We start from the raw sequence: 54621 nt of genomic DNA on the forward strand, positions 1-54621 counted from the left end.
TACACGCTGGTCCGGTCCGACGTGGTCAACCCCAACGGCATCACGTGCATCGGCGACCGCCTGTTCGTGAACGAGATGAAGCCCGACGGCCGGCTGCTGGAACTCTTCCCGGACGGCCGCGACCCGGTGGTGCTCACCCGGGGCCTGGCGCTCGGCAACGCGATGCAGCTCGGTCCCGACGGCTACCTCTACTACCCGCACATGATGAGCGGCGCCGACCCTGTGAACACCGGACAGGTCTGGCGGATCCCGCCGGACGGCGGCAGTCCCGAACTGGTCGCGGACGACGTGCTCCAGCCGGTCGCGGTCCGCTTCGACCGCGGCGGGGTGCTGCACGTCCTCTCCCGCGGTCCGGAGGGCATCGTCACCCGGATCGACCTCCACGGGAGCGGCGCCCGCACGCTGGTCACCAGCGGGCTGACCGGCCTGGACAACGCCGCGTTCGACGCGGAGAACCGGATGTTCGTCTCCAGCTACGCCAGCGGCGGCGTCACGGAACTGCACCCCGACGGCCGGACCCGTCAGGTCGTGCCCACCGGACTCGACGGCCCTTACGGCGTCACGATCGACCTCGGCGGCACGGTGTACGCGGCCGATCACTACCGGATTGCGAGTCCGGCACCCGACGACGGAGGTGATCCGGGCGGGCCGTCGGCCGGTGCCGGGACCGCCGGGCCTGCACCGGCCCTGACCGGGTCCGGGCCGACCGGGGTGACCACCCGGATCCTCCTGCCGTTCGCCCACGGCATCGCCGCCGACGGCAGGCTGCTGCACTCCACCTCGCAGTACGGCGAGGTTCGCACGCAGGACACCGGGACGGGCGCCACCCGGGTGCGGGCCACGGGCCTGCGGCGGCCCCTCGGCATCACCGTGGGACCGGACGGCGCGCTCGTCGTGGCCGAGGCGGACGCCGGCCGCATCGTGTCGATCGACGGCCGCGACACGCTCACCGTGCGGGCCGAGGGGCTCGCCGGTCCGGTGGACGTCGCCTTCGACGGGCAGGGGCACTGCTACGTGAGCGACGACCGGCTGGGCGCGGTGCTCCGCATCGACGACGACGGGTCGGCGGCCGTCGTAGCGGACGGCCTCGGGACCCCCGAGGGGCTGGCCGTGCTGGGCGGCGAACTGTTCACGGTGGAGCGCACGCACCGCAGGCTGCTGGCGATCTCCCCCGTCACCGGCGAGTGGCGGGTGGACGCCGAGAACCTGCCGGTGGGCCCGCCGCCCGGAGTGGTGCCCCGCGCCGAGCCCGCACTGTTCGCCGGCGGCATGCCGGGCTTACCCCGCAGCTTCGCGGGTCTCGCCGTCACCCCCGACGGCTGTCTGCTGCTCGCGGCCGACGGCGAGGGCACGGTCCTGCGGCTGGCGGCGGCCCGTCCCGCCGTCTGACGGCCCGGCCGGTCCCCTCCCCCCCTCGGGGCCGGCCGGACCAGGTCAGGCGCAGTACCGCAGGTCTGCCCAGACCACCGTGCCCTGGGTCCGGGTGGACCGGTCGGCTCCCCAGTCCGCGGAGAGCTGGTGCACCAGCAGCAGCCCCCGTCCGCCCTCGTCACGGGGGCCGGGGTGGCGTCCGGTCGGACGGCTCGTGGTGTGGTCGTCGTCGTGCACCTCGATGTGCAGGCTCTCGTTGCCGGCCAGGGAAAGACCGCACAGGAAGCGCCTGCTGCCCGTGTGTATGACGGCGTTGGTGGCCAGTTCGGAGACGAGCAGCACGGCGTCGCAGCACAGGTCGCCGGGCACCCGCCACGAGCACAGCCGCTCGCGCACGGTGTCACGCGCAGCTTTCACGCTGGTGCGCAGCGCAGGCAGGCCGAACCAGTGTTCCTGGTACGGGGGAGCGGCAACCGGGCGGTGGATGGTGGGGGTCGTGTGGGGGGTCACGGAGTTCGCCTTCCAAGGGGAACGGGCGCGGGGCGGAGCCGACAGCAACGGGAAAGCCCGTGGGGGAGGGGCGCGTTCAGGGGATGACCCGTAGTCCTAGCGCCGGGTGGCGGCGCTAACTCCCGTTCGAATGACGGCAGATGGCGGCGCACCACGGCTGCGGCGAGTTTGCTCACACGGTCAACTATGCTCGGCACTCACTTCATACTGCAACCGTCTCTCTGATAATTTCAGCAAGTAGGTATCGGTCTGGCTTTCTCCACAAGTGACTGTCAGACTCACATGGGTGACAGTCCATCAGGAGGTAGTGGCGTGAGCGAAGGCAGATCCGGCTCCGGCGCCAGCGCACCCACGGTCCTGCGTATGATCCTCGGCCGCAGGCTCCAGGACATGCGGCAAGCCGCCGGAGCCTCGTTGGAGGACGCGGCCAAGGCGCTGCGCGTCACGTCACTGACGATCCGGCGGCTGGAGAAGGCCGAAGTCGCCCTGAAACCGCTCTACGTAGAGAAGCTGCTGGAGACCTACGGGGCGGGCACCCAGGAGATCGACGAGTTCGTCGCCCTGGCCGAGCGGGCCAACGAGCCCGGCTGGTGGAGCGCCTACCGTGACGTGCTGCCCAACTGGTTCACGGCGTACGTGAGTCTGGAGACCGGTGCCAAGACCCTGCGCACCTACGAACCCCATTACGTCACCGGCCTGCTCCAGACGCACGTCTACGCGCGTGAAGTGCTGCGCGGAGGTTTCCCCAACGGCAGCGAGGAGGAGCTGGAGCGCCGCGTGGACCTGCGGTTGCGTCGGCAGAGCCTGCTGGCGACGCCGGACGCTCCCACCCTCTGGGTGGTCATGGAGGAAGCCGTACTGCACCGGGCGGTGGGCGGTCCACAGGTGATGCGCGAGCAGATCGACCGGCTCCTGGAAGTCTCGGAACTCGGGCATGTCAGCATCGACATCGTGCCCTTCTCCGCCGGTGCACACGTCGGTGCGTGCGCCCCCTTCACCTACTTCCGGTTCGAGGAACCGGAACTGCCGGACATCGTCTACACCGAGATCCTTTCCGGCTCGATGTATCTGGACCAGCGCGAAGACGTGGTCTCCCACCTGGAGGCGCACACCCGCATGTCGCTGCTGACCTCGTCCGAGGACAGCAAGGTGCTCTTGAACCGCATGCGCAAGGAGTACTCATGACCACCCCCACAACCACCCCCACCACCCACGTCAACAGAATTGTCTACAACGGGATGCCGGCCTCGGAGCTGGGCGAGCAGGGTTGGGAGCGCCCGTGGAGCGGGCCCAACGGCGGTCAATGCGTGGAGACGAAGCAACTGGCGGACGGCCGGGTTGCCGTCCGCCAGTCGACCGACCCGGCCGGACCGGCGCTGATCTATACGCCTGAGGAGATCAGCGCCTTCGTCCGCGGGGTCAAACAAGGCATGGCCGATCACCTCACGGTCGGCTGAACCGGCCTGCCGGTACACCGACGCACACTCCGAAAGGGACAGCATGACCAACACCCACGCGGGCCGGGACCTCGACACCAGCAGGCCGCACTCGGCCCGCATGTACGACTACTACCTCGGCGGCAAGGACCATTTCTCGGTCGACAAGAAGGCCGCCGCAACCGTCGCGGAACTCTTCCCCGGAGTCTTCGCGTGCGCCGGGGAGAACCGGAAGTTCATGCACCGGGCCACCCGGATCCTCGCCAAGGAGCACGGCATCCGGCAGTGGCTCGACATCGGCACGGGCATCCCCACGGAGCCCAACCTGCACCAGGTCGCCCAGTCCGTGGCTCCCGATGCCAGGGTGGTCTATGCCGACAACGACCCGCTCGTCCTCAAGTACGCCGAGCGTCTGATGCGCAGCACCCCGCAGGGCCGCACCGCGTACGTCGAGGCGGACGCCACTGACCCGAAGTCCCTGCTCGCAGCCGTGGAAGCGGCCGAGGTGCTGGACTTCGACAAGCCGATCGCCCTGTCGCTGAACGCGCTGATGCACTTCGTCATCGACGAGATGGACCCGTACGGCATAGTGGCCCGCTACCTCGACGCCGTCCCCTCCGGGAGCGTGCTGGCCCTGAGCCAGGTCACGTCCGATTACGCCCCCGACGCCTGGGCGAAGGTCGTCGACCTGTACGTCAAGTCGGGGACCCCGGCGCAGACGCGCTCCAAGGAGGAAGTCGTTCGCTTCTTCGACGGTCTCGACCTGATGGAGCCGGGCATCGTGCTCGCCCACCGCTGGCGGCGGTCCGCCGACGAGGCCGCGACCGCCGCCGAGGAGCCCACGGACGCCGAGGTCAGCATGTTGGTGGGCGTGGGCATCAAGCCGTAGCCGGGCACTGCGGAAGTGCCAGGGCGTCGTCGCCGGATCCGGGGCCGGGTGGCTCGGCGGGCCGTTGTCGATGGACCGCGTTACTGTGCGGCCAAGCGACCACCGACCCGTGTGCAGGAGGTTCTCATGGCCTCGCGCCTCAACCCATACCTCAGTTTCAGCGGCGACGCCCGGCAGGCGATGGAGTTCTACCGGGACGTCTTCGGCGGCACCCTGACCGTCAGCACGTACGGCGAATCCGGGGAGCCGGACGCCCCGGGCGCCGACCGGATCATGCATGCCCTGCTGGAGACCCCGAGCGGTTTCACCCTGATGGGAGCCGACGCGCCGGCCGGGCTCGAACACACTCAGGGCAACAATTTCTCGGTGAGTCTGAGCGGCGACGACGACACCGAGTTGCGCGGCTACTGGGAGAAGCTGTCCGCAGACGGCATCGTGTCCCTGCCGCTGGAAACGCAGGCGTGGGGCGACGAGTTCGGCATGTGCACGGACCGCTTCGGCGTCCCTTGGATGATCGACATCGCGCCGCGGAGGGGCTGACCCGCCCGTGGCGCGGCCGTAGTGCGGGCCCGTACGGCGGGTCCGTTCGGCGCGCGCGAGCGGACCAGAGCTGCTGTACTGCTCGGGGGTGCACTCGTTCGCGGAGAGACACATGAGTAGCTACAAAGTCGCGCAGGTGCCCACCAGAGGCGGACCGTTCGAGACCACCGAGCGGGAGACACCACAGCCGGGCCCCGGACACGTCCGGATCGCTGTGGAAGCCTGCGGAGTCTGCCGCAGCGACGCGAGCTTTGTGAACGCCGATGTGCCCGGTGTCCGGTTCCCGGTGGTTCCCGGACACGAGATCGCCGGGCGCATCGAGGCCCTGGGCGAGGGCGCGGCGGACATGGGCTGGCAGCTGGGCGATCGCGTCGCGGTGGGCTGGTTCGGCGGCAGCTGCGGTCACTGCACGCCCTGCCGGCAGGGCGACTTCATCGTGTGCGAGAACCTGAAGGTCCCCGGGTGGGCCTACGACGGAGGCTTCGCCGAGCAGGTGATCGCTCCGGTCGACGCCCTGGCCAGGATTCCCGCCGGGCTCGCCGCGAGCGACGCCGGGCCGATGGCCTGCGCCGGCGTGACCACGTTCAACGGGCTGCGGCGCAGCTCCGCCCGGTCCGGTGACACGGTCGCCGTGCTCGGCCTCGGCGGCCTCGGCCACCTGGCGGTGAAGTACGCCGTCGCCATGGGCTTCGAGACCGTGGCCATCGCCCGCGGTCCCGAGAAGGCCGACCTGGCCAAGCAACTCGGCGCCCACCACTACGTCGACAGCACGTCCAGCACGCCCGTCGCCGACGCACTCCGCTCGCTCGGCGGGGCCAAGGCCGTGCTCGCCACCGCCGCGAATTCCGCCGCCATCACCGAGACCGTGAACGGGCTCACGCCCCGTGGCGAGCTGGTGGTCATCGGAGTGGCGGACGAACCGATCGGGATCGCCCCGGCCGAGCTGCTGATGCCCGGCCGGGTGGTCCGCGGCCATCCCTCGGGCACCGCGCAGGACGTGATGGACACCATGGCCTTCAGCATGCTGCACGGCATCCGTCCGATGACCGAGATCGTGCCGCTGGACCAGGCCGGCGAGGCGTACCAGAAGATGCTCTCCGGCGGAGCGCGCTTCCGGATGGTGCTCACCACGTCCTGACACCCCACCGCCCACCGGAGCACGGCCCCGACCTCCCCCGCCCCGGGATCGCCCCGGGAGGGTCCGGGGCCGTCGCCCGTCGCCCGTCGCCCGTCGTCCGTCGGCTGCCGGGTCCTGCGGCGGGCCGGGCCGGATCCGGCGGGGTGTCCGCGGTCGGCGATGCGGTGTTCCCGCCCGGTGGCCTTCCGCCCGGTGGCCTTCCGGCGGCGGGCACCCGGGGGTGGCCGTGGGCGGCCGGGCGGCGTCAGCCCGTGAGGTCCGACCCGGCGGTGGACCGTGCGTCGTTCCCGGGGCTCCGCTGTGTGGCATCGCGTTCGCCCGCACCGCGCATCTCACGCCACTCCGGCCGCAGCGCGGTCAGATTCGTGGTGAGGAAGTAGGCGGCCCCGCCCACGAGCAGCACCGGCACCAGCCCGGCGGAGGTCACCGCCGCCCCGGCGATCAGCCCGCCGAGCGGAATGCCCGCCCAGGCCAGTGCGTCGCCGAGCGCGTTCACCCGGCCCAGCAGACGACGCGGCACCCGTTCGAGGAGGACGGCCCCCAGCACCGGGTTGATGAAGCCCGAGCCGAACCCACTGACGGCGAACACGGCCAGCACCGCACCCAGGGGCGCACCCGAGGCGAGGACCAGGAACCTCGGTGCCCCGGCCAGCAGGAATCCGATGAAGAACACCGCGCGGCGCGGCAGCCGGGGCGCGGCCAGCGCGGCGATCAGGCTCCCCGCGACCGCCGCCACCCCCGAGACACTGCCCAGCAGGCCGATCGCGCCGGCCCCGCCACCGGACTCCTTGGCCCAGACCGGCAGCAGCACCGAGCTGAACCCGGCGTCCAGCAGATTGGTGATGCCGACCATGACCACGACGGTGAGCATCAGCGGCTCGCCGCGCAGGAAGGCCAGGCCCTCGCCGAACCGTCGCCAGTAGCCCGTTTCCGCCGCCCCGGCCCGCGACGGGACCTCCTCGGCCGTCCGGCCCAGGCCACGGGGTAACAACAGCCGCACGATCAGCGAACCCAGCGCGAAGGAGCCCGCGTTGACCATGAGCCCCGGCAACGGGCCGACCAGGGCCACCAGGGCGCCACCGGCGGCCGGGCCGGCGGTGGCCGCCAGTCGTTCCGTCACGCCCGTCAGACCCGTGGCCCGCTCCAGCGGGATCCCGCCGCGCTCGGCCGCCTCCGGCACCATGACCTCCTTGGCCAGGTCACCGGGCCCGCGGGCCGCGCCGATCACCGCTACCAGGGCCAGCAGCAGCGGATAGGACAGCAGGTCGGCGGCGTACAGGAGGGGGACCGCGGCGGCGGCGCAGGCGCTGACCAGATCGGTGGTCCAGGAGACGGCCCGCGGGCCCGCCCGGTCGACCAGCGGCCCGGTGAACGCCTTGACCAGCACGTACGGGGTCATCTCGAAGAAGGCGACCAGCCCGGTCCGGGTGGCGCTGCCGGTCGTGACGAGCACGAACCAGGGCAGGGCCACGGCGGACACCCGGGTTCCGGTCAGGGATACGGCCATCGCCGCCAGCACCCCGCCGAACGGTCGTAACGAGCGCTGTGCCGACGTTCTGCCGCCCCCCGACCCGCCGCCCGTCACGGTGCCAGGTCCTCGGCGAAGGCGGGGGTGTCCAGCTCGGGCAGGATCTGGACGATGACACCGACCCGCGCCGCGCCCTCGGCGGCTCGCGCGTCGGACTCCGGTGCGTCGCCGGCGTAGCGGGCGATCACCGCCCACAACTCCTCCCGCAGCGCGACGGCTTCGTCGGGCGTCAGCCGCAGCGCCCGGTCGCTCAGGTCGAAGGCGCTCCGCCACGGACGGGGCATCGTCTCCAGCTCGTTGAATGTCTGCTGGGTGCGCAGGGTGTACGCCGCGGCGACGGACTGCAGATAGGACAGCGCGGCCTCCGGTTCCCGTTCCACCAGGTCCAGGACGCTCATCTCGGTCATCTGGTGCACCGAACGCCACCAGCGGTCACGGGCGTTGCCGCGTTCCGTGTCCTCCTCGACGAATCCGGCCGCGCCGAGCTGGCGCAGGTGATAGCTGGCCGTCCCGGAGTTCACGCCCAGCCGTTCGGCGAGGCGGGTGGCCGTCGAAGGGCCGTACCTCCGCAGCAGCCCGATCAACCGCAGTCGCACCGGGTGGGCCAGAGCGCGCAGGCCCCTGGCGTCCAGAACGACCGAATCCGCCGTGGCGGGCGAGTCGTCCGGTCCTTTCTCCGTGTCCGTCATACCGGCACTCTAGACCGCAAAGAGTTCTTCGCAAAGAGTTCTTCGCGAAGAACTCTTTGTAAAGAGCTGTCAGGGAACGGTAGTTCGCAACGATCGGTTCGTCCCAGGGGCGTTCCCGGGGCCGCTCGGTCACCAGCCGGTCAGCAGCAGGTGGTTGACGAGGAGCGCAAGCAACGCCTGGGTGGTGAGCCGGACTCGCGGGCGGTCCAGGGACGCGCAGCATGCGAGCAGCCACATCGCGAAGGGCAGCCAGATGCGTTCCGTCTCGGCCTTGCTCATCCCGGACAGGTCGGCGGCCAGCAGCGGGAGCAGGGCGGCGGCCAGGAGCAGCGCGAGGCGGGCGGCGGCCGGGCCACCGGTACGGTCCGGCCCGGATGAGCCGTCCGGGCCGCCGGTGCCGTCCGGCCGGGACAGGGCCGCGCCGCGCTGCCGGGCGAGCGCCGATCCGGCCCGTGCGAGACCCGCCGCGGTGGCCAGGCCCGTGATGATCACCGTGCCGGCGAGATCGGCCCACACCCAGTAGCCGTACGGGCGGATGCCGCCCACGCCCTGGTAGTAGCGGGTGACCAGCAGGTGGTACGCCTCCCAACAGCCGAAGCCGGCGAGCGTGAACGCCAGCGGTGTCACGGCCAGCCCGGCGGCCAGCGGGGCGAGCAGAACGGACCGCTCGCGTATCCGGCGCCGGCTCAGCATCAGCACCGCCGCCCCGATCACCGCGAACAGCGTGAGTCCGTACGAGAGATAGCAGGTCAGGCCGAACAGCAGCCCGGAGCCCGCCGCCTCCGGCGAACCGCGCGTGACGGCCAGGGCGAGGAGCGCCACGGCCCGGGCGGCGACGGCCGCGAAGTACGCTTCGGCGGGCCGGCCGGCCCCGCGCGGCGAGCGCCGCCACCAGCCGTCCCGGCCCGCACCCCACGTCGAGCACCGCGCCCTCGCAGCGCTCCAGCACCGCGAGGTCGACCGCGTCGGCCGCGGCGCACCAGCGCTCCACCTCCAGCGGGAGCAGCCAGCCGTCGCCGCGCCGCAGGAACAGCGGGCCGCGGCCGGTGCGCAGCGCGTCCGCGTAGGGATCGCCCGCGTCCCACGGCGCCGCGGCGACCGAGGCGGCGGCGCCGGGTACGGCGGTCATCGGCCGACGCCCGTGCCGAGCCGGGCGAGCCGCGCGGCGAACCGGCCGCGCGGGGCCGCCGCGGCGACCGCGCGGGCGTCGGCCGCGGTGTCCACGTCGCGCAGCCGGGGCAGATCGCGCACCCGCAGGCCGGCGGCGACCAGCCGGGCCCGCTGGACCGCACCCGTCTCGGCCGTCGACATGGGGACGCCCCGCAGCAACTCGGGGACCGGGACCGCCAGTCCCAGTGCCCAGAAGCCGCCGTCCTCGGCCGGCCCGAAGTAGGCGTCGCAGTCGGCGAAGTCCACCGTGAGCAGCGCCGGTGTCACCTGCGGGGTGTCCATGCCGATGAGCAGGGCGGGTCCGCCGCAGCCGGCGAAGGCGTCCGCCAGCCGCTCGTCCAGGCCGCCTCCGCCCTGCGGTACGACGTCGAAGCCGGGTGGCAGCCAGGGGCCGGGTGAGCCCTCCAGGACGAGGACCCGGCGGGCGGCCGGCGCGTCCGCCACGGCCGCCAGCGTGTCGGCGAGCGCGGCCTCGGCGAGCTCGGCCGCCTGCCGGGGCGTGAACGGCGGGGTGAGGCGGGTCTTCACCCGGCCTGGACGGGGTTCCTTGGCGATGACGAGCAGGGTGGGCGCCGAGGCGGTCATCGGGGCCTGCCACCTCCCGCCGCGGGCACCGCAGGCGCGGCCAGCACCTGGCGCATGTCGCGGACTGTGTGCCAGGTGCCGCGCCAGGTGCCGGTGACCTTCGAGGCGCCGGTGCGCGGCAGATAGGGGACGTCGTACTCGGTGACGTGCCAGCCCGCGTCGGCCGCCCGCACCACCATCTCCAGCGGGTAGCCGCTGCGCCGGTCGGTGAGGCCGAGGGCGAGCAGCGGCTCGCGGCGGGCGGCCCGCAGCGGGCCGAGGTCGTGCAGGCGCAGCCCGGTGCGGCGGCGCAGCAGCCGGGCGAGCGCGAGATTGCCCGCGCGGGCATGGGCCGGCCAGGCGCCCCGGCCGCGCGGCCGGCGCCGGCCGAGCACCAGGTCGGCCCGGCCCGCGCGGACCTCGTGCACGAACGGCACCAGCAGCGCGGGGTCGAGGGAGCCGTCGCAGTCGCAGAAGCACACGACGTCGGCGGTGGCGGACAGCAGCCCGGCGTGGCAGGCCGAGCCGAAGCCGCGGCGCCGCTCGTGCACGACGGTCGCACCGAGGCCGCGGGCGACGTCCGCCGAGCCGTCGGTGGAGCCGTTGTCGACGACGAGTGCGCGCCAGCCGGCCGGGATCCGGCCGATCACCCAGGGCAGGGCCGCGGCCTCGTCCAGGCAGGGGAGGACCACATCGACCGCCGGGGTCGTGGGAGAGATCGTCACGGCACTCACCCTACGAGTACGAAAAGGGCATATCGGGCTTGTGTTCCTTGCGAAACACGGACGTCGTACCCGCCGCCGGGCCGGGAGGCGACGTGTGCACAGGCCCGGTGCGAGGCTGGACGCCGGCAGCAGCCGCACGAGCCCGAGGCCACCCGGGCACCCGGGCAGCCGCGCCCCGGCAGCGCCCGGGTTCTGGTCGTCGAGGACGACGCCACCGTCGCCGAGGTCGTCACCGGATACCTGGACCGCGCCGGGCACGCCGTGGACCGGGCCGAGGACGGACCGTCGGTGCCGGCCCGGGCGGCAGCGTACTGACCGGACCTGGTCGTCCTGGACCTGATGCTGCCCGGCAGGGACGGCCTGGAGGTGCGCCGCCGGCTGCGCGGCCGGGCGCCCGTGCCGGTCATCATGCTCACCGCGCGCGGCGACGAGGACGATCGGATTCTGGGCCTGGAGGTCGGCGCCGACGACTACGTCACCAGACCCTTCAGTCCCCGCGAACCCGTGCTGCGCGTGGAGTCGGTGCTCCGCCGTACCCGGCCCCGCGCCGGCCTGTGCCCGCTCGCCCCGGCGGGCCTCGCCCTCGCCCCGGCGGCCCGGCCGTTGCGCCGGCGCCGCGCCGCCGGGCCACGGGCCGCCCGGGCGAGGGTGCACAACGGCACCGGTTGAAGCCCGCACTCCGGCCGTCGCCGGGCCGCACGAGCAGCCGTGACTCCTTTCCTGGTTCAGGTCTGTCGGCGGGGTGTTCGTGGCGGCGTACGCCACCGCCGCGCCGGTCCGCCGTGACCGCCGGCGGGCCCCCGATCGTGGGTGACCGGCGTCGCCGGGTTATGCTGCTGCTCCGCTGAGCCCCTCGTGGGCCCAGCACGGCGGTGGGGCTCGCCGTACCCGAACCGCGGCATCGGTGCCGCCAACAGTCCCTGCTTGCAACGGTGTGCGCCCGCGTGCGCGGGCCCCGGCGAGTAGGGAGACACGGCACATGACGGCTGAGGAAGCCAAGGCGGCGGAGCGGTTCCCGCGGTTCTGCGCCGGACCGCGCACCCCCGTCCCACGACGGAGCGGACCGCGGCAGGCACCCGTCGTGGCGCTGGTGGCGTTCGGCGGCGGGATCGGCGCGGCGGCACGGTACGGCGCCACCTTGCTGTGGCCGGCCACGCCGGACGTCTTTCCGTGGACGGTCCTGTGGATCAACACGGCGGGCTGCGCGGTGATCGGCGCGTTCATGGTGGTGATCAGCGAGGTGTGGACGGCCCATCGGCTGGTGCGGCCGTTCTTCGGTACGGGGGTGCTCGGCGGCTTCACGACCTTCTCGACGTACGCCGTGGACGTCCAGCGGCTGATCGCCGACGGCCGCGCGTCGACCGCGCTGGCTTATCTGGCGGCCACCCCGGTCGCGGCGCTCACGGCGGTCTGGCTCGCATCGACGGCGACCCGTCGTGTCCTCGGTCCGGGACGGGGGCGGCGATGACGGGCGAAACCATGAACTGGCTGCTGGTCGTGGCCGGCGGAATGGCCGGCGCCCCCTTGCGCTTTCTCGGCGACCGGGCCGTGCAGCGGCGGCATGGCACCGCCTTCCCCTGGGGCACGTTCGCCGTGAACGTCGTCGGCTGTCTGGTCCTGGGCGTGCTGACCGGCGCGGTCATGGCCGGAGCCGCCTCGGACCAGGTGCAACTGGCGCTCGGTACCGGCCTGTGCGGGGCGCTGACGACGTACTCGACCTTCTCGTACGAGACACTGCGTCTGGCCCACGACGGGGCGCGGTTTTTCGCCGCGGCCAATGTGGTCGCGAGCGTGCTGGCGGGCCTGGGGGCGGCGTCCGCCGGGGTCGCCTGTGCCGGGGCGCTGTGGGGGTGAGGTCCGAGGCGGGCCGTCACGGGTGGCGGTCCCGCTCGGGAGGGAGCGCGGTGCGCGGGGCCTCGCCGGGCCAGACCAGCAGGAGGGGGCACGGGGCGTGGTCGACGACGAACCGGGTGGCCGGCCCCAGGCTCCGCGGGCCGATGCGCGCCGGGTCGCCGTCCCGGGCGCAGACCAGCAGGTCGGCGTCCCTGGCCACGGCGACGACCTCCCGCTCGACCCGCCCGCCGCGCTCCACGAACGTGCAGGGACGCGCCAGCCGTTCGGCGGCGGCCCGCAGCAGATCCCCGGCGGAGGCCGCCGCCAGCCGCTCCAGACTGGTGCCCGGGTCGCGCCCGGGGTGCCCGCGGCCGAGCAGCCCGGCGAACGCGCCGTGCGCGGTCTCGGCGAGCGCGTCGTCACGGACGTACAGCAGCGCGATCTCCTCGCCGGGGGCGGTCCGGGCGCGTGCCGCGTCGACGCAGGCGGGCCACGTGCCCTCGACGATCCAGACGATGACACTCATCGGCGGCTCCGGCGGCGGTCCGTGGCGGTATGCGGTCAGGTTCCCACGATGTGCAGCATCCCCCACAGGGCCAGGGTGGAGGCAAGCAGCGTGGCCGGGACCGTCACCAGGCCGAGCCGGGTGAAGGAACCCAGTTCGGCCCTGGTGTCGTGGGCATGCAGGATGCGCCGCCACAGCAGGGTGGCGAGCGAGCCCACATACGTGAGGTTCGGGCCGAGGTTGACGCCGAGCAGCACCGCGAGGACCGGCCCGGGACCGCCCGACTGCACGAGCGGCAGCAGCGCCAGCACCGCGGGCAGGTTGTTGATCACGTTGGCGAGCAGCGCCGCCACGCACGCCACCGCGAGGAGCGCGGGCAGCGAGTTCCCAGCGGGCAGCAGCCGGCCGAGCCCGGCGTCCAGGCCGTGGTCGACGACGGCCTTCACCACGATGCCCAGGGCGAGCACGAACAGGCAGAACAGCGGGGCCGCCGCGGTGGCCAGCTCGCGCGGCCCGGTCCGGCGCTGCCACAGCGCCCGCCCGCCGAGCACCAGCACCCCGGCGAGCGCCGCCCACGCGGGTGCGAGGCCCGCGAACGACGTGACCACGAAGCCGCCCAGCGTCAGGGCCACCACGACCAGCGTGAAGACCGGCACACCCGGGCCCTTCTCCGGCGTCGCGCCCGGCGCCGGGGCCACGGCCAGGTCGGCGCGGAAGAAGCCGCGGAAGACGGCGTACTCGACCGCCACCGCGGCCAGCCAGGGCAGCGCCATCAGTGCCGCGAACCGGGTGAAGGACAGCCCGCTGGCCGCGAACGCCAGCAGGTTCGTCAGGTTCGACACCGGCAGCAACAGGGAGGCGGAGTTGGCCAGATGCGCGGTGGCGTACACATGCGGACGGGCCCGTGCGCCGACCCGGGCGGCGGTGGCGAACACCACGGGCGTGAGCAGGACGACGGTCGCGTCCAGGCTGAGTACGGCCGTGATCGAGGCGGCCACCACGAACACCCCGGCCAGCATCCGCCGCGGGCTGCCGCGGCACCAGCGGGCGACGGTGGCGCCGGCCGCCTCGAACAGGCCCTCGTCCGCGCAGAGTTGGGCGAGCACGAGGATCAGCGCCAGAAAGACGACCACGGGCAGCAGCGCACGGGTCTGCTCCCAGGCGTCCTCGGCGGACACGGCGCCCACCGCCACCGCGACGGCCGCCGCGGGGACGGCGGCGGTCGCCTCCGGCAGTCCCCGGGGCCGTACGACGGCGAAGGCCAGCACGCCCAGCAGCAGGACCACCGAGACGGTCTCGGTGACGACGGTGGTGGTACTCAGTTGTGTTTCCTCCCGCGGCAGGGCGCCGGCCGGCACGCCCATGAGCTGTACCGCTCAAGGGTCGCACCCCGGAGCGGCGCCGTCCGCCGGGCCCCCGCCCGGGTCCGCGGCCCGGCGGGGCCCCGCCGCGCTACGGACGCGGCCAGGGCCGGCCCGCGATGCGTTCGATGCCCGAGTTGAAGCGTTTGAGATAGGCGGCGAAGGCGGCGATGTCCTCCGTCGGCCAGTCCGACATGACCTCGTCCAGACCGCGCACCATGCCCTCGCGCTCCTCGTCCAGCAGTCGCGCCCCCTTCTCGCTGATGCGGAACTTGCGTGCCATGCCCCCGGCCGGATCGGGGATGCGGTCCACGAGGCCGGCGCGCATGGCCGCGGCGGTCTGCCGGTTGAGCGTGGAGGCGTCGAGCCCGAAGGCGTCGCTCAACTCCCCGATCGACATCGGTCCCTGGACCCGGATACGGCTGAGCAGGATATAGGCGCTGCGCTCCATGACGCTGTCCTTGCGCCGGCCGCCCATCTGGTTCATGAACGTGTAGCGGCTGAGCAGCATCTGCTCGTACTCGACCTCGTACGTCGGCCTGACCATGTGACTTGAGCCTCCTGTTGCGTGGGGCCGTTGCGCTGTATGTCCCCACGTACGGCCGCTCCATCCTGGCACAACTGCGTGTATGGGCCACAGCACATGCTCGATACATATGGCATGTACGATGCACATCCTTCACCCGGAACTCGCCGACGCCGCGCGAGTCGATCCGTGAGAGAAAGTCGAGGAGCCCCCGGAAATGGACGCCCCCCAGCCGACGACCCGCTCAGGCGGTGTGGTCGCGACCCTGGCGCTGGCCGGCATCACGGCAGCGATCATGCAGACCCTGGTCACCCCGCTCATCGCGGAACTGCCGCAAATCCTGCACACGACGTCCTCGAACGCGGCCTGGGTGATCACCGTCACCCTGCTGGTGGCCGCCGTCTGCGTGCCCGTCGTCGGACGGCTCGGAGACCTCGTGGGCAAGCGGCGCATGCTGCTCGTGTGCGCCGCGCCGCTGATCGCGGGCTCGGTCGTGAGCGCCCTGTCGTCCTCCGTCGTGACGATGATCATCGGCCGCGGCCTCCAGGGCATGGGCATGGGCATGGTGCCGCTGGGCATCGCCCTGCTGCGCGACGTGGTGCCCACGGAGCGGCTCAGCTCCTCCATCGCACTGGTCAGCGCGTCGATGGGGATCGGCGGCGGCCTCGGCCTGCCCATCGCCGCCGCCGTCGCCCAGTACGCCGACTGGCGGGTGCTGTTCTGGGGGGCCGCGGGACTCGCCGCTGCCGTCGCGGTGCTGATCTTCTTCCTGGTCCCGGACGTCCCGGCCGCGGCCAAAGGCCAGCGCTTCGACCTGCCGGGCGCGCTCGGACTCGGTGTCGCCCTGGTCTGCCTGCTGCTCGCGGTCTCCAAGGGCGCCGACTGGGGCTGGGGTTCGGCGACCACGCTCGGCCTGTTCGCCGTCACCGTCGTGGTGCTGGCCGGCTGGGGCCGGTGGGAGCTGCGGACCGGTGACCCGCTGATCGACCTGCGCACCACGGCCCGCCCCCGGGTGCTGCTCACCAACGTCGCCTCGGTCTTCGTCGGATTCGGCATGTACGCGAGCATGCTGGTGCTGCCGCAGTTGCTGCAGTTCCCGAAGGCCACCGGTTACGGCCTGGGCCAGTCGATGCTGGCGGCCGGTCTGTGGATGGCCCCCGGCGGCCTCATGATGATGATCGTCTCCCCGTTCGGCGGCAAGCTGACCAACGCCCGCGGCCCCAAGTTCACCCTGGTCAGCGGGGCGTTGGTGATCGCGGCCGGGTACGGCCTGTCCATGGCGCTGCTGGGCTCCGCCTGGGGCCTGATGATCGTCTCCATCGTCACCAGCGGGGGCGTCGGCCTCGCCTACGGCTCGATGCCCGCGCTGATCATGAGTTCCGTGCCGATCGCCGAGACGGCGGCGGCCAACGGCTTCAACACGCTCATGCGCTCGCTCGGCACCTCGATCGGCGCCGCCGTCATCGGCGTGATCCTCGCCCAGCTGACCACCACCCTGGGCGGCCACACCTTCGCCTCCGAGGCGGGCTTCCGCACCGCCCTGCTGATCGGCGGCGGCCTCGCGCTGGTGTCCGCGGCCGTCGCCGCGGTCATCCCCGCCGCCCGCACCACGCCGGCCGCCGGGAGCGCGGCGGACCCGGCCGCGGCGAAGGAAGGCGCCTCGGTCTGACCCGGCCTGCCCGCCGCTCGCCGCCCGCCGCGGGCGGCGAGCGGCGGGCCGGACACAGCCGCGGGGGCCGCAACCCGGGTGGGTTCCGGCCCCGTGAGGTGCGGTGGGTCAGGCGGCCGTGCCCACGTTGCCGTGCAGGCGGGCGACCACATCGGTCAGCTGGGCGGCGACCTCGGCGTCGTCGTAGGGGTGGGTCTCGGCGAAGCGGGTCACCGAGCCGGGGATGGACAGCTTGATGTCCTCGATGACCTTGCCGCCGGCGATGCCCACGGACTTGCGGGCCTCGTCCTGGGCCCACACGCCGCCGTACTGGCCGAGGGAAGTACCGATCACGGCGACCGGCTTGCCGCCGAAGGCATTGGCACCGTACGGGCGGGACAGCCAGTCGATGGCGTTCTTCAGCACAGCGGGGATGGTGCCGTTGTACTCGGGGGAGAACAGCAGGAACGCGTCGCAGGCCTGTGCCGCCGCGCGCAGCCGGACGGCGGCGGCCGGGATGCTGCCCTCGACGTCGATGTCCTCGTTGTAGAAGGGGATGTCGGCCAGCCCCTCGAACAGCGCGACCTCGGCGCCCTCGGGGGCGACCTTCACGGCGGCCTCGGCGAGCCGGCGGTTGGTCGAACCGGTGCGGACGCTGCCGATGAGGCCGAGGATACGTACAGGCATGACAACTCCAGTGGGGGCAGGCGGAAACATTGCTGGCACAACCGGACCGAGGTCCGTTTAATTTTGTATCAGGATAACCGGACCGCGGTCCAGTTCGTTCCCGATGCTTTACGCTGTCTTCATGTCGAGCCCCCTGCCGCCCCTGCCAACTCCCGTGGAGCCGGTGGAGATACCGCTGCTCGAAGTCGGTACTGCAAGCGAGGAGCCCGCCCTGCGCGCCGACGCGGCCCGCAACCGGGCCCGGCTGCTGGAGGCCGCGGCCCACCTGGTGCGGGAGCGCGGCGCCGCGAACCTCACGATGGAGGAGGTCGCCGCCGCGGCCGCCGTCGGAAAGGGCACCGTCTTCCGCCGCTTCGGTGATCGCACGGGCCTGCTGACGGCCCTGCTGGACCACTCGGAGAAGAAGTTCCAGGCGGCGTTCATGAGCGGTCCGCCGCCGCTCGGTCCCGGCGCCGGACCGGTGCAGCGGCTGGAAGCGTTCGGTGTCACGCTGCTGCGCCGCATGAGGGACGAACTCGACCTGCTCCTGGCGGCGGAACCCGACCCGGAGCGCCGCTTCTCGGTGGCGCCGCGCCGTGTCCAGCAGAGCCATCTGATGCTGCTGCTGCGGCAGGCGGTGCCCGAGGCGGACTGCGAGCTGCTGGCCCAGACCCTGATGGGCTATCTGAGCCCCGTCCTGCTTCACCATTTCATTCGTCAGCGCGATATGCCGCTGGATCGGGTCGAGGCCGGCTGGCTGGACCTGGTCGCCCGTGTGACCTGCGCGGATCACTCCGCGGGGGTCGGTCAGCCGCGGTCGGTGAAGGCTTCCACCAGCCCCTGCGGTGCGTCGCCGCGGAAGATCAGCGCGGTGTTGCGCGCCGACTCGTCCGCGGACCGTTCGCTGCGCGGGAACAGCCGCTCCTCGTAGGCGGACAGGGCGGCCTCGGTGTCGCCCGGGTGCGCGGTGAGCGCGAGGCCCAGCTCGGCGCCGTCGAGCAGCGCCAGGTTGGCGCCCTCGCCCGCGAACGGCGACATCAGATGGGCGGCGTCACCGAGCAGTGTGACACCCGGGACGCGCGCCCAGCGGTGTCCGACCGGAAGTGCGTGGATCCGCCGCGGCACGAGCGCGCCGTCCGCGTCGGCGACCAGCGACAGCAGGCTCTTGTCCCAGTCCGCGAAGTGCTCCAGAACGGCGGCCCGGGCGGCGTCGGTGTCGGCGAAGTCGATGCCGTCCAGCCACTCCTCGGCGGTCTCCAGGGCGGCGTACACGTGCAGACTGCCGTCGGTCTCGCGGTGCCCGAGCAGCCCCCGGCCCGGGGCGAGCGCGAACAGCATGCCGCCGCCGACCACCTCCGCGGCCACCGGGTGACGCGTGTCGGCCTCCCGCAGATCCGCCTCGACGAACGACACCCCGGTGTACGCGGGCCGGGCCGGCGAGAGAAGCGGGCGGATCCGGGACCAGGCGCCGTCGGCGCCGACGAGCAGGTCCGTCGTGACGGTCCGGCCGTCCGCGAGGGTCACCTCGTGCCGGCCCTCGCCGAGCGGGCGCGCGCCCGTGACCTTCGTGCCCCAGCGGACCGTTCCCGTCGGCAGCGAGCCGAACAGCAGGTCGCGCAGGTCCCCGCGGTCGATCTCGGGACGGCCGCCCGCGCCGTCGTCGTGCTGCTGCAGGCGGACCGCTGCGGTCTTGTCCAGGATCCGCATCTCCTGGCCGCCGGGGTGGACGTGCGCGAGGAACTCGTCGTGCAGCCCGGCGGCGCGCAACGCCACCTGGCCGGAGTCGTCGTGGATGTCGAGCATGCCGCCCTGGGCGCGGGCGGCGGGGGAGTCGTCGAGGTCGAACACGGCCGCCTCGACGCCGTGCAGATGCAGGACGCGGGCGAGGGTGAGCCCGCCGAGTCCGGCGCCGACGACGGCGACCGGGTGGTGGACGGTGGTCATGGTGGTCTCCTGAGGGCCGGTCAGTCGGGTACGGCGGTCTGTGCGATGCCGTTGACGAGGGCGTCGAACGCCCACGCCAGCCGGGCCCGGGGCGTACCCGAGAGCAGCAGGCCGGCGGTGGCGGCGACGTGCGGATGGGTGTGCTCGGACGCGTGGTGCACGGCACTGTCCAACGCGTCCCGGTCCGTACGGGCACTGGCGGAGTCGTCCTGCCCCGCGTGCTCGGCCGCGGTCGCCGTGGCGTGCTGCAACAGCAGGTCCACCCCCCACGCGGCCTGCGCACGCGGCACGCCGCCCGCGTCGAGCAGCGCCAGCAGCGTCTCGATGAGCCGCAGGTAGTGGGGGCCGGCCGGGCGGGCGGTCAGTGCCGAGCGGGCCAGCGTCGGGTGGTCGAGGAGCATCCCGGTGTACTCGGTCAGCACTGCGGTCAGCCGCTCCCGCCACGAGCCTTCGGCCGGGGCCTGCCCGACCGTGCCGAGCAGTTCGTCCAGGACGGCGGCATGCAGCTCGTCGGTGTTGCGGACGTACACGTACAGCGAGGCGGGGCCGGTGTCGAGTTCCTGCGCCAGCCGTCGCATGGTGACCTTCTGCAGCCCTTCGGCGCGCAGTACGGCGACGGCCGCGGCCACGATTGCCTCCCGGGTCAGGGCGGGCTTGGCGGGGCGCGCGCGGCGGCTGCGCGGGGCGTCAGGGCGAGCTGTCATGCGGAGCAGCGTAACGAACATGTTCGTGACGAACAAGTTCGTTACGAACATGTTCGGGATCGGGTGTCCGCAGGGGAGCCCGGTCCGGAATCGGGGCCGGGCGGCGGAGAAGGCTCGGAGGGGGCGGGCGCGCTAGCCCGCCCGGTCCGGCGCGCGACGCCGCGGAGCGGGCGTGCGCCGCGCGCGGCCGGAACCCGGGATGCCCGAGGCCGGGCGAGCCCGGGGGGCGCGAAGACATCGCGCGGGGGACTGCCGGACAGGAGGAGGCCAGCAGCGCGGCCGTGTCTGCCGGCCGGCCGTCAACGGCCAGGAGAAGCAGCAGCGCCCGCGACGCCTTGCGCGCCCGCGGGCGGTGCTCACGAGATCAGTTCCACATGTTCCACCGCACCGGGCCGGCCGGCGCGGGCCCCGGTGCCGTTCGCGCGGACCGGACACCCGCGTACGCCGCGGAGTCCGGGCGCGCGGGGGATCACTCGCCCTGGGCGTTCGCCTGCTGCTCGGCGACGCTCTTGCGGACCTCGTCCATGTCCAGCTTGCGGGCCTGTCCGATGACGTCCGTCAGAGCCGCCTCGGGCAGCGCACCGGGCTCGGCGAAGACGGCGACCTGGTCGCGGACGATCATCAGCGTCGGGATCGACTGGATACCGAAGGCCGCGGCCAGTTCCGGCTGCGCCTCGGTGTCCACCTTGCCGAACACCAGGTCCGGGTTCTCCCCGGCCGCCTTCTCGTACACCGGAGCGAACTGGCGGCACGGACCGCACCAGGACGCCCAGAAATCGATCAGGACGAACTCGTTGTCCGTGACCGTCTGGTCGAAGTTCTCCTTGGTGAGCTCCACGGTGCTGCTCATGAGCGACTCCCTCTTCCTGGTGTGGGCCGGACCGTGGATGGAACACGGCCGTCCGCGTACGTATTCCGGGCGCGTACCCGTGTGGCCACCGGGCACACCACCCACCAGACTGGCCCCATGACGGAAATGGAATCCATCGCGTACGACGTCGTCGTGCTGGGGGCCGGCCCTGTGGGGGAGAACGTGGCCGACCGCACACGCGCGGCAGGGCTGTCCACTGCGATCGTGGAGAGCGAACTGGTCGGCGGCGAGTGCTCCTACTGGGCGTGCATGCCCAGCAAGGCCCTGCTCCGCCCGGTCATCGCCCGCGCCGACGCCCGACGCCTGCCGGGTCTGAGCGGGGCCGTCCAGGGCCCCCTCGACACGCCTGCCGTCCTCGCCCGCCGGGACGACTTCACCTCGCACTGGAAGGACGACGGACAGGTCCGCTGGGTCGAGGCCATCGGCGCCGACCTGTACCGCGGCCACGGCCGGCTGGCCGGACCCCGCACGGTCACCGTGACCGGCACCGACGGCTCCGTGCGGACCCTCACCGCGCGGCACGCCGTCGCCGTGTCCACCGGCACCCGCGCGCTCCTGCCCGACCTGCCCGGACTCGCCGAGGTGAAGCCCTGGACCAGCCGGGAGGCGACCAGCGCGAAGGCCGCTCCCGGCCGGCTGATCGTGGTGGGCGGCGGCGTGGTCGCCACCGAGATGGCCACCGCCTGGCAGGCCCTCGGCTCACAGGTCACGGTCCTGGTGAGGGGCAAGGGCCTGCTGCCCCGCATGGAGCCCTTCGCCGGCGAGCTGGTGGCCGAGGCGCTCACGGACGCCGGCGTCGAGGTCCGCACCGGCACCGCCGTCGAGTCGGTGACCCGGGAGAACGGCACCGTCGTCGTGGTCACCGCGGCCGGCGACCGGATCGAGGCCGACGAGATCCTCTTCGCCACCGGCCGGGTCCCGCAGACCGACGACATCGGGCTGGACACCGTCGGCCTGGAGCCGGTGGGCTGGCTGCCGGTCGACGACAGCCTCCGCGTCACCGGAACCGACTGGCTGTACGCGGTCGGCGACGTCAACCACCGTGCGCTCCTCACCCACCAGGGCAAGTACCAGGCCCGGATCGCGGGCGACGCCATCGCCGCGCGGGCCGCCGGCGACCCGGTCCGCACCGAGCCCTGGGGCCCGCACACGGCCACCGCCGACCACCATGCCGTACCCCAGGTCGTCTTCACCGACCCGGAGGCCGCCGCCGTGGGGCTCTCGCTGGCAGAGGCGGAACAGGCCGGGTACCGGGTGCGGGCCGTCGACGTCGAGTTCTCCTCGGTGGCGGGCGCGAGCCTGTACGGCGACGGTTTCAAGGGCCGCGCCCGCATGGTCGTCGACCTGGACGACGAGGTCCTGCGCGGTGTCACCTTCGTCGGCCCCGGGGTCGGCGAGCTGATCCACTCGGCGACCGTCGCCGTCGCCGGGCAGGTTCCGGTCAGCCGGCTGTGGCACGCGGTGCCGTCCTACCCGACGATCAGCGAGGTGTGGCTGCGGCTGCTGGAGACCTACCGGGGCTGACCGCGCCGGGCCGACCGGTGCCTCAGAGCAACTCGAAGCCCAGGGCCGCCGCGGCGGCCTCGGGCGTCGGCTGCGTCCACCGCTCGGTCATCGCCGTCTGCGAGGACAGGGAGCGCAGTGCGGCGCGGTCCAGGTAGAGGGTGCCGTCGAGGTGGTCCGTCTCGTGCTGCACGATCCGGGCGGGCCAGCCGGTGAACACCTCGTCCAGGGCGCGGCCGTGCCCGTCCTCGCCGCGCAGCCGTACCTCGGCGGGCCGGGCCACCACCGCCTGCCAGCCGGGCACGCTCAGACAGCCCTCGAAGAACGCGGCCCGGCCGGAACCGATGGGCGTGTACGAGGGGTTCACCAGCACCCGGAACGGCTGTGGCACCCGCCCGCGTGCCTCCCGTACCTCGTCCGGCACCGGTGCCGGGTCCTCGACGACCGCGATGCGCAGCCCCACACCGACCTGCGGTGCGGCGAGTCCGACGCCCGGTGCCGCGTGCATGGTGACCCGAAGGGCCTCGACGAACCGGTCCAGCAGTGACTGTTCGAGCTGGCCCTCGAAGCGTGCGGCGGGGCGGCGCAGCACGGGGTCGCCGGCCGCCACGATGGGCAACGGGCCGCCGTCGGCGAGGAGTTCCTCGACCTGTTCGGCGAGGGGCGTGCGATCAATGGGATGTGCCATCCGGTCAGCATGACACGCCGCCGACCGCCGACCGCCGGCCTCCGGTCACAGTACGACGGTCCCGGCGTCCTTCCCGGCGCCCCGCCCGGCGGTCGAGCCGCCGCAACCGGCCCGGTTCGCCGTCACGCACGTCACCGGATCGTGACCTGCATCGTGCGTCCTGCTCGTGATCGTCCTCGCGCCCGTGTGCCGTGCCCGCCCGTCGTGTCCGTGCGTCCCGTCGTGGCCTGCACCCCTGGGGCACCGGCGGCCGGGTGAAGTAGCGTAGTCCGACACGCCGAGACCGGAGGGAGACGGGCATGGTGCGGGCGGACGGCCGGTCCCGGCGGCGCGGGCAGGGCGAGTTGGAGGGCCAGGTACTCGCCGCGCTCCGTGCTGCGGACGCCCCGGTGACCGCGGCCTGGGTGCAGGAGCGGCTCGGCGGCGACCTCGCCTACACCACCGTCGTCACCATCCTGACCCGGCTGCTCGCCAAGGACGTCGTCTCCCGGGAACGGCGCGGCCGTTCCTTCGTCTGGACCCCGACGGCCGACGTGGCGCGGCTCGCCGCGTTGCGCATGCGCCGCCTCCTCGACGGCGAATGCGACCGCGAGGCCGTCCTGGCGAGCTTCGTCACCGCCCTGCCGCCCGGCGACGAGCAGGTGCTGCGCAGCCTGCTGGAGGCGGCGGACCGCGAGGTGCGGCCGGATCCGGGGGACACCCAGCACCCCCCGACCGGCGGGCCCGGCGATACGGCACACTGACACCGCATGGGGGTCTTCGTCTTCCTGCCGCTGGTACTGCCGCTGTCCGCCTGGCCGGTGGCCCGGCTCGCCGAGGTACGGCTGCACCCGCGCACGGCCACCCGGCTGCTGACCGCCGTGGCCGTGGTCATGGCGGTGTGCAGCACGCTGTGCCTGGCCCTGCTCATGGTGGTCGGCACCGCCCAACTGCCCGGCAACCCGCTGCCGGACGGCTGGTCCGACCCGCACGTACGGGCGGCGGTCCCGCACGACGGGATCGCGGGCCGCGCCGCCATCCCGGCCCTGTGTCTGGTCGCCGCGGCCTGCGGGCGCACCCTGTGGCGCCACCGCCGGGTGGCACGCGGCGCCCGGCGGGCACTGGACGGACTGCCCGGCGGCACGGTCGCCGTGCTGCCCGACGCCGAGCCGTACGCGTACGCGCTGCCGGGCGAGCCGGGCCGGGTCGTCGTCACCACCGCGCTGCTCGACGGGCTCTCCTCCGCCGAACGCCGTGCCCTGTTCGCCCACGAACGCGCCCACCTCGCCGCCCGGCACCACCGCCATCTGCTCGCCGTGCACCTCGCGGCGCGGGCCAACCCGTTCCTGCGGCCCCTGCGCACCGCCGTCGTCTACACGGCGGAGCGGTGGGCGGACGAGGAGGCGGCCCGCGCGGTCGGCGACCGGCGCACGGTGGCCCGTGCGATCGGCAAGGCGGCCCTGCTGTCCCGCACCACCCCCGCGGCGACGCTCCCCGCCCTGGCCGCGGCGGGCCCCGTACCGCGCCGGGTCGCCGCCCTGCTGGCCCCCGCGCCGGCGGTCCGCAGCTGGCCCCCGGTGGGCACCGCGGCCGGCCTGGCGGCGTGGGGCGCGGCGGTCGGCACCGTCGCCTCGTTGATGTCCTCCGCGAATTCCGCGGTCACGCTGTTCCTGGTCCTGCACGCGGCGACCCCGCTGTGAGCCCCGCGCCCCGGGCGCAGCCGCGCACGGCGGCATGCCGCGGGCCCTGTTCCTTCCGGAACAGGGCCCGGGGACGGGACGTTCAGCCCTCGGCCGGGTCTCCCGCCAGCGCCGCAGCGATCCGCAGGTGCGACTCGGCCTCACCGTGGCGTGCCTGCCGCTGGAGGGTGCGGCCCAGCATCAGCCGGGCGTAGTGCTCCACCGGGTCGCGCTCCACGATCACGCGCAACTCGGCCTCGGCACGGCGCAGTTGGGCGGAGTGGTAATAGGCCCGGGCCAGCAGCAGCCGGGGTCCCGTCTGCTCCGGTACCTCCTCGACCAGACCGGCCAGCACGCGCGCCGCGCCCGCGTAGTCCTGGGCGTCGAAGAACTGCTGCCCGCGCTCCCAGCGCACCGCCGCGGTTCCGTGGTCGTAGTACGTCGTCCCGGTCGTCTCCGTCGTCCTGGTCATCTCCACTGCTGACCTCCTTCACCGCACACAACGGAGCCGGATGGTTCAATATTCCACTGCTTTCCGGGTGTCCTTGCCGCCTCCGATCACTGACGGGAGGCGGCCAGTTCGGCGTTGGCCCGCTCGGTGACCAGGGCCAGGACCCGGCCCGCCACGGCCCGGTCCTGTGCCGCGATGCCGTCGTACATGCGGGCCGAGACCACCGCGGTCTCGGCCGCAGCCCGGGCGTGCAGCTCGCGTCCGGCGTCCGAGGCATCCGCCGGACTGCCGGGGGGAGGGTCAGCCGCGGCCGGCCGCCTCCGGGACGGCGCCGGCCCGGGTGGCGACCGTGGCGGTGAATCGGACCTCGCCGTCCTGCACGGCCGTGATCCGGGTGCGGCGCTCCCCGTGCTCCTCGCCGGGCGGCATCGTGGTGATCGTGCAGGGGCTGTCGAGTTCGACGTACCGGTGGAACACGCAGTCGAGAGCGGTGACGTCCGCGCCGTCGACGGCCTGGTGCGCGGCCTCCAGCAGCACCATGCCGGGAACGTGGTCGACCGGGTGGTCGAAGTACAGCGGATGGGCGGTGTCGACCCGCAGTTGCCTGCCGTCGGCGCCGCTCGGGGCGAGCACCACGTCGTGGGCGCGGTTGCGGCCGGCCCGTGTGCGCGGGTCCGGGTCCGGCACCGGCACGGCCCGGGCCATGGCGCTCCCGGCGTCGGTGCGGCCGCCGCGCAGCCGCCGGTAGACGGCCGGCGACTGCACCGTGAACCGGGTCTCGGCGGTGGCCACGGGCTCCCCGCCCCAGTACACCCGGGCGTGCAGCGAGAGGGCGGCGGGACGGGTGCCGCGGTGATCGATGTCGAAGCAGCGGACGTCCAGCGTCAGGTCCCGGCCGCGGTCCACGCCCGCCGAGGCCGCGTCGTCCGTCCGGTAGCCGAACCGCTCCCAGATGAGCTGGTGTCCGAGCGGTACGCCGTAGGCGGTGTGGCACAGCAGTGGGAAGGTCTGCCGGACGGTCTCGCACAGCAGCAGCGGGTCCAGGACCGCCCCGAGACGGTAGAAGGAGTGATCGTCCGGCCGGCGCCCCCGTATGCGGAAGCGGTCCCGGCCCACCGGGCGCCAGTCGGTGAGGTAGACCTCCTCGGCGTGCTCCTTGTGCACCTGCCAGGGCACCACCGGCGTCGGGTCGTCCGCGACGTCCTGAGCGGCAGGACGGTCGTCGATCTCGTTCCGTGCGGCCATGATGTGCTCCCCTTGGATCTCCCGTCGGACCGAAGCAGCCGCCGGACACGGTAATGGGTGCCTGTGTGACATGGAGGGCGTTCTGTTTGTAACTTTGGGCGGCGTGGCCACGACGGACGACGGTCCCAAGAGACGGCGGGGCGACGGCAGTTGGCGGACGCCACGTTCGCATCCGCGGGAGAGCCGCGGCGCACCCGCGGCTGCGGGCGGCGGCCCGGGGTCCCGGAGCTCCGCCGGCCGCGGCCGGGCCGGTCCGCGCCGGGGCCCCGCCGAGAACCGTCGTCGGGAGCGGGCGCGGCCTGCGACGGCCGTGAGGAAGCAGAGGAGTCAGGAAGTGGGACGGACGTGACGCACGGGACGCAACGCCGGGTGGTGCTCACCGGAGCCACCGGCTTCATCGGTTCCCGGGTCGCGGAGCTGCTGCTGCGCGACCCGGCATGGCACGTCCGCGTCGTGGCACGCCGGCCGCCCGAGGCGCTGGTCGCGGCGGGCGCGCAGTGGTTCCAGGCCGACCTGGCGGCGCCGGACACGCTGCGCGACGTGTGCGCGGGCGCGGACGCGGTGCTCCATCTGGCCTCACTGGTCGGCGGCGACGCGGACGCGTGCACCGCGGTGAACGTGCACGGCACGGCCCGGCTCATGGCCGAGGCGGTCCGGTCGGGCGTACCGCGCGTGACGCAGCTGTCGACGGCCGCCGTGTACGGCCGCGGACCGCACCGGGGACCGGACGTCGGCGACGTGGAGCCGTCCCCGGTCTCGGCGGCCAGCTCGACCCGCCTCGCCGGGGAGCGGGCCGCCCTGGACGCCGGCGCGCTGGTGCTGCGTCCCGGGCTCGTCCTGGGCGCCGGGGACCGGTGGGTGGTGCCCGCGCTGGCCGAACTGCTCCGCTCCGTCCCCGCCCGCTGGGACGCGGGGCGCGGGCTGACATCCCTCGTCGCCGTGGAGGATCTGGCCCGGCTGATCACCGCCACCCTGGACGCCCCCGGGCTGCCGGGGCCGTCGGTCCAGCACGCGAGCCATCCCCGTCCGGTGCGCTCGGGCGATCTGCTGGACGCCCTCGTCGGCCACGGGGTCCTGCCCGCCGTCCCCGACCGGGACTGGAGCTGGCCCCACTGCCTGGAACACCTGGCCGCCTCCGGCAGCCGGGTGAGCCGACGTCAGTTCGAACTTCTCGCACAGGACAACTGGTTCAGCAGCGAACGGGTGTGGCAGCTGGCCGAAGTGCCGTACGACCCGGATCCGCTGCATCACATGGCGTCCTGGGCCGCCTGGTACCGCGCCCACCTTCGCACGGCGCCACCCAGCTGACACCGGTACCGCGGCGCCGGCCGCCGGTGCGGCGCGGGGACGGACCGCGGCCTGCTGCTCCGCCGGGGCTGCGGTCGTGCACACGCGCTTCCCGTGTTTTGGCGCGGCGGCCGGGGAGGTCCGCCAGGTCTGCCAGGTCCGCCGTCCGGCCGGGGCACCGAGGTGCGGGTCGGCCAGGGATCAGCGCACCCTTCCCCGTGGTTCGAGGGGGACTGGCGGCAGTTCCGGCGCGGGCAGCGGAACTCCGTCGTAGCCGTGCACCTGACCGAAACGGACCCCCTTCACCCAGTCCTCGCGGCCCCGCTCGATTTCGTCCTGCGTACGCCCGACGAAGTTCCGCCACATACCACGCATCAGCGGTTTCCTCCCAGCTCAGGGAGGTGGTGGACCCGCTGGGGTCAGCAGAACGTCAGCATTGCGCCGTGAGGAGATCCACGATGGCTGCCCCAAGTCCCTGGGCCATGGCATGGGCTCGTACTTCAAAGACTGCGAGCACCCCGCCACCCGGTGGCCCAAGTGCCCGCACCTCTACAAGATCAGGTACCGCAACGCCCTGAGGGCTTGCCGATCAACAACACGCCGATTCCCGTTCTGCGCCTGCGACATGCGCTTGAAGCGGTTGAACTGTGGCGCTGCGACACCGTACAGGCGCCGAAATCGGTGCTACCGCGGGTTAGACCCGCGTGTTATCGATCTGCAGGCCCTTAGCCGTCTAAAGGACATCAGGGCTGTCACCCGGGGGGAGAGCCCTGCTGCGGCTTTACCGGGACTCTTGCAGAAATCTCCGGCGTTCACGCCGGGGGTGAATGCCTCTTAAGACTGCTCTGACGTGGACGTCAGAGCGGACTTTTTTGCTGTTCGATGTACTGGCGGACGATCGTCAACGGTGCTTCGCCGCACGATGCGGAGAAGTACGGGGGCGACCACAGGTGTCCGTGCGTGATGGCGGGGTTGATCCGGCTGGTGAACTGTCCCCCGGCCTTCGGCCGGGAGGTGTCCCCAGCCGTATCCGGCGGGCGGAGACGCTCTTGAGGCTGTTGACCATTTTTGAGATTGGCGGCCTTGGGCGGGATAGGGGTCTCCCCTGCTCGAACGAAGTCGAGAGCTTGGGCAAGCACCAGCAGGTGGATGTGATCGGGTTCGCCGTTGAACTCCTTCGGCTCCGCTTCGAAGTCCTCGCAGGCCTTGCGCATGATTTCTTCGCAGCGTGTCAGCATCTCGTCGTTGAACACCCCGCGCTGGTACTTCGTCACGAAGGCCAAGTGCACATGCATCGCCGAAAATAACGTGTCTGCCCCGCCTGTAGTCGTTCTGTCCGTCTATGAGGCCAGTCGCAGTTAAGGTCGTGGTTGTGCAGCTCCGCTACAACTACCGGGCCTACCCGGATGCCGCCCAGCGCCGTGCGCTGGCGAGTGCGTTCGGGTGCGCATGGGTGGTGTGGAACGACTGCCTGCGTGACCGGAAGGAAGCGCATGCGGCGGGGCTGTCGTATGTGAAGTCGGCGGAGCTGTCCCGGCTTCGTATCACCCAGGCCAAGCGCACCGGGGAACGTGCCTGGCTCGCCGATGTGTCGGCGGTCGTCCTGCAGCAGTCCCTGCGGGACCTGGATGCCGCCTACAAGAACTTCTTCGACAGCCTCGGCACCCGTGCCCGCACAGCGCGGTGAAGCAGGAAGCCCCTGGAAGGGTCCAACGACCCAGGCCGGAATCCCTGGACTTTAGGCCAGGGAGCACGTCAACCGGTTACACCGACACTGGCCCGCTGCCGACGACGCTGGTGCTGTGCTGCGGGCCGATGGCGCGGGCGCATGGCCAGCCCTTTCGCGTGCCCGGTCGAGCACACCGCGCGCCTGGCTCTGCGCAGGGCTGGATCGGGCACACGCGAGTGGTCAGGGTCGGCTCAGCAGGTTCAGAGTGTTGGTTGCGTTGTCGACGAAGTAGACCCGGTCGGGGTTTGTGGCGATGGCGAGCCCGAACAGTGCGCCCGCTCCCGGCGGGGTGCCGCTGGTGTCGAGCGTGCGCACGGCCACCTGGACGCCGCGTGGGGTGGTCTCCACGATGTTGCCGTCGCCGCTATTGACGGTGAGGATGTTGCCCTTGGGGGTGATCGCCATCCCGAGCGGGCCGTTGAGGTGCTGGTCCGTGGTGATCACTCGGCCGATGCCGGCGCTGGTGCGGCGGGTCAGCGCGTCCGGGATCGCGGTGATGCGGTTGTCGACGGTGTCCGCCACGTAGAGCGTCCCGTCCCGCAGGCCGACACCTGTCGGCCCGATCACGAGGGCCGCCGGGTCGGTCTTCTCGGCGAAGCCCGAACCGATCTCGGTCGTGGCGATACGGGTCGGCGGCTGGTTGCCGTTGGTGCGCAGGGTGATCCGCAGCACGGTGCCCCGCCGCACCACGTTGCCGCCGCCGGCGACCGTGCCGTTGAGCACGTTGGTGACGAACAGCTCAGTATTCTCGCCGCAGCTTTTCGCGGTCATGTCCCAGGGCCCATTGATCCCCTTGCCGCTGAAGGTCTTCCGGACCTTTCCGTGGCTGTCCAGCACGAGCAGGCACCCTGCGCGCGCCGTGGCGGATGTTCCGTCGGCCGTGGGCAGACTGCCCACCACCACCCAGCCGCCCGGCAGGATGGACAGTGCGGTGGTCAGCCCCACGCCCCCCGGGCACGGTCCTGGCAGCTTTTTCGGGTTGATCTTGGCGAACAGCTTGGCCGTACCTTTGGGGCTGATCTGCACGAGAGTGGTCCCCGTGCCCTGCTGGTTCGCGGCATTGTTGAAATTGCTGACCAGTACGTTGCCGCGCCGCAGGGCACCGGTGCTCTTTTCGACCAGGGCCGTGCCGTACGGGTTCACGTCGCCGTTGGCCGGGACCGTCGATGCGACGGTCGAGACGGTGTGCAGTGGCCCGAGGAACGGGTTTCCGTCTCCGCCCGCCGGTACGGCGGATGCCGTCTGGCCCGACGTCATGATCGCTGTCGCTGCGGTCACGGCCACCGCCGCGATACGGGAAGCGAGAACAAGCCTCATCTGGGTCATACCTCCTCAGCGTCGTGCGGCCGTCCTGCGGCCTCACGATGATCACAGAGAGTTGCCAAACGTTACATAATCGGACTTAATGATGCGGCGCACCTCAGGCAGAGCCGGATGCGCGAGTCACGAAGTGAGGCAGGCTGCCGCAACGAAGTGCCGGTGAAGAGGTCGGCCAACCGCCTGAGAGTCATTCACGGCTACTTTGCAGAGGTCTCCAGCGGACCTGCGAGGACGATCCAGGAGAGCCGCGTCGCGGTGAGCCTTCAGTCAGTTGGGACGGCAGGCGGTAAAGGAAGGCCAGGGCCGGGGTGGCGATCTGTCTGGTCAGCGGATGGCGCGAATCATCAAAACAGCCCCGGGGAGGCAGGTGACGGTTGGCTCTGCCCGATGTCCTCGAAGGCCCATTGCTGGTAGAGCGCGTGAACCTTTCCGTCTCCAGCGGCCGGGTTGACCATGAGCGTGATGTACAGCTCGTCACGGGTGGCGAGAGGGCGCCGTGGACGTGGCGGGCAACGCCGGTCTTGCACCGCGGTGACGTGTGTGCGGCGGAGTCTTTGTTGACCACCGTGACCTTCTCGCCCGCCTTCACGGTCAGCGTGGTCGGGCTGAAGGCGAAGTTCTGCATCGTGACCCGCGGGGGAACCTCGACTGACCTCCAGTACGGGGGCGACCCTGGCCGGCTTTGGGCCCAGCCCGTAAGCACCCGCCTTATGTCCATACACGCGACGGACGCCCCGAATGTGACACATGTGATATGTGCAGCAAAATGGTACTTGAGGCATTTGATGCTGAAGAGAGGGGTGCATCATGATCGCCAAGCTGCTCGGCAAGCTGTCCTTCACCCGCCACTACGGTGCGTACGGGGAATCATGGGACGCCTACGCCGGTGACGACAGGGTCTGACCGCACTGCCGGCGGGCGCCCACGGGCGCCCGCCGGCTCCGGTCACGCTGCCGCCGACAACGGCCTGGACGGGCACGAGTGTCAGGGGCGATCTCATGGGCCGAATGAACGAGCCGCCGCGGTTGCCCGAAGGCAGCTTCGCGGCCTGGAGCCGCGACCGGCTGGCACTGGCGTGCCGTGGCGCTGACGAGTGCGGGGACGTCTGGCAACTGGAGCCGGGAATCTACGTAGCCTCTGCGGCCGGGCCGTGTGAAGCAGTTCTGCACCGAGCGCAGGACTTTGCCAGGGCATCCTCGCCTCTCTTCCCACCGTTGAAGCGATCGAGCGGAGCACCGACGTCCGAGGAGCGTGCGCACGCTCACGCCGCCCGCATGCGCGGACTACGCCCGCAGGCGGTTGCGGCCCGGATCGGTGAGATCGCGCCCGGGGCCGCCCGATTTGCCGACCGGTGGCCCACGGGCCGGGACGTCGAGATCCTGCCCCTGGTCCGGGACGCCCTGGCAGGGATCGGTGTGCGCTACCTCTTCTCAGAGGACGCTCCCACCCTGCTGCCCTTTGCCTCACAGCTCTTCCTGGCCCGGGAGCTGCTCGTACGCCCCTCGCGCTGGGTATGGCCGCGCTGGATGCCCACACCCGCACGGCGGTTCCGCACACGGCAGCAAGTGGCCTTCACTGACGCTTTGCGGCCCATCGTCCGGCGGCGCCGTTCATCGGGCCGGCTCGGTGACGACATGCTGGGACAGATGCTCCAGCCCTCCTCCCATTACGGCCTGCTGCCGGAAGAGGTCATCCTCGACACCCTCCCCGGAATCACCGTCGCCACCTTCGAGACACCTTCCCGGGCAGCCGGATGGATCCTGCTCCACCTGGCCCGGTACCCCCAGGCAGCGGACCGCGTCGCGACCGAAGCCGCCTTGCTGCCCGCGGACCCGGCCGCGACGACCAGCACTCACCTCGACAGCCTGCGATACACCCAGGCACTGGTACGCGAGGTGCTCCGACTCCACCCCCCGAGCTGGCTACTGACCCGGCACGCCACACGACAGACTCAGCTCGCCGACTACACCATCGACGCCGGGTCCACGATTCTCGTTTGCCCCTATACCGCCCAGCGCGACGCACGGGAACACTCCGAGCCGGACCAGTTCCAGCCCGAACGCTGGCTCGACCATTCGGGCTCGCCGGCGAAACCCGGGGTCTTCCTCTCCTTCGGTACCGGGCCGCATGGCTGCGAGGGAGCTGCTCTGGCCATGGCGATGCTGACGCTCCTGACCGCGCAAACCGCTCGCCGTTACCGCTTGGGCGAGCCGCCCGGACCGGAACCCGGCTACCAGGTCACGACCTTCGGAGGTCTCGCAACCGTCGGTTTGCGCCTGCGTGCGACCTTGCGTAGCTGAGGGCAGTCCTGCTTTCAGCTGCGTGGAGTCCCGCGTATCAGTGGCTGGCTTTGTTCACGAGAACGAGCCGCTCGTGAACAAAGCCCAGTGGCGCAGTGCGCAATTGGGATGTCCGGCATAGCAAGCCCCAAGGGACCACCGGGAGAGTGAGCGTGCACCGGGAGCCGGCCCGGCGCGGGTGCAGCGACGTCAATGAGACGACAGCAATCCAAAGCAGCAGGTCAGGATGGGTTTCGTCGGGGCGTCAGCGGTACGGTGGGCAGTGTCGGCGCAGACAGCCGGTCCCCGTCGTAGCCGTGTACAACGCCGAATCTGTCACCGTGCTCCCAGTTCTCACGCGCTTGCCTGATCTCCTCGTCGGTCCGGCCGACGAAGTTCCACCACATGATCAGCTCCTCCTCGAACGGCTCGCCGCCCAGCAGCATGACGCCCGCGTCCGACTCGGCGCGCAGTGGCAGTTCGGCCCGGCCGCAGCCGAGGTAGAGCAGTGAACCCGGCAGCACGGGCACGCCGTCGACATGGACCTCGCCGGACATCGCCAGTACGCCGTACTCGAAGTCGGGCTCCAGCGGGAGGCGGACGTCGGCGCCGCGGGCCAGGGCGAGGTCGGCACCCACGATCGGTGTGTACGCCGAACCCGGCGAGGCGGTGCCGTCGAGGCTCCCGAGGATCACGGTCGCCGACACGCCGGGCGCGGTGACCGTGGGGAGTTCGGGGTGGTGCTCGAACCGTGGTTCGGTGTGGCGGTGCGCGTCCGGCAGCGCCACCCACAGCTGGGCGCCGTGCAGGAGGCGCGCGTGCGAGCGGGGGCTCTCCTCGGAGTGGCTGATCGCCCGGCCCGAGGTCATCAGGCCCAGTTCCTTGGGACGGATGGTCTGCAGACTGCCCGTCGAGTCCCGGTGCAGCACCTCGCCCTCGTGCAGCCAGCTGACCGTCTGCAGTCCCATGTGCGGGTGCGGCGGGACTTGCATGCCCGGCTCGTCGGCGATGTCGTCGGGTCCGTAGTGGTCGACGAAGGCCCAGGCGCCGATCATGCGCCGGCCGAGGTTCGGCAGCAGCCGGCGGACCTCGGTCGACTCGCCGAGCCGCACCTGACGGGGGCTCAGCAGCTCGCGGACGGGTTCGGCGACAACGAATCCGCGGCCGCCGCAGACGCTGGGTACGGGAGCGCGGTCAAGGTTGCTCATGGCGCCCAACCTAGCGGTCGGTGGTTCCGGTTGCCGACCGGTGCGACGGCCCCCGGGGCCGTGGGCCGTCAGGCGAGCGAGTCGCGGATCTTCCTCCGGCGGACAGGTGTGATTCTCCTTAATTAAGTCAATCAATTGAATTAGAGTTGACGCAGTCGTGAGATCCGAGCGCCCGGACGGAGGCCCGACCATGGCCCATGTGCAACCCCGGCCCGCCGAGACGGTGCGGCCGTACGAGCCCGCGGTGCCGCGGACGAACCTCGTTGTCGCGGTGCTGGCCTTCGGCGGCATCGTCGTCTCGCTGATGCAGACCCTGGTGATCCCGATCGTGCCCCGACTGCCCGCGCTCCTGCACGCCCCGGCGTCGAACGCGGTCTGGGCGGTCACCGCCACCCTCCTCGCGTCCGCCGTCGCCACGCCCGTCGTGGGCCGGCTCGGCGACATGTACGGCAAGCGCCTGATGCTGCTGACCAGCCTCGCCATGCTGGTTGCCGGATCGGTCATCGCCGCGCTCAGCGACACGCTCGCGCCGATGATCGTAGGCCGGGCACTGCAAGGGCTGGCGGCCGGCGTGATTCCGCTCGGTATCAGCATCATGCGGGACGAACTGCCCGCCGAACGCCTCGGTTCCGCCACCGCCCTGATGAGCGCCTCGCTGGGCGTCGGCGGTGCCCTCGGACTGCCCGCCGCCGCCCTCATCGCCGACCGCTACGACTGGCACATGCTGTTCTGGACCTCGGCCGTGCTCGGCCTCGTCGCCGCCGTGCTGGTCCTGTCGCTCGTACCCGAGTCCAAGGTGCGCACCGGGGGCCGGTTCGACCTGCTCGGTGCCCTCGGCATGGCGGCCGGTCTCGTCTGCCTGCTGCTGGCGATCTCCAAGGGCGGCGATTGGGGCTGGACCGGCGGCACCACCCTCGGCTTCTTCGGCGCCGCGGTCGTGGTGCTGCTCCTGTGGGGCCTGTTCGAACTGCGCTCCGCGCAGCCGCTGGTGGACCTGCGCATCACGGTCCGCCGCCAGGTGCTGGTGACCAACCTCGCCTCGGTCGCCTTCGGCTTCTCCATGTTCGCGATGTCCCTGGTGCTGCCGCAGCTGCTCCAGCTGCCCGAGGCGACCGGCTACGGCCTGGGCAGGTCGCTGCTGTACGCCGGACTCGTCATGGCGCCCAGCGGCCTGGTGATGATGGCCGTCGCGCCCGTGTCCGCCGCCGTCTCCAAGGCGTACGGGCCGAAGGTGACCCTGATGGGCGGGGCCGTGGTCGTGGCCGTCGGCTACGCCGTCAACATCGTGCTGATGGACGCCGTCTGGCAGCTCGTCGTGGCCTCCAGCGTCATCAGCGCCGGTATCGGCCTGGCCTACGGTGCCATGCCCGCGCTCATCATGGCCGCCGTCGAGCCGTCCGCGACCGCGGCGGCGAACAGTCTCAACACCCTGATGCGGGCCATCGGAACCTCGACCTCCAGCGCCGTCGCGGGTGTGATCCTGGCCCAGCTGACCACACGCTTCGGTTCCGCCGTGCTGCCCTCCGAGAGCGCCTTCAAGACGGTCATGGCCGCGGGTTCCGGAGCGGCGGTGCTCGCGTTCGTGGTGGCCGCCTTCATCCCGCGTCGCGCGGCCGCGCCCGTGGTCGGACCGGACACCGTGCAGGCCACGTCGCCGGGCGGGGCACCGCGGCCGCCCGCGTTCCCCGCCGAGCCGGTCACCGTGGTGGCACCGGACACCGCGGCACCGGCCGCGGACGCGAGAGGTACGGAGGCGGTGGCCGCGGGACCGGCCGGGCTGTCGGCGTCCGCCGTGGGCGCCGGCCCCGGTGTCCCGGTGCGCGGGCAGGTGCGGGGAGCCGAGGGCGTACCCGTGGCCGGTGCACCGGTGACGCTGATCGGACTCGACGGACGCCAGCTGAACCGGGCCCTCGCGCACTCCGACGGGTCGTACGCGCTCGCCGCGCCGGGGGAGGGGACGTACATCCTGATCGCCTCCGCCGCGGGCTGCCGGCCACGCGCGGTATCACTCGTGGTCGGCGCCGCGCCGCTGACCTACGACATCCTGCTCGGCGGCGGCAGCGGGCTGGCCGGCGCCGTACGCAGCGCGGACAGCGGGGCGCCGGTCGCGGACGCGGTCGTCGTCGTCACCGACGTGCGCGGCGACGTCCTCGCCACCGGACGGACCGACGCGCTCGGCGAGTTCAGCGTGGGCGATCTGGTGCCCGGGACGGTGACCCTCGCGGTCAGCTCGTCAAAGCACCGCCCGTCCGCGCTCCCCGTCGACCTGGCCGGCGCCGGAGTCACCCGCGTGGAGATCGAGTTGCGGCCCGGGGCGTACGTGCGCGGCACGGTGTCCGGCGCCGGTGCCCCGCTGGGTGACGCCCGGGTGACCCTCCTGGACGCCGCGGGCAACGTCGTCGCGACGGCCACCACCGGGGCCGACGGGGCGTACGCCTTCTCCGACCTGGACACCGGCCCGTACTCGGTCGTCGCGACCGGCTACCCGCCCCGTGCGGTCGGAGTGCGGGTCGACGGCGGTGACATCGAGGGCCACGACATCGAACTCGGCCACCCCGGCGTCTAGGGTCCGCCCGGCCGACCCGACGACCGACCTCGCTCACCCCGGCGTCCGGCAACCGCCCGGCCGACCGGACGAGCACGCCCTCCACGCACGGGCGTGGAGGGCGCGCTCGTTCCTCAGCGGTGCGCGGCTGCCTCGGCGGTGGTCTTCAGGTCGCTCAGCCACAGTTCGAGGCCCTGGCCGAGGGCTGCGGTCGCGGTGGGCACGTCGGTCTCGACCTGGTCGCCGGTCCAGGTCTCCTCGGTGCGGACGCGTACGCCGTCCTTGACCTTGCTGAAGGTCCAGACGTGGACCCCCTCGTCGATGCGCAGTCCGTCGCCGATCGCGGGACCCGTCCACCGGATGCAGGAGTTCGCCTTGAGCTGGCGGACGGTGGAGGTGATGGCGAGCGTGGTTTCGGGCGTCGTCGGGGTGGCCGGCGCCGGGGTCGTCCAGCGGAACTGCGCACCCGGGCGGAGGGGACCGTGGCCGAGGCGCTCCATGGTGAGGACGGGGGCCTGCCAGGACGGCCAGTGCTGTACGTCGGTCTGCACCTTCCAGATGGTGTGCAGAGGCGCGTCGATCACGATGTCGGAGCCGTAGCGGATACGGGCGTCGGGGTCGACGCCCTGCCCACGGCACTCGACGGCGGGGCCCTGGTGGACGGCTTGGCCCTGGACGGGTGCGGCCTGGGCGCTCGGAACGCCGGTGCCGAGGACGCCGACGGCGGCGAGCGACAGCGCGAGCACGGCGGCGCGCACGCCGGACCGGGGACGGTCACCCGGCGTGACGGCGCCGAGGAAGTGACGGCCGGTCTGCTGCTCGGTGGAGGTGTGCGTACGGGCGCTGGACATGGGGTGGTTCCTTTCCGGGTTCGGGTTTCCGGCCTGCCTGATCGGCGGGACCGGGGGTTCGCCAGAGGAGGAGGGAGGCTCAAGGAGTGAGGACGACCTTGCCGGTGACGGTGCCGGACTCGGCCAGCCGCACGGCGTCGGCGACGCGGGTGAGCGGCAGCCGGGCGGCGATCTGCGGGGTGACGTCACCGCGCTGGAGAGCGGCGAAGACCTGGGTGAGGTCGTGGTGCAGCCGGGCCCGGAAGCGGTCCTCGGCCAGGGCACGGCCGGCCCAGAAGTTGAAGAAGTAGGCACGGCGGCCGTTGGGCAGGGCGTTCCACAGCCACAGCCGGCCGAGCAGCTTGAGCACCGGCAACTGCCTGGAGCCCGCGTCGTCCCGGGTGGCGGCGGTGCCGTAGGAGACGAGTGTGCCGCCGGGCGCCAGGAGCTGCCAGGAGTCGGCGATGCCGGGGCCGCCGACGTGGTCGAAGACCGCGTCCACCCCGTCCGGGGCCAGGTCACGGACCCGCGCGGCGACGTTCTCCGTGTGATGGTCGACGGGTGTGACGCCCAGTTCCCGCAGGGCGTCGTGATGGCGCTCGGAGGCCGTGCCGATCACGTTCACCCCCGCGGCCCGGGCCAGTTGCACCAGGACCGTGCCGACCCCGCCGTTGGCGCCGAGCACCAGGACGCTCTGCCCGGCACGGACGCGGGCCTTGCGGTGCAGCATCTGCCAGGCGGTGACGCCGTTCAGTACGAGCGTCTCCGCCTCGGCCGCGCCGATCCCGCCGGGCACCGCCACCACGTCGGCCGCGTCGACGACCACGTGGCTGGCCCAGCCGCCCACCTTGACCACCGCGGCCACCCGGGAGCCGGTCAGGCCGGGCGGGACGCCCTCGCCCGCCGTCTCCACGGTGCCGACCAGGTCGTAGCCCGGCACGAACGGGAACGGGGGCTGGTCGTAGTACCTGCCCCGGCGCATCTGCTGCTCGGCGAAGGAGACCCCGGTCGCCTCCGTACGGATCAGCACCTGTCCGGGACCCGGCGCGGGGATCGGTCCGTAGCGGATCTGCAGCCCCTCCGGCTCGACCCGGCCCGGCAGGACGACCTCGACGGCTCCTTCGGTGTTCATGGCGACCTCCACTGCGCTCGGCGTTTGGTGATGCATGTTCGCGTCTGTTAGAAGTTATAACTTCAGCGAACGTGAGTGTCAATCGCATTCGCTATACCCTCTAACTGAATGGTGTGCGGTTGTCGGCCTTCGAGTGCTCGAAACGTGCGCTGAAGGGGCCTGATCGGCCGAAAGGGGCGCCGAACGACTGCGTGATACCTTCTAACTAAGTCTTAGTGTTGTAGCGGCACGGACGGGAAGGCGAAGGCCATGGCAGCACCGGACACGAAGACTCCGCGCGAGCGTTACCGTGCGCAGGTACGCGCGGAGGTCAAGGCACACGCGTGGGAGCAGATCGCCACCGCGGGGGCGTCCGCGCTCTCCCTCAACGCGATCGCCAAGCGGATGGGCATGAGCGGACCTGCCCTGTACCGCTACTTCGCCAGCCGCGACGAGCTGATGACGGAGCTGATCACCGACGCGTACCGCAGCCTCGCCGACACCTTCCGCGGGGCCGCCGATTCCGGTGCCGACCTCGCCGGCCTGGCGCACGCCCTGCGCGGGTGGGCCCTGGAGGACCCGCACCGCTACTTCCTCATCTACGGCACGCCCGTCCCCGGCTACCACGCGCCCGGTGACGTCACCACGATCGCCGCCGAGATCATGGCGGTACTGCTGGACGCCTGCGCCACGCTGCCCTCGCACCGTCCCGAGTCCCCGCTCGACATCCACCTCGCGGACCACCGGCAGTGGGCGGAGGGCCACCCGGCCCCGCCCGCGGTCCTCCACCGGGCCCTGATCGTCTGGTCCCGGCTGCACGGCGTCCTGTCCCTGGAACTGGCCGGCCAGTTCGCGGGCATGGATTTCGACCCCGCCCTGCTCTACGCCGCCGAACTGGACGACCTGCTGGCACACTGAGCGCGACCCCGCGAAGGTCCGGGGCGGGGGCGCGTTCGCGGCGGCCTCCCCGCCGAGGGGCCGGTGTCAGCCGTCCGCCGGGTACGGCAGCGCGGCACTCTCGGCGTACGCCACCGCGTCCGCGTGGCCGAACAGGCCGGGCAGACCGCCGGTGTGCACGAAGACCGTGCGTTCGCCGGGCCGGACGTCCTGGTCGCGGACCGCGGCGGCGAGACCGGCCAGGGCCCGGCCGGTGTAGACGGGATCGAGGACCAGGCCCTCGGAGCGGGCGGCGAGCCGGAGCGCGCCGGCCGCCGCCGGGGTGAGCACCGGATAACCGCTGCCCACCTGGTCCGCACGGATCCGCAGCCGCTCCGCAGCGACGGGCTCCGCGGTGAGCGGCGCCGCGAACCCGGCGACGGCGGACGCCGGGTCGGCCACCGCGCCCACGTCGACCCCCAGCACGGCCCCCGCCCCGAGCGCCGCCACCAGACCGGCCATGGTCCCGCCCGAACCCAGGGCGACGACCGCGGTCCGCAGCCCCGGCACCTGCTGGAGCAACTCCTGTCCGCAGCGCACATAGCCGCGCGCCCCCAGCGTGCTGGACCCGCCGAACGGGACGAGCGCCGGGCGGGCACCCGCCGCGCGCAGCCGCTCGCACACCTCGCCCGCCGCCGCGTCCAGACCCGCCCGGTCCACGTCGCCGGCCCAGGCCAGCCGCGCGCCGAACAGGCCGTCGAGCGCCAGGTTCCCGGACCGGGATCCGCCCGGCGAGCCACGCAGTACGAGGACGACGTCCAGGCCCAGCCGGGCCCCCGCGGCCGCCGTCAGCCGGGCGTGGTTGCTCTGCGCCGCGCCGGTCGTCACCAGCGTGTCGGCGCCGTCGGCGAGTGCGGCGCCCACCGTCCACTCCAGCTTGCGGACCTTGTTGCCGCCACCGCCGAGGCCGGTCAGGTCGTCGCGTTTGACCCACAGGTCGTCCGGACCGAGCCCGAGTGCGGCGGCCAGCCGGGGTGCCGGTTCCACGGGGGTGGGGAAGGTGCCGAGTGCCACGGGCGGCCGGCTCATGCGGAAGCTCCTCGTCTGCGGGCGAAGGTACGGCAAGTCGACCATACGGGTGCCCTCCGGAGCACTCCGGCGGGGGAGCCGCACGATCGGGCAGCCGGGCCGCTGAACCTTCGGAACTCCGGGACTTCGAGCTGTGCCGTGAGAGCAGGGAGGACGGGAAGGGCGAGTGACCGGCGTGCAGGTGCGGGGCGCCCGCCGTCATGGCACGCGCCCCCGCACTGCCGGAGCGGTCACACCGCTCTCGTCACCGCCCCGATCGCCGGAGTCCGCAGTACCTGCCGCGCCGTGCCCAGACTCGTCCCCAGCGTCACCGCCGCGGCCACCGCGCACACCGCGAGCCAGATGCCGAACGTCTGCCCCGGCAGCGTGCCGTCGGCGCGGACCATCGTGAACGGGACGATCCCGGCCAGCGCCGCCAGCGAACCCAGCGCCACCCCCACCACCGTGAGCACCGCGGACTCCGCACCCACCGTGCCCAGCACCTGGACCGGGGTCGCCCCCGCCAGCCGCTGCCGGCCGAACTCCGAACTGCGGTAGGACGTCGCCGCGTACAGCGAGTTGACCAGCATGATGCAGACGAACACCGCGATGACGCCGACGACCGTCAGATTCAGCGTCTGAAGGTTCTTCGCGTCCACCGACGTGCGCAGCCCCGAGGCCGCGACGGCGTCGGACTCCACCGACTGCATGGTCACCGTCGCGGTACTGATGGCGGTGAACAGGACCAGCGACATCAGGACCCCCGACAGCTCGTCCACCCGGCGGCGCAGATTGCGCGCCGCCAGCCAGCCGCTCGCCCCGCCCAACGGCAGCCCGGCGAGCAGCGCGCCGAGCAGCCGCGGCGCCAGCAGCGCGCACCCCACCGACAGCAGGATCGCCCCGTACGCCGGCGCGGCCATCAGCGCCGCGTCCGTCGCCGAGAACGTGAACGTGCCGGCCGCCGCCAGCGCACCCGCGGCCAGCGCGCCGTAGGCGAGCAGCGTCCGCGCCCGGGCCCGCCGCACGCCCCGGCGCGTCGCCCGGCGCACCGCGAGGAACGCCGCGCCCGCCGACGCGAGCAGCGTGACCCCGGCCCCGGACAGCAGCGCGACAGGACCGAGGACGAAGCCGACGGAGCGGGACACCTGACCGCTGTCCTGGAACACGCCGAGCAGGGCCTGCCCGCCCAGCACCGCCGGACCGAGCGCCAGCACCACGCCCACCAGCGCGACCGCGACCGCCTCGCCCACGACCATCCGCCCGATCTGCGCGGGAGTCGCCCCCGAGCAGCGCAGCAGCTCCAGCTCCGCCGCCCGCTGACGCACGTTCACGGTCAGCGTGGAGGCCACCGCGAAGAAGACCAGCAGGGTGCCGTAGCCGCCGACGACGCTCGCCGAGGTGGTCAGCGTCTGCGCGCTGACCGCGTCGACGCCCGGTTGCCCGGCCGTGTCGTGCAGCGAGCCGAAGGCCATGACGAGCGCCGCGCCCAGGAAGGCCGACAGCAGAGTCGCCAGGAACCGTCCGGGGCGCCCGCGGACGGACCGCACTGCCAGTACGAGCATCGGTCACACCCCCGTCGGCACGTCGTCGCCCAGGTGCGCGAGCCGCTCCGCGACCGCGTCTGCCGTCGGCGCGGGCAACCGTCCCACGAGCCGCCCGTCGGCCAGGAACAGCACCGAGTCGGCGTACGCGGCCGCGACCGGGTCGTGCGTCACCATCACCACGGTCCGGCCGTGCACCACCACCGACTCCCGCAGCAGTTCCAGCACCTCCCGCGCGCTGCGGGTGTCCAGCGCTCCGGTCGGTTCGTCCGCGAAGACCAGCCGTGGTTCGGTGACCAGCGCCCGGGCGATCGCCACCCGCTGCCGCTGACCGCCCGACAACTGGCTCGGCAGATGCCCCAGCCGGTCGCCGAGCCCGACGGCCGTCAGTGCCTCCCGGGCCCGCTTGCGGTCCACGCGCCGCCCGGCCAGCCGCAGCGGCAGCACCGTGTTCTGCGCCACCGTGAGCGTGTCCAGCAGGTTGTACTGCTGGAAGACGAACCCGACCCGGCTGCGCCGGAACCGGGTCAGCTCCGCCTCGCCGGAACCCGTCATCTCCGTACCGTCGACGAACACGATCCCGCTGTCGGGCCGGTCCAGCCCGGCCGCGCACTGCAGCAGCGTGGACTTGCCGGAACCCGACGGCCCCATCACCGCCGTGAAGGTGCCCCGCTCCAGACCGAGCGTCACCCCGTCCAGCGCCCTGACGGCGCCGTCGCCGCTGCCGTACGTCTTGGTGACCTTGACCAGCCGCAGCGCCTCGGCGGCGGGCCCCGTGCCGTACGTGTGTCGCGATCCCGTGCGCACCATGTCATCCCTCTCCGTCCGGCACTCCCTGTGCCCCGTCGACGAAGCTACGGAGGCGGCGGCCGCCGCACACGGGGCGCAGAACCCGTATCGGCGGGTGTAGTCACCGACACCCCGTACGGGTCACCACAACGAGCCACCCCGTGGCCCGCCCGGTGCAATGGACCCGTGACCGCGCCTCCGGACGACTGCCTCGCGCGCAACGAATGGATCTGCGGTGCGTATCTGAGCACCCGGCGCCACATCCTGCTCGACGCAGTGGTCCAGCATCTGGAGCTGACCGCACTCTCCGTGCTGATCGGTCTGGCCGTCGCCGTTCCGCTGGCCGTGCTCGCCCGCCGCTGGACCTGGGCCGCCGCACCCGTCCTCGCGGTCACGACGATCCTCTACACCATCCCCTCCCTGGCGATGTTCTCCCTGCTCCTGCCCGTGTACGGGCTATCCGCCACCCTCGTGGTCGCCGGGCTCGTGCTCTACTCGCTCACCCTGCTCGTCCGCAACATCCTGGCCGGTCTGCGCGCCGTTCCCGAGGAGACCCGGCAGGCCGCCCGCGGCCTGGGGTACGGCCCCGTCCGACTGCTGCTCACCGTCGAACTGCCCCTCGCCCTGCCCGCCGGCATGGCCGGTCTGCGCATCGCCACCGTCTCGGCCGTCTCCCTGGTGACCGTCGGCGCGATCGTCGGCTTCGGCGGTCTCGGCAACCTCATCTACGCGGGCATGAACACCTACTTCAAGGCGCAGGTGCTCACGGCGTCGGTGCTGTGCGTGCTGATCGCGGTGGCCGCCGATCTGCTCCTGCTCGGCGTGCAGTGGCTGCTCACGCCCTGGGCGCGGGCGGCCCGCACGTGAAGATCCTCACCGCCACCTGGCACTGGCTCGCCGACCCGGCGCACTGGACGGGCGACGACGGGATCCGGCACCGGCTGGCGCAGCACCTCGCGCTCACCGCCGTCTGCCTGGTCGTCAGCTGCCTGGTCGCCCTGCCCGTCGCCCTCGTCCTCGGCCACCTCGGCAGGGGCGGTGCCCTCGCCGTCAACATCTCCAACGCCGGCCGGGCCGTGCCCACCTTCGCCGTGCTGGTCCTGCTGCTGCTGACCCCGGTCGGCCGCTGGGGGGAGGGGCCCACCGTCGTCGCCCTGGTGTTGTTCGCGGTGCCGCCGCTGCTCACCAACGCGTACGTCGGCATGCGCGAGGTGGACCGCAATGTGGTCGGGGCGGCCCGGGGGATGGGGATGACCGGGCGGCAACTGCTGTACCAGGTGGAGCTGCCGCTCGCCCTCCCGATGATTCTCAACGGGGTGCGGATCGCCGCCGTCCAGCTCGTCGCCACCGCGACCCTCGCCGCGCTGGCGGGCGGCGGCGGGCTCGGCCGCATCATCACGGCGGGCTTCAACCTCGCCAGCACGCCCCAGGTGGTGGCCGGGGCGCTGCTCGTCGCCGTCTTCGCCCTGATCGTCGAGGCCCTCTTCGAAACCGTCGAACGACTCTCCCTTCGCCGGGTCCGAGGCGCCCGATGAGCCGCCGCTGCACCATCGCCCCGGTCCTCGCCGCGGTGCTGCTCCTCGCCCTCGCCGGGTGCGTCGGCGGGCCCTCCCTGGAGAACCGGGGCGCGGTCACCGCGTCGCCCGGCGACCGCCATCGGCTGACCGTCGGCTCGGCAGGCTTCACCGAGAGCGATCTGCTCGCGCAGATGTACGCGCTGCTGCTGAACCGGGCCGGCTACCGGACCTCCCTCCTCACCGTCGCCAACCGCGAGCTGTACGAACCCGCGCTGGAATCGGGCCAGATCGACGTCGTGCCGGAGTACGCGGCGACCTTCGCCGACTGGCTCAACGCCAGGGTCAACGGCCCGGACGCACCGCCGGCCGGCTCGCCCGACCTCGCCGCCACCATGACCGCGCTGCGCAGGCTCGCCACGCCCCGCGGTCTCACCGTCCTCGACCCCGGACGGGCCCTCGCCCAGAATGCCTTCGCGGTGGCCAGGTCGTTCGCCCGCGAACACGGCCTCAGGACGCTCAGCGACCTGGGCGCGTCGGGACTGCCGGTGCGGCTCGCCGCGGGCGACGAATGCGTGCAACGGCCCTACTGTGCACCCGGGTTGAAGAAGACCTACGGCATCGACCTCGTCGCCGTCGACCCCAAGGGGGTCGGCACCACGCAGGCCAAGCGCGCCGTGCAGAGCGGCCAGGACCAGATGGTCCTCACCACCAGCACGGATGCCACCCTCGACCAATTCGGCCTGGTCCTGCTCGCCGACGACAAGCACCTGCAGAACGCCGACTACGTGGTCCCGGTGGTCAACCGTTCGCGGGCCGGCGACGAAGGCGTCACCAAGGCGCTCGGCAGGCTCAACGAGGTCCTCACCACGGCGGACCTGGCCGCCATGAACCGGCAGGTGGACAGCTGGCGCCGGCTGCCCACCGATGTGGCCCGGGTCTATCTCCGGGACAAGGGCCTGCTCAAGTGACCGCGCTGCGCGGCGGCGTGCCTGGGCTGTTCCCCGGCCTGGCGCGTCTCGGCCGCCCGACCTGGCGCCCCGGCCTGGCGTGCCTCGACCGCACCCACGCCCGGGTGCCTCACGCGTCCGCCACCGAGTCGAACGCCACCTGGCCCCGCGCCACCCCGCGCGCGTCCGCGTCCACCGAGCGCCGCAGCGCCTCGTGCAGCTTCGCCGGGGTCAGCACACCGAGGAAGCGCGCGCCGTCGAGCACGGCGACCCATCCGGCGTCGTACTGGAGCATCACCCCGAACGCCTGCTTCAGCGGCGTGCCCACCGGCACCCACGCCGTCATCCGGTGCGCGAGCCGGCCGACCGGGCCGTCCGCCGTGAGGGTGTCCACCCCGACCCAGCCGTGCAGCTCGCCGTGCGCGTCCAGCACGACCGCCCACCGGGCGCCCTGGTCCCGCAGCCGGTCCCGGGCGCGACCGGCGGGTTCGTCGAGCCGGACCACCGGTGGTTGCTCCAGGTCGTCCGGTTCGATCGCGGTGACCGACAGCCGCTTCAGGCCGCGGTCGGCGCCCACGAAAGAGGCCACGTACTCCGTCGCGGGCCTGCCCAGCACCGCCCCGGGCGTGTCGAACTGCTCGATCCGGCCCTGCCCGTAGACCGCGATCCGGTCGCCGAGCCGCACCGCCTCCTCGATGTCGTGCGTGACCAGCAGCACGGTCTTGCGCACCGTGGCCTGCATCCGCAGGAACTCGTCCTGCAACTGCTCGCGCACGACCGGGTCCACCGCACCGAACGGCTCGTCCATGAGCAGCACCGGCGGGTCGGCCGCGAGCGCCCGCGCCACCCCGACCCGCTGTCGCTGCCCGCCCGACAACTGCTCCGGATAGCGTGGCCCGTACGTGGCGGGATCGAGCCCCACCAGATCGAGCAGGTCGGCGGCGCGCGCCCGGGCCTTCGCCTTCTTCCAGCCGACCAGGGCCGGGACCGTCGCCGTGTTGTCGAGGACCGTGCGGTGCGGGAACAGCCCCACCTGCTGGATGACGTAGCCGATCCGGCGGCGCAGCCGCACCGGGTCGACCGTGGCGACGTCCTCGCCGTCGACGAGGATGCGGCCGGCGGTCGGTTCGATGAGCCGGTTGACCATCATCATGGTCGTGGTCTTGCCGCAGCCGGACGGACCGACGAGCGTCACGAGTTCCCCCTCGGACACCTCGAAGGAGAGGTCGTCCACGGCCGCCGTACCGTCCGGGTAGCGCTTGGTGACCTGCTCGAACCGGATCATTCCCTCACGCTAGCCGCGCCGGGTAGGCGGCGCCCGGCACCGGGCGGCCGAAGGGATGACGCCGACACCGCCGAGGACGCCCCCTGACCGGGGCCCTGCCGGGTTCCCGGCTTCGGGTGTCAGTCGGCCAGGACGACCTCCAGCGTCCGCGGGCCGTGCACCCCCTCGACCCGGTCCAGCTCGATGTCGCTGGTCGCCGACGGGCCGGAGATCCAGGTCAACGGCCGTGCCGGGTCGAGGCGTTCGAGGGCCTGCGGGACGGCGGAGACGACCTGCCCTGGCACGCGCACCACGCAGATGTGGTGGTCCGGGATCAGGGTGATCCGGCGGCGGCCCTGCTCCGGACCGCCGTCCAGCACGATGGTGCCGGTCTCGGCGATCGCGACGGCGCACCCGGTGACCACGCTGTCCACCCGGTCGAGCTCCTGCGGGGTGCTGTCCGCCCGGTCGGCGACCCGACCGACGTCCGTGGCCGCGAGCCAGCCCTCGTCGAGCCCGGGCGGCACCAGCACGGACGTCGCCCCGCGCGCCGCCAGCAACCGGGCGATCACCGACGCCAGTTCGCCGGCCGTACAGCGGTGCACCACGGCCCGGTAGTCGGCGAGGTTCTCCGCGAGCAGGTCCACCGTCTCCCCGACACTCCGCTCACCGTGGGCCCGCTGGTAGTCCCGGGCGACGGCCCGCTCGTAGGGTGTGTCGTCGGCCGGGACGTCGGCCAGCGCGCGCCGTACCCGCCCCAGGATCCGTTCCCTGCCGCTCATCCCGCGGCCCCCTTCCCGCTGTCCGTGCTGTCCTTGCTGTCCGTGCCATGGGTGCCGTGGGTGCGCTGCCACCAGTCCCGGAACGGCTCCGCGGGTACCGCGGGCAGATCACGGGTGCCGGTCCACGCCCTGCCGGGGCCCGGCAGGGTACGCGGATGGAACCGCCTGGTGCGGGAGGCGAGCCGCTGGCCGGTGCGCAGGGCCGCCGGGTGGGTGAACGCCCAGCGGGCCGCCCGCATCGCCGCCCGCTCGGCCGCGTGCCCCTTCGCGGGCCGCAGGACGACCTTGTTGCCCTCCCGGGTCGCCGGGCCGCCCTCGACCACGCGTTCCCGCAGGTGCACCAGGACCTCGGGGATGTCGATGGCCACCGGGCACACCTCGTAGCACGCCCCGCACAGCGAGGACGCGTACGGCAGGGAGGCATCGATCTCGCTCGCCGTGCCCCGCAGCTGGGGGCTGAGGATGGCACCGATCGGACCCGGGTAGACCGAGCCGTAGGCGTGGCCGCCCGCCCGCTCGTACACCGGGCAGACGTTCAGGCACGCCGAGCAGCGGATGCAGCGCAGCGCCTGCCGTCCCACCTCGTCGGCGAGGGTGTCGGTGCGGCCGTTGTCCAGCAGGACCAGGTGGAAGGCGCGCGGACCGTCCTCGCCGGTGGTGCCCGTCCACATGGAGGTGTACGGGTTCATCCGCTCGGCCGTCGAGGAGCGGGGCAGCGTCTGCAGGAACACCTCCAGGTCCCGCCACGTCGGCACGATCTTCTCGATGCCCACCACCGAGATCAGGGTCTCGGGGAGGGTCAGGCACATCCGGCCGTTGCCCTCGGACTCCACCACCACGAGGGTGCCGGTCTCGGCGACCATGAAGTTGGCGCCGGAGACGCCGACCTTGGCGCGCAGGAACTTCTCCCGCAGGTGCAGCCGGGCGGCCTCGGCGAGTTCGGCGGGCGAGTCGGTCAGCCCCTCCGGCGCCGGGCGGCCCCACCTGCCCATCTCGCGGGCGAAGATGTCACGGATCTCCCCGCGGTTTCGGTGGATCGCGGGGACCAGGATGTGCGAGGGCCGGTCCCTGCCCAGCTGCACGATCAGCTCGGCGAGATCGGTCTCGTAGGCATGGATGCCCTCCGCCTCCAGCGCTTCGTTGAGCCCGGTCTCCTGGGTGGCCATCGACTTGACCTTGACGACCTCCGACTCGCCGGTCTCCCGGACCAGCGCGGCGACGATCCGGTTGGCCTCGGCGGCGTCCGCCGCCCAGTGCACGACGCCGCCCGCCGCCGTCACCGACTCCTCCAACTGCACGAGATAGCGGTCGAGATGACGCAGCGTGTGGTCCTTGATCTGCTTGCCCGCCTCCCGCAGCCGCGCCCAGTCGGACACCTCCGCGACGGCCTTCGCCCGCTTGGCACGGATCGTGTGCGTCGCGTGCCGCAGATTGCCGCGCAGCGTCTCGTTGCGCACCGCTTCGTGCGCGGCCCGGGGGAAGGCCGGCATCCCTACGAACGTTCCGCTCATACGGCCGGTTCCTCCTCCGTGCTCGCCAGGATCTCCGCGATGTGGACCGGCCGCATCACCGACCCGAGGCGGGTCATCGTGCCGCCCAGGTGCATCAGACAGGAGTTGTCGGCGGCGCACAGCACCTGAGCGCCCGTCGACTCCGCGTTGCGCACCTTGTCGGTGCCCATCGCCGCGGAGACGTCCGCGTTCTTGACCGCGAACGTGCCGCCGAAGCCGCAGCACTCCTCCGCGCCCGGCAGCTCGACCAGCTCCAGCCCGCGCACCGCTGCGAGCAGCCGCCGGGGCCGCTCGCCCAGGCCCAGGCTGCGCAGTCCGTGGCAGGTGGGGTGGTAGGTCACCTTGTGCGGGTAGTACGCGCCCACGTCCGTCACCCCCACCACGTCCACCAGGAACTCCGTCAGCTCGTACGTCTTGGGGATCACGGACGCGAGCGCGGCGGTGAGCGTGTCGCCGCGCCCCTCGGCGCGAGCCCGCTCGGCCAGCCGCGGATACAGCTCCCGCACCATCGCCCCGCACGACCCGGACGGCGTCACGATCGCCTCGTACGCGCCGAAGACATCGGAGAAATGCCGGGCCAGTGGTTCCGTCTCATGGCGATAGCCGGTGTTGTAGTGGGCCTGCCCGCAGCAGGTCTGGGCCATCGGGAAGTCGACCTCGACGCCCAACCTGGTCAGCAGTTTCACCACCGCACGGCCGGTTTCGGGATAGAGCGTGTCGTTGACGCAGGTCAGGAACAGTGCGACACGCATCGCGGCTCCTAGGGGTAGAACATCCGATGAGTGCAGGGTAACCGGCGGCGACCCGCTGGGGGAGCCCCGGTTCAGCGCGTGGCGAGCCGTGCCGTCGGCGCCCGGCGGCTCCCGTTTCGGCGTACCAGGCCGCCCCGACGGCCCGTCGCGCACAGGTGGGCACACCCCCCCCGCCGGCGTTCGGGCCCGGGCCGGCGGCACCCCGTGATCCCTGGTGGTGGCGGACCGACGAACATGTGCTGAACTGGGACGCGACCATCCGTCCGGCCCGGGAGACCCGTTGAGCACCAGTTACCGTCAGCCAGGTGTCGTCCTCACCGACCACCGCTTCACCGTGCCCCTGGACCACGCCGACCCGGCGGGCGAGACGATCGAGCTGTACGCCCGTGAGGCCGTCGCCAGCGACAAGGCGCACCAGGACCTGCCGTGGCTGGTGTACCTCCAGGGCGGCCCCGGTCACGGGGCGAACCGCTTCGTCGGCAGGCAGGCATGGCTCGGCCGGGCCCTGGAGGAGTACCGGGTGCTCCTCCTCGACCAACGCGGCACCGGCCACTCCACGCCCGCCACCCGGCAGACGCTGCCGTTGCGCGGCGGCCCCGCCGAACAGGCCCGCTATCTGGCACTCTTCCGGGCCGACTCGATCGTCCGCGACTGCGAGTACATCCGCCCGGCGCTGACCGGCGGCGCCCCCTGGACCGTACTGGGCCAGAGCTACGGCGGCTTCTGCACGGTGACCTACCTGTCGCTGGCCCCCGAGGGAGTGGACACCGCGGTGATCACGGGCGGCCTGCCGTCCCTGGACGCCCACGCCGACGACGTCTACCGGGCCGCCTATCCGCGCATCGAGCGCAAGGTCAGTGCCCACTACGCGCGTTACCCGCAGGACGTGGAGCGGGCCCGGACCATCGCCGACCACCTGCTGGACCGCGACGTGGTCCTGCCGAACGGCTACCGGCTCACCGTCGAGGCGTTCCAGTCCCTCGGCCTCATGCTCGGCACCGGCGACGGCAGCCACCGGCTGCACCACCTGCTGGAGGACGCCTTCGTACGCACACCGGCGGGCCCGGAACTGTCCGACGCCTTCCAGGAGGCGGTCCAGGGGCTCGTCTCCTACGCCGCGTACCCGCTGTACGCCCTCGTCCACGAGTCCATCTATGGTCAGGACGCCCGCCCCACCGCCTGGGCCGCCGAACGGGTACGCGCCGAGTTCCCGCAGTTCGACGCGGCCAAGGCGCTCGCCGGGGACGCGCCGGTGCTGTTCACCGGGGAGACCGTCCACCCCTGGACGTTCGAGGCCGATCCGGCTCTGCGCCCGCTGCGCGAGACCGCCGACCTGCTCGCCGCCCACGCCGACTGGCAGCCCCTGTACGACCCGGCCCGGCTCGCCGCCAACGAGGTCCCGGTCGCCGCGGCCGTCTACCACGACGACATGTACGTCGACGCCGATTCCTCCCTGCGCACCGCGCGCGCGATCCGGGGCCTGCGCACCTGGGTCACCGACGAGTTCGAGCACGACGGCCTGCGCGTCGGCGGGCCCCGGGTCCTGGACCGGCTGCTCGCACTGACCCGTGACGAGGTGTGAGCCGGGAGGACGAGGCGGTACCTGCGACGAGTCATGACCGGCGACAAAGTGTGACCCTGCGATGACGGGCCGTACGCGGCGGCGCGAAATGCAGGAGACGCAGGATCCGCAGGTCAGTAGGGTGATCGGCATGTCGGATCAGCCGGACGGGCGAACGGAGTTGCGCGGCGACTGCGCGCGTTGCGTCGGGCTGTGCTGCGTCGCCCTGCCCTTCGCCGTCTCGGCGGACTTCGCCCTGGACAAGCCCGCCGGCCGGCCCTGCCCCCACCTCCAGAACGACCACCGCTGCGGCATCCATACCGAGCTGCGCTCCAAGGGCTTCGCCGGCTGCACGGTCTACGACTGCTTCGGCGCCGGGCAGAAGGTCTCGCAGGTCGTCCTCGGCGGGCGGGACCGGCGCACCGGCCCCGCCGAGCTCGCCCACGGCATGGCCGAGGTGTTCCATGTCGTACGGCAGTTGCACGAACTGCTCTGGTACCTCACCGAGGCACTGGAGCTGTCCGCGGCCCGTCCGTTCCGCGCCGGGCTGCGCGAGGCGCTTGAGGACACCGAGCGGCTCACCCGGCTCGCCCCCGCGGAGCTGGCCGCCCTGGACGTGGCCGCCCACCGGCGCCGGGTCGACGTCCTGCTGCGGCGCACCAGCGAGGCGGCGCGCGCGGCGACACCGGGCGCCAAGCGCCGCACGAAGGACCGGCGGGGCGCGGACCTGGTCGGCGCCCGCCTCAAGGGGGCCGATCTGCGCGGCGCGGATCTGCGCGGAGCCTTGCTGATCGCCGCCGATCTGACGGGTGCCGATCTGCGCGGTGCCGACCTGATCGGTGCCGACCTGCGGGCCGCGGATCTCACGGACGCCGATCTGACCGGCGCGTTCTTCCTGACCCAGCCGCAGACCGACGCGGCCCGCGGCAGTGCGGGCACCCGGCTGCCGGCGTCAGTCACCCGTCCCGTGCACTGGGCAGCGCGCCGCTGACTCCGCTCCCTGAGGTGCGCCGTCGCAGGCCGCCGGCACCGTCGCCGGACCGCGTCGTTCCAGCCGCAGCCGCAGGCCCTCCGGCATCAGCGTCAGCCGCTCGGTCACCCGCAGCCGGTAGCCGGGTTCGGGTTCGAGCGCGTAGCGGCGCAGCAGCAGGCCGAGGACGAGCACCGCCTCGTGCAGCGCGAACTGGCGGCCGATGCAGGCCCGCGCGCCGGTCCCGAACGGTTTGAAGGTGTGCGGGGCACGCGCGCGTACGGCCTTCGCGTCGAAACGGTCCGGGTCGAACCGCTCGGCGTCCGCACCCCACACCTCCGGGTCGCGGTGCAGCATCGGTGTGAGCACCAGCGCCCAGGCACCCCGGCGCATCGGGTGCTCCCCGGCCAGCACGGTGTCCACCAGCGCCTCCCGGGAGAAGGCCGGCGCCGTCGGCCACAGCCGCAGTGACTCGTCGAGGACCCGCCGTACGTAGCGCAGTTTGGCGACCTGGTCGTAGCCGGGGGCGGGCGTGTCGCCCCAGACGCGGTCCACCTCGGCACGGGCGCGGGCCGCGATGTCCGGGTGCTGGGCGAGGTAGTGCAGCGCGAAGGAGAGCGCCCCCGACGTGGTCTCGTGGCCCGCGACCAGGAAGGTGATCACCTGGCGCCGCACGTTCAGCGGCGACAGCCGCTCACCGGTCTGCGGATGGGTCGTCGCCAGCATTCGGTCGAGCAGGTCGCCGTCCCCGTCGCCGCTCTCCAGCCGGGCCCGGACGAGGTCGTCGACCGTGCGGTTGAGGTACCCGATGTCGGCGGCGTTGCGCCGGGTCGCGCCGCGCAGCAGCACCGCGGTTAGCGGCGAGGGGACGGTGGTGAGCCGCTGCGCGTAGGTCAGCGCGCCCACCATCGCGGTCACGAAGGGGTGCGGCCGGCTGCGTTCGAACGACCCGAAGTCGTGCCCGAATCCGGTCCGGGCGATGGTCTCCAGGGTCAGCTTGGTCATGTCTCCCGGCACGTCCACGGGGCGTCCCGCGGCGAGCTGCCGGTCCCAGTGGCCGGTCAGGCGCCCGGCCATGTCCAGCATCGCGGAGTGGTAGCCCTCCATGGCCTCGCGGCTGAACCCGGGCGCCAGCACGTCGTGCGCCAGCTGCCAGTTGGGTTCCTCGTTGTAGGCCGTGAACAGCCCGTCGCCGACGACCGGGCGCAGGTTGGCGACGCCGAGGCCCACGTGCTTGGCGAACCGGGACTCGTCCGCGAGGTCGGCCGCGAGCCCGGCGCCCCAGAGGAACACGAACTCCTTGCCGAACGCCTTGCGCCGGAAGATCGGGCCCAGCCGGCGGGCGTGGCGCAGCGTGCCCTGCACGGGCGTGCGCCGGTTGGCGTCCAGTACGTCGCCGAGCAGCGGCAGGCGGTTCGGGGGATGGGGGATGCGGTGCAGCTCGGGCCAGCCGTGCTGGGCGCTGCGGAAGCCCTTCGGCAGGGGCGCCGTCATCGTCTCCGCCATGACGCGTTCTCCCTCGGTCCTGCGACAGGTTGCGGGTGTTGTACGCGGGTTCAATAACGCGTTCCAGTCTGGGCGGGTTGCTGAACCGACGTCAAGTAAAGTGCGGACATGGCCGCGGACCAAGCGAGGCGCACCCGGCGCAGGCTCAGCACACAGGAGCGTCGGGAGCAACTCCTGTCCGTCGGGGCCAGGCTGTTCTCGGAGAAGCCCTACGACGAGGTGTGGATCGAGCAGGTCGCCGAGATCGCCGGCGTCTCTCGCGGGCTGCTCTACCACTACTTCCCGACGAAGCGGGACTTCTTCGCAGCGGTCGTCGAACGCGAGAGTGAGCGGATGCTGCGGCTGACCGCGGCGGTGCCGGGCGTGCCGGTGCGCGAGCAGATCACCGCAGGTCTCGACACCTACCTCGGCTACGTCGAGACCCATGCCCACGGCTACCGCGCGTTCCATCGCGCCGACGCCGCCGGCGACCAGGCCGTGCGCCGGGTCTACCGACGGGCTCTGGCCGCGCAGGAGCGGCAGATCATGGCGGCCCTCGCCGCCGATCCCGAGTTCGGGCCGCCGGCCGGGGACCGGGCCGACCTGAGGCTCGCCGTGCGCGGCTGGCTGGCCTTCACCACGGCGGTCTGCCTGGAGTGGCTGCGTGGTCCGGGTGCGGACCGCGAGCAGGTACGCGATCTGTGCACGCGCGCCCTGTTGGGTGTCCTCGCGCCCTGACCGCCCACCCGTCCGGGGGGTCGGACGTGGTTGGCGTGCGCCCCGATCTCCGATAAGTTAGGCAAGGCTTACCTAAGGAGGTATCGGGATGGGTGACAGCCGAGCCAGTACGGCCGGGCCCGGCGCGGCCGAACGGGCGCGCTCGGTGCTCGCCGTCGCCTGGTCGTGCGCGGTGACCGTGGACGGTGGACGCGAGGAACTCGTCGGGGCGCACGCCGTGACCGGTGACGGACGGGTGATCCTGCACGCCCCGGAGGACAGCGTGCTGCGCGCGGCCGTGATCTGTGCGCCGCGCGGCGAGCCGTGCGCGGTGCTGGAGTTCGCCGACGTGGCTCCCGTCGCGCAGCG

50 protein-coding genes and 9 pseudogenes (2 of these 59 running past the window's edge) are annotated in these 54621 nt (G+C 72.7%); 26 read left to right on the forward strand and 33 right to left on the reverse strand.

The annotated features are described in order from the left end of the window. Positions 1-1389, forward strand: partial view of a hypothetical protein gene (locus ACFYPJ_RS27425; protein ID WP_389022472.1) — the 3' portion only. It extends 354 nt beyond the left edge of the window; 1389 of the gene's 1743 nt are visible here — the last part of the coding sequence; the start codon falls outside the window, past its left edge; the stop codon is at positions 1387-1389. A gap of 45 nt (positions 1390-1434) precedes the next feature. On the opposite strand, the gene ACFYPJ_RS27430 is transcribed toward ACFYPJ_RS27425, so the two are convergent. Further along, the gene (locus tag ACFYPJ_RS27430; protein WP_389022474.1) at positions 1435-1881 is read right to left on the reverse strand and encodes an ATP-binding protein; all 447 of its coding nucleotides are present in this window, start codon (positions 1879-1881) and stop codon (positions 1435-1437) included. Positions 1882-2193: 312 nt separating this feature from the next. Between ACFYPJ_RS27430 and ACFYPJ_RS27435 the strand changes: the two genes are divergently transcribed. The 5 genes from ACFYPJ_RS27435 (at position 2194) to ACFYPJ_RS27455 (ending at position 5884) form a co-directional block, all read left to right on the forward strand. Then, positions 2194-3066: a helix-turn-helix domain-containing protein gene (locus ACFYPJ_RS27435; protein WP_389022477.1), complete on the forward strand. Its 873-nt coding sequence runs from the start codon at positions 2194-2196 to the stop codon at positions 3064-3066. After that, positions 3063-3338, forward strand: coding sequence for a DUF397 domain-containing protein (locus tag ACFYPJ_RS27440; protein WP_389022480.1), 276 nt, complete (start codon positions 3063-3065; stop codon positions 3336-3338). Before ACFYPJ_RS27435 ends, ACFYPJ_RS27440 begins: the two co-directional genes overlap by 4 nt. A 43-nt stretch (positions 3339-3381) precedes the next feature. After that, positions 3382-4206 (forward strand): SAM-dependent methyltransferase, encoded by an 825-nt coding sequence (locus ACFYPJ_RS27445; protein WP_389022483.1) that lies wholly within the window; start codon positions 3382-3384, stop codon positions 4204-4206. Between the two features lie 126 nt (positions 4207-4332). After that, the gene (locus ACFYPJ_RS27450) at positions 4333-4746 is read left to right on the forward strand and encodes a VOC family protein (protein WP_389022486.1); all 414 of its coding nucleotides are present in this window, start codon (positions 4333-4335) and stop codon (positions 4744-4746) included. Positions 4747-4858: 112 nt separating this feature from the next. After that, positions 4859-5884: an alcohol dehydrogenase catalytic domain-containing protein gene (locus ACFYPJ_RS27455; RefSeq protein ID WP_389022489.1), complete on the forward strand. Its 1026-nt coding sequence runs from the start codon at positions 4859-4861 to the stop codon at positions 5882-5884. 244 nt (positions 5885-6128) lie between these two features. On the opposite strand, the gene ACFYPJ_RS27460 is transcribed toward ACFYPJ_RS27455, so the two are convergent. The 6 genes and pseudogenes from ACFYPJ_RS27460 to ACFYPJ_RS27485 all read right to left on the reverse strand — a co-directional run bounded on the left by ACFYPJ_RS27460 (position 6129) and on the right by ACFYPJ_RS27485 (position 10569). Continuing rightward, positions 6129-7391, reverse strand: coding sequence for an MFS transporter (locus ACFYPJ_RS27460; protein WP_389022492.1), 1263 nt, complete (start codon positions 7389-7391; stop codon positions 6129-6131). Positions 7392-7465: 74 nt separating this feature from the next. Further along, positions 7466-8101: a helix-turn-helix domain-containing protein gene (locus tag ACFYPJ_RS27465; RefSeq protein ID WP_389022495.1), complete on the reverse strand. Its 636-nt coding sequence runs from the start codon at positions 8099-8101 to the stop codon at positions 7466-7468. Positions 8102-8230: 129 nt separating this feature from the next. After that, a pseudogene (locus tag ACFYPJ_RS27470) lies at positions 8231-8968 on the reverse strand (hypothetical protein); the annotation flags it as partial. Further along, positions 8964-9155, reverse strand: a pseudogene (locus ACFYPJ_RS27475) (SAM-dependent methyltransferase); the annotation flags it as partial. The pseudogenes ACFYPJ_RS27470 and ACFYPJ_RS27475, both read right to left, overlap by 5 nt. A 71-nt stretch (positions 9156-9226) precedes the next feature. After that, positions 9227-9856 carry a DUF2064 domain-containing protein gene (locus tag ACFYPJ_RS27480; protein WP_389022498.1) on the reverse strand — a complete coding sequence of 210 codons (630 nt, stop codon included), beginning with the start codon at positions 9854-9856 and terminating at the stop codon, positions 9227-9229. After that, positions 9853-10569, reverse strand: coding sequence for a glycosyltransferase family 2 protein (locus ACFYPJ_RS27485; RefSeq protein WP_389022501.1), 717 nt, complete (start codon positions 10567-10569; stop codon positions 9853-9855). The genes ACFYPJ_RS27480 and ACFYPJ_RS27485 overlap by 4 nt, the downstream gene beginning before the upstream one ends. 183 nt (positions 10570-10752) lie before the next feature. On the opposite strand from ACFYPJ_RS27485, the pseudogene ACFYPJ_RS27490 reads away from it, so the two are divergent. From ACFYPJ_RS27490 to crcB, 3 genes and pseudogenes are all read left to right on the forward strand, one after another. Continuing rightward, positions 10753-11160 (forward strand): annotated as a pseudogene (locus ACFYPJ_RS27490) (response regulator); the annotation flags it as partial. Between the two features lie 379 nt (positions 11161-11539). Further along, positions 11540-12028, forward strand: coding sequence for a fluoride efflux transporter FluC (locus tag ACFYPJ_RS27495; protein ID WP_389022504.1), 489 nt, complete (start codon positions 11540-11542; stop codon positions 12026-12028). A gap of 11 nt (positions 12029-12039) precedes the next feature. Next, complete coding sequence (crcB, locus tag ACFYPJ_RS27500; RefSeq protein WP_389022728.1) at positions 12040-12414, forward strand: fluoride efflux transporter CrcB; 375 nt, start codon at positions 12040-12042, stop codon at positions 12412-12414. Positions 12415-12430: 16 nt separating this feature from the next. Here crcB and ACFYPJ_RS27505 read toward each other — a convergent pair whose 3' ends face one another. From ACFYPJ_RS27505 to ACFYPJ_RS27515, 3 genes are all read right to left on the reverse strand, one after another. Beyond that, a complete protein-coding gene (locus ACFYPJ_RS27505) occupies positions 12431-12919 on the reverse strand; it encodes a universal stress protein (RefSeq protein ID WP_389022506.1) in 489 nt (162 codons plus the stop codon). A 35-nt stretch (positions 12920-12954) separates the two neighbouring features. Further along, the gene (locus ACFYPJ_RS27510; RefSeq protein ID WP_389022509.1) at positions 12955-14262 is read right to left on the reverse strand and encodes an SLC13 family permease; all 1308 of its coding nucleotides are present in this window, start codon (positions 14260-14262) and stop codon (positions 12955-12957) included. Between the two features lie 88 nt (positions 14263-14350). Further along, positions 14351-14806, reverse strand: a complete 456-nt coding sequence (locus ACFYPJ_RS27515) for a MarR family winged helix-turn-helix transcriptional regulator (RefSeq protein ID WP_389022512.1) — start codon at positions 14804-14806, stop codon at positions 14351-14353. 196 nt (positions 14807-15002) lie between these two features. Between ACFYPJ_RS27515 and ACFYPJ_RS27520 the strand changes: the two genes are divergently transcribed. Continuing rightward, a complete protein-coding gene (locus ACFYPJ_RS27520; protein ID WP_389022514.1) occupies positions 15003-16454 on the forward strand; it encodes an MFS transporter in 1452 nt (483 codons plus the stop codon). Between the two features lie 108 nt (positions 16455-16562). On the opposite strand, the gene ACFYPJ_RS27525 is transcribed toward ACFYPJ_RS27520, so the two are convergent. Then, entirely contained in the window at positions 16563-17120 is a 558-nt protein-coding gene (locus tag ACFYPJ_RS27525) for an NAD(P)H-dependent oxidoreductase (protein ID WP_389022517.1), read from the reverse strand. A 103-nt stretch (positions 17121-17223) separates the two neighbouring features. Here ACFYPJ_RS27525 and ACFYPJ_RS27530 point away from each other — a divergent pair. Next, positions 17224-17880: pseudogene (locus ACFYPJ_RS27530) on the forward strand (TetR/AcrR family transcriptional regulator); the annotation flags it as partial. A 26-nt stretch (positions 17881-17906) separates the two neighbouring features. On the opposite strand, the gene ACFYPJ_RS27535 reads toward ACFYPJ_RS27530, so the two are convergent. From ACFYPJ_RS27535 to trxA, 3 genes are all read right to left on the reverse strand, one after another. Beyond that, the gene (locus tag ACFYPJ_RS27535; RefSeq protein WP_389022520.1) at positions 17907-19043 is read right to left on the reverse strand and encodes an FAD-dependent oxidoreductase; all 1137 of its coding nucleotides are present in this window, start codon (positions 19041-19043) and stop codon (positions 17907-17909) included. A 20-nt stretch (positions 19044-19063) separates the two neighbouring features. After that, complete coding sequence (locus ACFYPJ_RS27540) at positions 19064-19747, reverse strand: TetR/AcrR family transcriptional regulator (RefSeq protein WP_389022523.1); 684 nt, start codon at positions 19745-19747, stop codon at positions 19064-19066. Positions 19748-20216: 469 nt separating this feature from the next. Continuing rightward, on the reverse strand, positions 20217-20597 hold the full coding sequence (gene trxA, locus ACFYPJ_RS27545) for a thioredoxin (RefSeq protein WP_389022526.1): 381 nt from the start codon (positions 20595-20597) through the stop codon (positions 20217-20219). Positions 20598-20714: 117 nt separating this feature from the next. Between trxA and ACFYPJ_RS27550 the strand changes: the two genes are divergently transcribed. Further along, positions 20715-22142: a dihydrolipoyl dehydrogenase family protein gene (locus tag ACFYPJ_RS27550; protein WP_389022529.1), complete on the forward strand. Its 1428-nt coding sequence runs from the start codon at positions 20715-20717 to the stop codon at positions 22140-22142. A gap of 22 nt (positions 22143-22164) precedes the next feature. On the opposite strand, the gene ACFYPJ_RS27555 is transcribed toward ACFYPJ_RS27550, so the two are convergent. Next, on the reverse strand, positions 22165-22809 hold the full coding sequence (locus ACFYPJ_RS27555) for a peptide deformylase (protein WP_389022532.1): 645 nt from the start codon (positions 22807-22809) through the stop codon (positions 22165-22167). Between the two features lie 299 nt (positions 22810-23108). Between ACFYPJ_RS27555 and ACFYPJ_RS27560 the strand changes: the two genes are divergently transcribed. Both ACFYPJ_RS27560 and ACFYPJ_RS27565 read left to right on the forward strand, forming a co-directional pair. Continuing rightward, positions 23109-23552: a BlaI/MecI/CopY family transcriptional regulator gene (locus ACFYPJ_RS27560; protein WP_389022535.1), complete on the forward strand. Its 444-nt coding sequence runs from the start codon at positions 23109-23111 to the stop codon at positions 23550-23552. A gap of 6 nt (positions 23553-23558) precedes the next feature. Continuing rightward, positions 23559-24488, forward strand: a complete 930-nt coding sequence (locus ACFYPJ_RS27565) for a M56 family metallopeptidase (protein ID WP_389022537.1) — start codon at positions 23559-23561, stop codon at positions 24486-24488. An 82-nt stretch (positions 24489-24570) separates the two neighbouring features. On the opposite strand, the gene ACFYPJ_RS27570 is transcribed toward ACFYPJ_RS27565, so the two are convergent. From ACFYPJ_RS27570 to ACFYPJ_RS27580, 3 genes and pseudogenes are all read right to left on the reverse strand, one after another. Then, complete coding sequence (locus ACFYPJ_RS27570; protein ID WP_389022540.1) at positions 24571-24939, reverse strand: tetratricopeptide repeat protein; 369 nt, start codon at positions 24937-24939, stop codon at positions 24571-24573. 86 nt (positions 24940-25025) lie between these two features. Beyond that, positions 25026-25190 (reverse strand): annotated as a pseudogene (locus tag ACFYPJ_RS27575) (MarR family transcriptional regulator); the annotation flags it as partial. Positions 25191-25218: 28 nt separating this feature from the next. After that, complete coding sequence (locus ACFYPJ_RS27580) at positions 25219-26163, reverse strand: ScbA/BarX family gamma-butyrolactone biosynthesis protein (RefSeq protein ID WP_389022543.1); 945 nt, start codon at positions 26161-26163, stop codon at positions 25219-25221. Positions 26164-26508: 345 nt separating this feature from the next. Here ACFYPJ_RS27580 and ACFYPJ_RS27585 point away from each other — a divergent pair, with 345 nt between their 5' ends. Next, positions 26509-27471, forward strand: coding sequence for an NAD-dependent epimerase/dehydratase family protein (locus tag ACFYPJ_RS27585; protein ID WP_389022545.1), 963 nt, complete (start codon positions 26509-26511; stop codon positions 27469-27471). Between the two features lie 180 nt (positions 27472-27651). On the opposite strand, the pseudogene ACFYPJ_RS27590 reads toward ACFYPJ_RS27585, so the two are convergent. Both ACFYPJ_RS27590 and tnpA read right to left on the reverse strand, forming a co-directional pair. Then, positions 27652-27816, reverse strand: a pseudogene (locus tag ACFYPJ_RS27590) (pirin family protein); the annotation flags it as partial. 491 nt (positions 27817-28307) lie between these two features. Then, positions 28308-28794: pseudogene (gene tnpA / locus ACFYPJ_RS27595) on the reverse strand (IS200/IS605 family transposase). A 28-nt stretch (positions 28795-28822) separates the two neighbouring features. Here tnpA and ACFYPJ_RS27600 point away from each other — a divergent pair. Next, positions 28823-29119, forward strand: a pseudogene (locus tag ACFYPJ_RS27600) (helix-turn-helix domain-containing protein); the annotation flags it as partial. A gap of 240 nt (positions 29120-29359) precedes the next feature. Here the strand turns inward: ACFYPJ_RS27600 and ACFYPJ_RS27605 are convergent. Both ACFYPJ_RS27605 and ACFYPJ_RS27610 read right to left on the reverse strand, forming a co-directional pair. Further along, positions 29360-30496, reverse strand: coding sequence for a hypothetical protein (locus ACFYPJ_RS27605; RefSeq protein WP_389022548.1), 1137 nt, complete (start codon positions 30494-30496; stop codon positions 29360-29362). 327 nt (positions 30497-30823) lie between these two features. Continuing rightward, positions 30824-31022 (reverse strand): annotated as a pseudogene (locus ACFYPJ_RS27610) (GNAT family N-acetyltransferase); the annotation flags it as partial. Between the two features lie 484 nt (positions 31023-31506). Here ACFYPJ_RS27610 and ACFYPJ_RS27615 point away from each other — a divergent pair. Beyond that, complete coding sequence (locus tag ACFYPJ_RS27615; RefSeq protein WP_389022550.1) at positions 31507-32799, forward strand: cytochrome P450; 1293 nt, start codon at positions 31507-31509, stop codon at positions 32797-32799. A 221-nt stretch (positions 32800-33020) separates the two neighbouring features. On the opposite strand, the gene ACFYPJ_RS27620 is transcribed toward ACFYPJ_RS27615, so the two are convergent. Then, complete coding sequence (locus ACFYPJ_RS27620; protein ID WP_389022553.1) at positions 33021-33986, reverse strand: pirin family protein; 966 nt, start codon at positions 33984-33986, stop codon at positions 33021-33023. Between the two features lie 190 nt (positions 33987-34176). Between ACFYPJ_RS27620 and ACFYPJ_RS27625 the strand changes: the two genes are divergently transcribed. Further along, positions 34177-36552 (forward strand): MFS transporter, encoded by a 2376-nt coding sequence (locus ACFYPJ_RS27625; RefSeq protein WP_389022556.1) that lies wholly within the window; start codon positions 34177-34179, stop codon positions 36550-36552. 113 nt (positions 36553-36665) lie between these two features. Here ACFYPJ_RS27625 and ACFYPJ_RS27630 read toward each other — a convergent pair whose 3' ends face one another. Beyond that, positions 36666-37382, reverse strand: a complete 717-nt coding sequence (locus tag ACFYPJ_RS27630; RefSeq protein ID WP_389022558.1) for an SRPBCC family protein — start codon at positions 37380-37382, stop codon at positions 36666-36668. A gap of 79 nt (positions 37383-37461) precedes the next feature. After that, the gene (locus ACFYPJ_RS27635; protein WP_389022561.1) at positions 37462-38493 is read right to left on the reverse strand and encodes a medium chain dehydrogenase/reductase family protein; all 1032 of its coding nucleotides are present in this window, start codon (positions 38491-38493) and stop codon (positions 37462-37464) included. Positions 38494-38742: 249 nt separating this feature from the next. Here ACFYPJ_RS27635 and ACFYPJ_RS27640 point away from each other — a divergent pair, with 249 nt between their 5' ends. Further along, positions 38743-39390 carry a TetR/AcrR family transcriptional regulator gene (locus ACFYPJ_RS27640; RefSeq protein ID WP_389022564.1) on the forward strand — a complete coding sequence of 216 codons (648 nt, stop codon included), beginning with the start codon at positions 38743-38745 and terminating at the stop codon, positions 39388-39390. A 66-nt stretch (positions 39391-39456) separates the two neighbouring features. Here the strand turns inward: ACFYPJ_RS27640 and ACFYPJ_RS27645 are convergent, their stop codons facing one another. From ACFYPJ_RS27645 to ACFYPJ_RS27655, 3 genes are all read right to left on the reverse strand, one after another. Continuing rightward, positions 39457-40437, reverse strand: a complete 981-nt coding sequence (locus ACFYPJ_RS27645; RefSeq protein ID WP_389022566.1) for a pyridoxal-phosphate dependent enzyme — start codon at positions 40435-40437, stop codon at positions 39457-39459. Positions 40438-40667: 230 nt separating this feature from the next. Further along, positions 40668-41978: an FtsX-like permease family protein gene (locus ACFYPJ_RS27650; RefSeq protein ID WP_389022569.1), complete on the reverse strand. Its 1311-nt coding sequence runs from the start codon at positions 41976-41978 to the stop codon at positions 40668-40670. A 3-nt stretch (positions 41979-41981) separates the two neighbouring features. After that, a complete protein-coding gene (locus ACFYPJ_RS27655; RefSeq protein WP_389022572.1) occupies positions 41982-42767 on the reverse strand; it encodes an ABC transporter ATP-binding protein in 786 nt (261 codons plus the stop codon). 165 nt (positions 42768-42932) lie between these two features. Between ACFYPJ_RS27655 and ACFYPJ_RS27660 the strand changes: the two genes are divergently transcribed. Genes ACFYPJ_RS27660 through ACFYPJ_RS27670 form a run of 3 tightly spaced genes read left to right on the forward strand, consistent with a single transcriptional unit; the run spans position 42933 to position 45231 of the window. Further along, positions 42933-43613, forward strand: coding sequence for an ABC transporter permease (locus ACFYPJ_RS27660; RefSeq protein ID WP_389022575.1), 681 nt, complete (start codon positions 42933-42935; stop codon positions 43611-43613). Continuing rightward, on the forward strand, positions 43610-44281 hold the full coding sequence (locus tag ACFYPJ_RS27665; RefSeq protein ID WP_389022730.1) for an ABC transporter permease: 672 nt from the start codon (positions 43610-43612) through the stop codon (positions 44279-44281). Before ACFYPJ_RS27660 ends, ACFYPJ_RS27665 begins: the two co-directional genes overlap by 4 nt. After that, on the forward strand, positions 44278-45231 hold the full coding sequence (locus ACFYPJ_RS27670; RefSeq protein ID WP_389022577.1) for an ABC transporter substrate-binding protein: 954 nt from the start codon (positions 44278-44280) through the stop codon (positions 45229-45231). The genes ACFYPJ_RS27665 and ACFYPJ_RS27670 overlap by 4 nt, the downstream gene beginning before the upstream one ends. Before the next feature lie 109 nt (positions 45232-45340). Here the strand turns inward: ACFYPJ_RS27670 and ACFYPJ_RS27675 are convergent, their stop codons facing one another. From ACFYPJ_RS27675 to ACFYPJ_RS27690, 4 genes are all read right to left on the reverse strand, one after another. Next, positions 45341-46495 (reverse strand): betaine/proline/choline family ABC transporter ATP-binding protein, encoded by a 1155-nt coding sequence (locus ACFYPJ_RS27675; protein WP_389022580.1) that lies wholly within the window; start codon positions 46493-46495, stop codon positions 45341-45343. A 119-nt stretch (positions 46496-46614) separates the two neighbouring features. Further along, on the reverse strand, positions 46615-47256 hold the full coding sequence (locus ACFYPJ_RS27680; protein WP_389022583.1) for a lactate utilization protein C: 642 nt from the start codon (positions 47254-47256) through the stop codon (positions 46615-46617). After that, entirely contained in the window at positions 47253-48767 is a 1515-nt protein-coding gene (locus tag ACFYPJ_RS27685; RefSeq protein WP_389022586.1) for a LutB/LldF family L-lactate oxidation iron-sulfur protein, read from the reverse strand. The genes ACFYPJ_RS27680 and ACFYPJ_RS27685 overlap by 4 nt, the downstream gene beginning before the upstream one ends. Continuing rightward, positions 48764-49519 (reverse strand): (Fe-S)-binding protein, encoded by a 756-nt coding sequence (locus ACFYPJ_RS27690; protein WP_389022589.1) that lies wholly within the window; start codon positions 49517-49519, stop codon positions 48764-48766. The genes ACFYPJ_RS27685 and ACFYPJ_RS27690 overlap by 4 nt, the downstream gene beginning before the upstream one ends. A gap of 280 nt (positions 49520-49799) precedes the next feature. Between ACFYPJ_RS27690 and ACFYPJ_RS27695 the strand changes: the two genes are divergently transcribed. Together ACFYPJ_RS27695 and ACFYPJ_RS27700 are read left to right on the forward strand one after the other, a co-directional pair. Further along, entirely contained in the window at positions 49800-51101 is a 1302-nt protein-coding gene (locus tag ACFYPJ_RS27695) for an alpha/beta fold hydrolase (protein ID WP_389022592.1), read from the forward strand. A 130-nt stretch (positions 51102-51231) separates the two neighbouring features. After that, positions 51232-52071, forward strand: coding sequence for a pentapeptide repeat-containing protein (locus ACFYPJ_RS27700; RefSeq protein ID WP_389022595.1), 840 nt, complete (start codon positions 51232-51234; stop codon positions 52069-52071). Here ACFYPJ_RS27700 and ACFYPJ_RS27705 read toward each other — a convergent pair. Next, positions 52033-53556 carry a cytochrome P450 gene (locus ACFYPJ_RS27705; protein WP_389022598.1) on the reverse strand — a complete coding sequence of 508 codons (1524 nt, stop codon included), beginning with the start codon at positions 53554-53556 and terminating at the stop codon, positions 52033-52035. The two genes, ACFYPJ_RS27700 and ACFYPJ_RS27705, sit on opposite strands and share 39 nt — an antisense overlap. Positions 53557-53664: 108 nt before the next feature. Between ACFYPJ_RS27705 and ACFYPJ_RS27710 the strand changes: the two genes are divergently transcribed. Together ACFYPJ_RS27710 and ACFYPJ_RS27715 are read left to right on the forward strand one after the other, a co-directional pair. Further along, the gene (locus ACFYPJ_RS27710) at positions 53665-54273 is read left to right on the forward strand and encodes a TetR/AcrR family transcriptional regulator (protein WP_389022601.1); all 609 of its coding nucleotides are present in this window, start codon (positions 53665-53667) and stop codon (positions 54271-54273) included. An 88-nt stretch (positions 54274-54361) separates the two neighbouring features. Further along, a protein-coding gene (locus ACFYPJ_RS27715) for a DUF2470 domain-containing protein (protein WP_389022604.1) crosses the window boundary here: on the forward strand, positions 54362-54621 show its beginning. Its footprint extends 466 nt past the window's final position; 260 of the gene's 726 nt are visible here — the first part of the coding sequence; it begins with the start codon at positions 54362-54364; the stop codon falls past the right edge of the window.

It is taken from the genome of Streptomyces sp. NPDC006012, from assembly GCF_042871185.1.
In the GTDB taxonomy this organism is placed as follows: domain Bacteria; phylum Actinomycetota; class Actinomycetes; order Streptomycetales; family Streptomycetaceae; genus Streptomyces.

Coding starts and splice junctions, on each gene's coding strand:
- ACFYPJ_RS27440 (WP_389022480.1), top strand. CDS start 3,063: ATGACCACCCCCACAACCACCCCCACCACCCACGTCAACAGAATTGTC.
- ACFYPJ_RS27445 (WP_389022483.1), top strand. CDS start 3,382: ATGACCAACACCCACGCGGGCCGGGACCTCGACACCAGCAGGCCGCAC.
- ACFYPJ_RS27450 (WP_389022486.1), top strand. CDS start 4,333: ATGGCCTCGCGCCTCAACCCATACCTCAGTTTCAGCGGCGACGCCCGG.
- ACFYPJ_RS27455 (WP_389022489.1), top strand. CDS start 4,859: ATGAGTAGCTACAAAGTCGCGCAGGTGCCCACCAGAGGCGGACCGTTC.
- ACFYPJ_RS27460 (WP_389022492.1), bottom strand. CDS start 7,391: ATGGCCGTATCCCTGACCGGAACCCGGGTGTCCGCCGTGGCCCTGCCC.
- ACFYPJ_RS27465 (WP_389022495.1), bottom strand. CDS start 8,101: ATGACGGACACGGAGAAAGGACCGGACGACTCGCCCGCCACGGCGGAT.
- ACFYPJ_RS27480 (WP_389022498.1), bottom strand. CDS start 9,856: ATGACCGCCTCGGCGCCCACCCTGCTCGTCATCGCCAAGGAACCCCGT.
- ACFYPJ_RS27495 (WP_389022504.1), top strand. CDS start 11,540: ATGACGGCTGAGGAAGCCAAGGCGGCGGAGCGGTTCCCGCGGTTCTGC.
- crcB (WP_389022728.1), top strand. CDS start 12,040: ATGAACTGGCTGCTGGTCGTGGCCGGCGGAATGGCCGGCGCCCCCTTG.
- ACFYPJ_RS27505 (WP_389022506.1), bottom strand. CDS start 12,919: ATGAGTGTCATCGTCTGGATCGTCGAGGGCACGTGGCCCGCCTGCGTC.
- ACFYPJ_RS27510 (WP_389022509.1), bottom strand. CDS start 14,262: ATGGGCGTGCCGGCCGGCGCCCTGCCGCGGGAGGAAACACAACTGAGT.
- ACFYPJ_RS27515 (WP_389022512.1), bottom strand. CDS start 14,806: ATGGTCAGGCCGACGTACGAGGTCGAGTACGAGCAGATGCTGCTCAGC.
- ACFYPJ_RS27520 (WP_389022514.1), top strand. CDS start 15,003: ATGGACGCCCCCCAGCCGACGACCCGCTCAGGCGGTGTGGTCGCGACC.
- ACFYPJ_RS27525 (WP_389022517.1), bottom strand. CDS start 17,120: ATGCCTGTACGTATCCTCGGCCTCATCGGCAGCGTCCGCACCGGTTCG.
- ACFYPJ_RS27535 (WP_389022520.1), bottom strand. CDS start 19,043: ATGACCACCGTCCACCACCCGGTCGCCGTCGTCGGCGCCGGACTCGGC.
- ACFYPJ_RS27540 (WP_389022523.1), bottom strand. CDS start 19,747: ATGACAGCTCGCCCTGACGCCCCGCGCAGCCGCCGCGCGCGCCCCGCC.
- trxA (WP_389022526.1), bottom strand. CDS start 20,597: ATGAGCAGCACCGTGGAGCTCACCAAGGAGAACTTCGACCAGACGGTC.
- ACFYPJ_RS27550 (WP_389022529.1), top strand. CDS start 20,715: ATGACGGAAATGGAATCCATCGCGTACGACGTCGTCGTGCTGGGGGCC.
- ACFYPJ_RS27555 (WP_389022532.1), bottom strand. CDS start 22,809: ATGGCACATCCCATTGATCGCACGCCCCTCGCCGAACAGGTCGAGGAA.
- ACFYPJ_RS27560 (WP_389022535.1), top strand. CDS start 23,109: ATGGTGCGGGCGGACGGCCGGTCCCGGCGGCGCGGGCAGGGCGAGTTG.
- ACFYPJ_RS27565 (WP_389022537.1), top strand. CDS start 23,559: ATGGGGGTCTTCGTCTTCCTGCCGCTGGTACTGCCGCTGTCCGCCTGG.
- ACFYPJ_RS27570 (WP_389022540.1), bottom strand. CDS start 24,939: ATGACCAGGACGACGGAGACGACCGGGACGACGTACTACGACCACGGA.
- ACFYPJ_RS27580 (WP_389022543.1), bottom strand. CDS start 26,163: ATGGCCGCACGGAACGAGATCGACGACCGTCCTGCCGCTCAGGACGTC.
- ACFYPJ_RS27605 (WP_389022548.1), bottom strand. CDS start 30,496: ATGAGGCTTGTTCTCGCTTCCCGTATCGCGGCGGTGGCCGTGACCGCA.
- ACFYPJ_RS27615 (WP_389022550.1), top strand. CDS start 31,507: ATGAACGAGCCGCCGCGGTTGCCCGAAGGCAGCTTCGCGGCCTGGAGC.
- ACFYPJ_RS27620 (WP_389022553.1), bottom strand. CDS start 33,986: ATGAGCAACCTTGACCGCGCTCCCGTACCCAGCGTCTGCGGCGGCCGC.
- ACFYPJ_RS27625 (WP_389022556.1), top strand. CDS start 34,177: ATGGCCCATGTGCAACCCCGGCCCGCCGAGACGGTGCGGCCGTACGAG.
- ACFYPJ_RS27630 (WP_389022558.1), bottom strand. CDS start 37,382: ATGTCCAGCGCCCGTACGCACACCTCCACCGAGCAGCAGACCGGCCGT.
- ACFYPJ_RS27635 (WP_389022561.1), bottom strand. CDS start 38,493: ATGAACACCGAAGGAGCCGTCGAGGTCGTCCTGCCGGGCCGGGTCGAG.
- ACFYPJ_RS27640 (WP_389022564.1), top strand. CDS start 38,743: ATGGCAGCACCGGACACGAAGACTCCGCGCGAGCGTTACCGTGCGCAG.
- ACFYPJ_RS27645 (WP_389022566.1), bottom strand. CDS start 40,437: ATGAGCCGGCCGCCCGTGGCACTCGGCACCTTCCCCACCCCCGTGGAA.
- ACFYPJ_RS27650 (WP_389022569.1), bottom strand. CDS start 41,978: ATGCTCGTACTGGCAGTGCGGTCCGTCCGCGGGCGCCCCGGACGGTTC.
- ACFYPJ_RS27655 (WP_389022572.1), bottom strand. CDS start 42,767: ATGGTGCGCACGGGATCGCGACACACGTACGGCACGGGGCCCGCCGCC.
- ACFYPJ_RS27670 (WP_389022577.1), top strand. CDS start 44,278: ATGAGCCGCCGCTGCACCATCGCCCCGGTCCTCGCCGCGGTGCTGCTC.
- ACFYPJ_RS27675 (WP_389022580.1), bottom strand. CDS start 46,495: ATGATCCGGTTCGAGCAGGTCACCAAGCGCTACCCGGACGGTACGGCG.
- ACFYPJ_RS27680 (WP_389022583.1), bottom strand. CDS start 47,256: ATGAGCGGCAGGGAACGGATCCTGGGGCGGGTACGGCGCGCGCTGGCC.
- ACFYPJ_RS27685 (WP_389022586.1), bottom strand. CDS start 48,767: ATGAGCGGAACGTTCGTAGGGATGCCGGCCTTCCCCCGGGCCGCGCAC.
- ACFYPJ_RS27690 (WP_389022589.1), bottom strand. CDS start 49,519: ATGCGTGTCGCACTGTTCCTGACCTGCGTCAACGACACGCTCTATCCC.
- ACFYPJ_RS27700 (WP_389022595.1), top strand. CDS start 51,232: ATGTCGGATCAGCCGGACGGGCGAACGGAGTTGCGCGGCGACTGCGCG.
- ACFYPJ_RS27705 (WP_389022598.1), bottom strand. CDS start 53,556: ATGGCGGAGACGATGACGGCGCCCCTGCCGAAGGGCTTCCGCAGCGCC.
- ACFYPJ_RS27710 (WP_389022601.1), top strand. CDS start 53,665: ATGGCCGCGGACCAAGCGAGGCGCACCCGGCGCAGGCTCAGCACACAG.